This is a genomic window from uncultured Spongiibacter sp., from assembly GCF_964011655.1.
Taxonomy (GTDB): domain Bacteria; phylum Pseudomonadota; class Gammaproteobacteria; order Pseudomonadales; family Spongiibacteraceae; genus Spongiibacter; species Spongiibacter marinus.
This window is the reverse complement of the sequence record NZ_CAXGPO010000018.1, coordinates 1-51,416: the sequence shown is the minus strand read 5'-3', so window position 1 is coordinate 51,416 and position 51,416 is coordinate 1. Positions and strand designations below refer to the sequence as shown.

Genomic DNA, 51,416 nt, shown 5'->3' with positions numbered 1-51,416 from the left:
GGCGGGGGGTGCGACAAGCTGACCTTGTCGACGGCGGCGCCAGACGCCGATCAGGTCGCTGCCGGGGGCTTTATGCCGCGCGCTGCAGATGACGAGGCGGGCGATTCAGGGCAGTGGGGTATTGCGGGTCGGTATTTCTTTGACTGGTTGGGCGGCACGGAAATTGGCGCGTACTACGTGAACTATCACAGCCGCACGCCGATATTGAGCGGTATTAATGCGACCAGCTTCAGTCCGCTGACCGGCCAGCCTGAAAATCCGCAGTACTTTTTCGAGTTTCCTGAAGATATCGAAGTCTACGCGCTGACCTTCGCAACGAACCTCGGCCTGTGGGCGGTGTCGGGTGAGGTCAGTTACCGGCCTGAGCTTCCCTTGCAGATTAATACCGTAGAAATCAGCCAGACACTGGCGCTGGGTTCGCTTAACGAGTGGTCGCGGATTGCTGATCGTGGCGCTGCCGCTGGTCCCGGCGGCGTGGTGCATGGTTTCGATAATGTTGAATACACCCAGGCGCAGATGACCTTTATCCGCTTCTTTGAGCAGGTAATGGGCGCAGACCGCTTGGCGATCGCCGCCGAAGTAGGTGGGGTGTGGATAGGGGGGATGAACGAGGCGATTAACTATGGTCGTTCGGCAACCTTTGGCATCGGTGACTTTGAGCCAATAAACAGCGGGCTGCCGCTACCGCCTGCCATCCTCAACTTATTACCGCCGCTACCGGGGATTATTCCGGTGAGTTGTGACTCGCACCCTGTGTTGAGCCTGTTAGCGGGTGTCCAGCCGAATTCACAGCCGCAAAACTGCACCGACGACGGATTTGTCGAGGACTTCTCCTGGGGCTACCGAGTGCGAGCGCGTCTGACCTATTCCGATGTTTTCAAGGGGGTGAACCTAACACCAAATATGGCGTGGTCTCACGATGTGAGCGGTTATTCACCACCACCGAATTTTATTGAAGGCCGTCAGGCATTGAGTATTGGCCTGAGTGCCGACTACTTGAGCACCTATCAGGCTGATATTTCATACACCAATTACTTTGGTGCCGATTATAACGATCAGCAGGATAGGGATTTTATCTCGCTGAGTTTTTCCGTTGCATTTTAAGAGGGGGCTACTATGCAGAGCTTCAAGCACAGCATTCGCTCGATCACGACCGGCTTGTTCTACACCACCGTCGTTGCGGCCTTGGGGGCGAGCGTCGCCTCTGCCAAGGTTTCTCCTGAGAAAGCCGCGCAGTTAGGCGGTGCCCAGCTGACGCCGATGGGCGCAGAGCGAGCGGCAAATGCCGATGGCAGTATTCCGGCTTGGACGGGCGGCCTAAAAAAATTGCCGGCCGCGTACAAGCCCGGTGAACGGTTGGTTGACCCCTATGCCGGGGAAGCGCCACTGTTTGCGATCACCGCAGCAAATGCCAATCAACACAAGGACAAGCTGTCGCCGGGGCAACTGGCATTGCTCAATCGATACCCCGATAGCTTTAAGATGAATGTCTATCCCAGCCACCGTAGCGCTCGCCTGCCAGATACCGAGTACCAGCGGATTAAAACCGGGGCTACCCAAACCGATATGGTCGAGGGCGGGAATGGCTTGGTGAATTTCTCGGCCAGTGTACCGTTCCCTATTCCGCAAAGTGGCCAGGAGGTTATCTGGAATCATATCACTCGCTATCGCACCCCACTGGGTGTGTCGCGACGCTATACCCAGATTCCGGTGCAGGCCAGTGGCGGCTTTACGCCAGTGTTATTTGAGGAGTCGGTATTGTTTGCCAACCGCTTCGCGGATAACCCTAATCCCAACCGCCTGTTTGTGTTCTTGCAGCGTATTTTGGCGCCAGCGCGCTTAGAGGGCGATGTATTGCTGGTGCATGAAAATATTGACCAAATTAAGGAGCCGCGTTCCGCGTGGCTCTACAATGCCGGGCAGCGTCGCGTGCGCTTGGCTCCGACCATTGCCTATGACGGCCCGGGCACAGCCTCGGACGGTTTGCGCACCTCCGACGACCTCGATATGTTCAATGGCGCCCTGGATCGCTACAACTGGGAATTAAAAGGCAAGCGCGAGTTATATATCCCCTATAACAGCTATCGCCTGAGAGACGGCAAGCTGGCATACAAAGATATTCTCAATAAAGGGCATATGAATCCCGAGCATTTGCGCTATGAGTTGCACCGAGTGTGGGTGGTTGAGGCCACATTGAAAGAGGGCTCCCGACATATTTATGCTCGTCGTACCTTCTTTGTTGACGAGGACACCTGGCAGATCGCCATCGCAGATCATTACGACGGTCGCGGCGAGTTGTGGAAGGTAAAAGAAGGCCATGAAGTGATGCATTATCAAGTGGCCGTGCCCTGGTTGGCGTGCGAGTCGCTGTATGACCTGAACTCCGGTCGCTATTTGGTTACTGGCCTCGATAATGAGGAAGAGGGCTACCAGTACGACTTTAATTACCAGGGTAAATTTAGAGACTTCACACCGGCGGCTTTGCGCCGGGCTGGGCGACGTTAAGTCCGGCTTATGACAAACAATAATAAACAAGTTACTGCGCGGCATTGGCCGCGCATCGTCCGCCAGGTTTGCGCTGCCATAGCCTTGATTTCGTCTTGTGTAGTCACTGGCAGCAGCGCTTACGCCAACGACTTTGAGGCACTTCCCGCGTTGACCGTGGCCGAGGCGGGGAAGCGTGTTCTGCTTGATATCACCCGTGCGGGTGGCCGACTGGTCGCGGTGGGTGAGCGCGGCGTTGTTCTGTACTCAGACACCGGCGGCAATACGTGGCAGCAGGCCGTTGTGCCGCACAGCAATACGCTGACTTCGGTCACGTTTATCGATGCCCAAAACGGTTGGGCGGCGGGCCATGGTGGCATCATCCTGCACAGCGGTGACGGCGGCCAAACGTGGCACAAGCAGTTCGACGGTAACCAGGCCAACCGGCAGTGGTTGAACTTTATTCAGCAACGTCGCGATTCGCTGGCCGAGACAATCGAGGAGCTGGACGACTCGCAACAGGCTGAGCGCGACGACCTTGAATATCGTCTGGACGACGCTGAGTACGCGCTGGAGGATGCCGCCCTCGCGTTGCAGACCGGCCCGGTGGATCCCTTTCTTGATATTTGGTTTGGTGATGCCAAAAACGGCGTCGCCGTTGGCGCATACGGCATGATTTATCGCACCGAAGACGGCGGCGAAAACTGGGTGATCGCTGCGGCGGGAATTGAGAACCCTGACCGCTATCACTATTACGATGTCGATGCCGATCGCAGTGGCCGCCTTTACCTTAGTGGCGAGGCGGGACTGATGTATCGCTCGCTGGATGGTGGTCGCCAATGGCAGCGCCTGGGGCCGTTTTATGATGGCAGTCTATTCGGCGTTGTTACGCGGGGCGAGGAGGTAATGGCCTACGGCTTGCGCGGCCATATTTTTAAAAGTGTGGATGGCGGCACGCGTTGGCAGTCTCTGCCTGCCGCGCCTTTCAGCCTGTATGGCGGCACGCTCTTGGCCGATGGAACGGTGATTTTGGTCGGCGCTGGAGGCGGCTATCTGCTTGGCCCAGAGGGCGCCCCCTTCGCGTCAAAGCTACACCCCAGTCGCAGCAGCTTCTCGTCGGTAAGCGGCGACGGCAGTGGCCGAGTCGTTGCAGTGGGTATGAATGGCGCCGCGGCGCTTCCCCAAGGAGAGGCCAGTGAGTAGCGAAGAAAGCTTGACCTTAACGGAAGAGGATGGCCGTTTACGCCCGTTTTTGGGGGCGCTGTTACTGCGTGCCAGAGCGCCGCTAATACTGCTATTTGTGATCCTGACGGCATTTTTTGGCTGGCAGCTGCGGGGGTTGCGACCGGATGCCAGCTTCGAAAAAATGATCCCGGTATCTCATCCCTATATTGTTAATTTTCTGGAAAACCGCGAAGACCTGTCCGGGCTGGGTAATGCGGTGCGCATCATCGTTGAAAATAAAAACGGCGATATATTTAGCCAGGAATTTCAACAAACCCTTCAAGAGATCACCGACGAGGTTTTTTATATAAACGGCGTCGATCGCGCCGGCCTTCAGTCTTTGTGGACGCCTAACGTCCGCTGGCTGGAGGTGACCGAAGAGGGCTTTGTCGGCGGCGCAGTTATTCCAGACGATTACGACGGTTCGCCTCAGGCTTTGGAAAAGCTTCGCGCTAACACACTTAAGTCGGGCCAGATCGGTCGCTTGGTGGCCAACAATTTCCGCTCCACCATTATTGTGGCGCCGCTGGTTGAGCGCGACCCGAAGACGGGCGAGCGCCTTGACTACCAGCAACTATCGGCTGACCTTGAAGCGCTGGTGCGCGACAAATATCAGACAGAAGACCTGCGTATCCACATTACCGGTTTTGCCAAACTGGTAGGGGACCTGATCGACGGGGCGTCACTGGTAGGGACCTTCTTCGCGGTTGCCTTTGTGATCACTGCGGTGATGCTGTTTTTGTATAGTCGCTGCCATTGGAGCACGTTTGCCGCGTTGCTGTGTTCAACGGTTGCGGTGGTCTGGCAGCTGGGGTTGTTGCCCATTATGGGCCTCGGCTTAGACCCCTATTCGATGCTGGTGCCGTTTTTGGTCTTTGCGGTGGGCATCAGCCACTCGGTGCAGATCATCAACCGCTTTGCACACCTAAGCCACAGCGCCGTCGACACGCGGGAAGCCGCCAAGCTAACCTTCGTTCGGTTGAGCAAACCGGGCTTTATTGCCCTGCTTAGCGATGGTGTGGGCTTTCTTACTCTTCGCGTGATTGATATTCCGGTTATTCAAGAGCTGGCTCTGATCGCCAGTACCGGCATCGCGGTGCTGGTGTTAACCAACCTGATCTTACTCCCGTTGGTGTTGTCCTACACCGGAATCAGTCAGCGCTGTCACCGCTACCGCGATGACAAACTCAACAGCGAATATCGTCATTGGCACCAGCTGTCGGCGGCGAGTCTACCGCGCAATGCCAAATTGATTGTTGCGGCCTGCACGGTGCTTTTCGCAGGCGGCTGGTGGTTGGCCCAGCAGCAAAAGATTGGCGATCTCGACCCCGGCGCGCCCGAGCTGCGTCCGCACTCTCGTTACAATCTCGATACGGCTTTTCTTACCGATAATTACTCGACCAGTACCGATGTCTTTGTTGTGATGGCGCATACCCTGCCTCAGCAATGTGGCAATTACCAGTCGCTGGCGGCAATAGATCATTTTCAAGCGGTGATGGAAAATGTGCCGGGGGTGCAATCGGCGTTGTCGCTGGTTGATATTTCCAAGCTGGTGATCATGGGCATGAACGAGGGTAACCCTCAGTGGCATGCGTTGAGTCGCAATCAATATATTTTGAATAACTCCCTGAGCCGCGTGCCAAGCAATTTGTTAAACACCGATTGTTCGATGGTGCCGGTGATTCTATTCCTCGAGGATCACAAGGCGGACACCCTTGATCAAGTGATTGCTGCCGCAGAGGGCTTTACCGCGCAGTACAATAGCGAACACATAAGCTTCCGCTTGGCGGCTGGCAATGCCGGTGTTGAGGCGGCAACGAATATTGTGATTCGCACCGCGCAGAACCGTATGCTGATCTGGGTATATGGCGTGGTGATTGTACTGTGCCTGCTCAATTTCCGCTCGCTAAAAATCACTGCCTGCATCATCCTGCCGCTGATGCTGACCTCTTTACTCGGTCAGGCATTGATGGCGATGCTGGGCATTGGCGTCAAGGTGGCAACACTGCCTGTGATCGCGCTTGGGGTGGGAATTGGGGTCGACTACGGCATCTATATTTATACCGCTTTAGCGCATTTCTTGCGCGAGGGTCAGGACCTTCGCAGCGCGTATTTTTCAGCACTGAAAACCAGTGGTACCGCGGTGGCCTTTACGGGCTTAACCCTGGCTGTCGGGGTAGGGACGTGGATCTACTCGCCCATTAAATTCCAGGCCGATATGGGGCTAATGCTAACCTTTATGTTCTTCTGGAATATGGTGGGTGCCTTGCTGGTTCTTCCCGCATTAGCGTGGCTGTTTGGCGCTAAGCCCCATCAGCGAGTCACCAGCGCGACAGATGGCAACGCATAGCCGAGAGGGCTGGTCTGCACTGGCAGCGCAGCCCTGTGTGACGGTTACGAGGTCAGCAGGCTGATCACAATTTGCGAGCTGATAAAGCAGAACAAGAAGAAAATCGCCATCGCCGTCACGCCGGCGAAGATCAGCGGCATGGGATTGGTTTCTGCCAAGTCCATTAAGCGTTTTTGCCCGGAGCGATTTTGCAGGGCAAACATTAGTGAAATGGCCTGCTTGAAAACCTCGAAGAAGCTCAAAGGTTTTTGGTTGTTCTCTGCGGGTTCCGTTTTCTCTTGTGCATTGTCCATGTTGCGACCTCGGGAGTTCTCTGTTGGTGTCGGTCTTCCTTTGAGTTTGCGGCAAACTCATCTTGTCAGAGAGTTTACCTGATTGCCGCGCAAGACTATAGCCGCGGTCAGCTGCGATCTTTGCGGTATTGGCTGGGGGAGCAGCCCTGCCAGTTTTGAAAGGCGCTGGTAAAGGAGCTCTGTTCACTGAAACCCAGCAGCAACGCGATCTCCAGCAGGCTTAGTGGGGTTTCGGTCAAGTAGTGCTTAGCGCGGGCAGACCGCGCGGTATTCAGCAGCTGTGTGAAACTAACGCCCTCATGCTGAAGGCGCCTTCTCAGCGTGCGCTCGCTGATATGTAGCGCACTGGCAACGTGCGACGGTTGCGGCTTGCCCTTGGGGAGCATGTCGTCAAGAAGATGGCTAATACGGTCGGCAAGTGTTTGTTTAGCCTGTATTTTTGTGAGCAGCGAGTCGGCTTGTCTGGCCATCAGCGTATTCAGCTCACCATCCTGCTGCAGTAAGGGGAGGTCCGTGAAATAGTCGGGGCCACACAGGGCGTTGTCGTCCGCGTCGAAATGCACCGGGCAGCCGAAGAAGCGATCGTAGTCACTGCAATCCAGAGGCGCGCTGTGTCGAAAGCGCACTTCGTTCAGCCAGCCCTGCTCTCCGGTTATCCAGCGGCCAAAACTCAACCAGCCAGCGACAATGACCTCGTTGAGCGCTTGGTATTCCAGCGAGGCTGGCAAGCCAGCGTCCCAACTGACGGTGAGTTGCCGATGATTGGCGCTGACGGTTGTTTTGCCGCCATCGTAAACCAGGCTCTCGTAGCGCGGGATCAGCGCGATGGCTTCCCCGAGTGTTGCGCAGCTCATCGCGGCATAGCCCAGTGCGCTGAAAGTTCGCGCTTGCACCTGCTGGCCCATATGCAGCCCTATCAGTGGATCGGCGCACTGCTCAATCGCGCGCTCGAATAGCGCGATCATTTTGCCCAGTGGCAATCGTTGACTGGGCGTGGCGAGTGCTTCACTAGTCAGTGCGGCAGCCTCTAGCAGGGAGGAGCGGTCGGCGCCCTGGCGGGTGGCCACGTCGATAAGACACTGGGCATACGATGCCGATACGGTGTGATGGCAGGCCTCATAGGCGGCAAGTAATTTATTATTGTTCACGGTTATTGTTCGGGCCTGGCATGTTTTAGTGGGTAGCGAGTGCGCCACCTAACACCACAATGTAGGGCAAGAGTATACCGGCATCCCTCAGCTAGCTCATCTTGCCGCCCGCTATGGGGTTGGCCGAATTGCAAAAATAAATGGCCGCGGTCGGCAAGCAGCGGCTGCTAAACAACCGTAATCTTGCTGCTATTTAGATAGGCAGATAACAATTATGGTTGACGCGACTCTGGCTCCTTCGGCGGCTGCGGCGCAACAAATTCTGCGCGATAGCAGTCAGTTTCAGTGGTATGTCATTCCGTTGATGGTGGTGGTCATCTACCTGTATTCCGAGCAGTGGCACGCTCGCCGCTGGTCGGTGATCCTGGGTGGTTTAGCATTCTGGTTAATGGATTGGGTAAATGAGATATGGAACGGCCTGGTGCTGCATTTCAGCGGTTACGCGCCGGTTTGGGGGGCGCCCAGTGACACGGCATTTCTGATACTCGCGGGGCTGAATATTGAAATCAGCCTGATGTTTGCGGTGTTGGGCTTGGCCGCAATGCTGACTTTGCCTCGCGACCCAAAGGCCAAAATTTTGGGCGTTAATAACCGTGTGGTGTGGGCCGCGACCAACGCGGCACTGTCGGTACTGGTGGAAATTTACTTGAACCATATCGGCGCGCTGGTGTGGGAGTGGCCGTTCTGGAATGCCTCGTCGCCCTGGCTTATTTTTCTGCTGGGCTACCTGCCTTTTTATCTTGTTGGCGCTTGGGTGCACGATATGCCGAGCCGCCGACGGCAGGTGGTGGCTGTCTCCGGTCTGGGGACGTTTGTCGCCGCGTCGTTAATTTTATTTGTGCCCGTGCTGGGCTGGTTATAGGGGGCAGGGATGCGAAAAGCCGGGATAGGGTTGTGTGTATTGTTGCTGTTGGCGTCCTGCGGAGGTGGCAATACCTCAAATGCTACGCGAACTGCTGCGCCCTTTGAGTTGGGGCCGGAAGCGCCGTTCACCGAGCGGGTGGATCACCACGCCGATTTGCCGAGCTGTGTATTGCTGGCGGGGACAATGGGCATACCTGACCCCGTCTCGCTGGATGTGCTGCCCGATATTGGCAGCGGGCTACTGGGTGTGGTGTCGCCGGAAGTGCCAGAGGGTTTCCCCGAGCGAGTTCATCTGCGCAGCGATACGGCAACATTTAACCGCAAGTACCAGTTTTACCTTCACGAGGGGCGTGTTTGGTATAAGAAAAATGCGGCGGTCGAAGAGGCTGGACCTTGGTTGGCGGTGCCGATGCCCGCGTGTTTGGCCGGTACCCTGATAGGTATTTCGGCCGACGATGATGAGTTGGTTGCTATTCGTGAAAATGGCGATATCTACGGGCTGGATAACATCCTGAAAGATCCGTTGTTATTCAACTGGACATCGCGCTGGGGCGCGCCTGTTTGGCTGGGTACCGGCTATTACATTCAGGAGGATTATCTGAGCTGGAGTTGGACGGTGATCTCCAACAGTGAAGATAAGAACTGGCGTGATCCCGCCGGCAATTTGCACCGCGTGGGTGACGGCAAGGTTTCCCATATTTGGATGCTTCGAGATAACGGGCAGCGCTATACGTTCATCGACCCCTGGCTGCCCAAGGACGAGAGTTACGAGGCATGCGGCCCCTTACGCGGCCGGTTTAAAGGCGTCAATTTGAATAGCAGCGGCTCCACATTGGTCACGGTGAATCGCTATGGTGATATCTACACCCGTCACTACGACTTTGACCTGGCTGGTGACAACGAGGTGTTTTTTCAATACGCCTTCGAGGATCAGCGCGGCGTAGCCAACCCGAAGATACAGTTGCCATCGTTTCCCTGGGTGCAGCAGCCCAAGGTGCCGGGTGAAATTACCCACCTTATTAGTATTCATAAGCTCGGCATTAATATAGCGCAGCGGCTAATTCGCGTAGAGGGGCGCGATGCGAAGGGTAACGTCGGATACTGGGAGAAAGCGGTAGCCGCAGAGTCGGTGGCTGACTGGCAGTTTTACCCAACGGGCGGGCACTTGCGCGGCACCCTGTTAGACAATAGCCCCAAGGATACCAGTCAGCGGGACCTGGGCGAGTCTGAGGATCGCTACTATCAACGGAATATGGCCGCGGTAGCGACTCTGGCGCCTGAGCGTGATCTGCGCGACGACATGGACTGGGCGGCGGAGCTGAGCGACTTCAATTTGTATTGCTCGCCAACCGCCTTGCGTGTTTACACGGGCCCCGAAGAGAGCATGGATCTGATTCTTCATGTGGTGGATGTGATTCGGCAGACGCCTCGCGCGAGGGGCTTGGACGACGAGCCGAGGAGCTTTCGCGGGAATATCGAGGTACCGGAAGCGCTGAGAAATCAAAAGGCAGCGCTGAGCGCTCGCCAGCGGCAATTCCTGACCCTCTATCTTGAGGATAAGGCGTTTACCGATGTGCGAATGAGCGGCGTGCCATCGCGCATCACCATCACAAAGTCCGCGTTAAGCGGCGGTTTTGAGTGGCAGTTTGAACAGCCCTGAATAGGTATCTAGCGGCTTACGGTAAGAAGTAGCTGCGAAACAACTGGTCGACGCCGTCGCCTTCTCCCCAAATAGCATCGGCGCTGCTAGCCAGCGCCACGCGGGTCAACTCGCCCATCACCAGGTGGGCGATAGCGGCGCGCAGTTCGACCTTGGGCTTGCCCGAGGGGTTTCCCGCCATTAATACGGTGGCAAAAATAATATCGATAAACTCGGTCATTTTGCCCGACACCGGGTTGTCGGTGTCACTGCTCATCAGTGCGTGCAGCAGCACACCGGCTACCCCCTGTTCTTCGGCCTCCAGGTCTCTCAGCACACGGATAATGGCCTGCATGGTCTGTGCATAGTCGCCGCCTTTGGCGCCAACTGCCTGAATGAGTCGCTCTCGCGCCTTTCCCAAAATATCGTCGGTAACCGCGGCAATCAGTGCTTGCTTGGAGGGGAAGTGGTGTAGCAGGGAGGGGCGCCGAATGCCGCAGCGCTTGGCGATAGCGTCCAGTGGCGCGGCGATACCCTGGGTGGAGAATTCAATGCGCGCGGCATTGAGAATTTTACTGCGGGTACTGGGAGCGTTGGGTTGTGTGCGAGGCCGCGCCATGGTGAGTCCATAATCTTCAAAATAGTAGGATTAAGTCTACCAGATGTTGACACGGCATTGTTTCGCCAATAATCTACAAATCAGTAGGTAAATAAATCCAATAAGTAGATTAGGTGGTGAAATGGCTAGTGAGCTTGAGATCAACACGCCGTCGTCCGCAGCAAAGTGGGTCGATGGCAAACGGTATTTGTGGCTATTTGGCATGATCGTGCCGTTATTTCCGCTGATGAGTGGGGGCATGGCAGCACTGACGGGATCGGAATGGGGGTGGTGGTTTGCGCCCCTGTTTCTGTATACCGTGATTCCCGCGTTGGACTACCTAATTGGTAACGATCCGCACAATCCCCCCGAGGAGGTGGTTGCGGCGTTGTCACAAGACCGCTACTACCGCTACTGTGTGTACGCGTTCCTCCCCCTGCAATTTGCCACCTTATTCTGGGCAATGTCGGTGTTGGCCGGCGGCGAGCTGGGCTGGGTGGGAATCAGCGGGCTGTTGGTATCGGTCGGCATTGTCAGCGGGGTAGCGTTCAATACTGCCCACGAGCTCGGTCACCAAAATAGCAAGCTTGAAAAGTACCTGGGCATGTTGTCGTTGGCGCCGACCTTTTATGGCCACTTTTGCGTTGAGCACAACCGTGGTCACCACGTGCGGGTGGCAACGCCAGAAGATCCAGCCAGTGCCCGGTATGGGGAAAGCTTTTGGCAGTTTTTGCCGCGCACCATGACAGGCAGTCTCCGCAGTGCCTGGGCGTTGGAGAAGAAGCGACTTGAGCGTCAGGGCAAGCCAGTATGGCATTGGCAGAACCACAACCTTCAGGCCTGGTCGATGAGTCTGGTGCTGTACGCCATTATTGCTGCGGTCTTTGGCTGGGCGGTACTGCCATTTATGGCGGCCCAATCCCTCTATTCCATGACCCTGTTCGAAGTGATCAATTATCTGGAGCACTACGGCTTGTGCCGCAAAAAGCTGTCCTCTGGGCGCTACGAGCGCTGTCAGCCCGAGCATTCGTGGAATAGCAATCACTTGGTGACGAACATTCTGCTGTATCAATTGCAGCGTCATTCTGATCACCACGCCAACCCCACGCGCAGTTATCAGGCCCTGCGTCACTACGAGGACGTTCCCCAGTTACCCAGTGGTTATGCGGGAATGGTGCCGCTGGCGTACTTCCCGCCGCTGTGGCGCTGGGTGATGGACCGCCGTGTGAAGGCGCACTACAACGGCGACTTGTCTCAGGCAAACGTTGCGCCGAAGGTTCGGGCAAAACTCGGCCTTTGATTGCCGTTCCGTACAGGCCCGCCTTCGCGGGCCCAATTACTCGGGCAGCACTAGGTTCCGCAAAAGGTTGCCGTTACCCGGTTGCCGTCGGTAGCGGGTGCGGCGAACTCGGCCGCATCGCACTGGTATTCAAAAGGGTCTTGTAATCGCGTCTGCAGGGCAAAGAACACGCTCATATCACCCTCATAGGCCTTCTCTATGGCGTTTTCCACCAAGTGGTTGCGCGGAATAAATACCGGGTTGGCCTTTTGCATGGTGAAGTAGCGCTGCTCGGCTGGTGTGGCGTCGGCATTGAAGCGCTGTTGCCAGCGTTCTAACCAAGGCGCGAAGGCATTCGGCAATTGGAAAAGCCCAGCGATGCTGTCACCACCCCTTTCGCAGTTGGCCATTACCGCTGCGCGGTCGTTCAGGCTGCGGAAACTCAGGGTGAAGTCGCTGTCGTGTTCTTCCAGTAGTGCCAGGAATTCGCGATACAGGGCTTCGTCGTCATCGTTGATATGGGAGAAGCCGAGTTTTTCGGCCATGCGCTGCCGATACGACTGGAGGAAGGTGTCCGGGAAAGTGTTTAGGGTGTCCTGCGCGCGCTGCACGGCCGGTTTTAGGTCCGACTCGCCCGGCCGCTGCATCAACGTCAGCATGGCTTGGGCAAGTTGCACGAGGTTCCATTGGGCGATGGCTGGCTGATTGCCGTAGGCGTATCGCCCTTGCTGGTCGATAGAGCTGAACACCGTGCCGGGGTGATACGTCTCCATGAATGCGCAGGGGCCGTAGTCAATGGTTTCCGCGCACAGCAACATATTGTCGGTGTTCATCACGCCGTGGATAAACCCCAGGGCCTGCCAGCGCGAGATAAGCGTTGCCTGGGCATTGAGGATCGCGTTAAACAGCGCTTCATAGGGCGATTCGCTCTGCTTGCACTCAGGGTAGTGGCGGTCAATAACGTAATCCATTAGTTGCTGCAGTAGTTCGGGGTCCCGCTGCGCTGCGACAAACTGAACCGTACCCACGCGCAAGTGGCTGCTGGCAACGCGGCATAGAATACCGCCGGGCAGAGGGCCGTGCTCGCGAAAAACCGGGTCGCCGGTAGCCAACGCGGCCAGGGCCCGCGTGCTCGGTACGCCCAGGCAGTGCATGGCCTCACTGAGCAGGTATTCGCGAATAACCGGCCCCAGTGGTGAGCGGCCGTCGCCACCGCGAGAGTAGGGCGTGCGCCCGGATCCCTTCAATTGAATATCTTTGCGTTGGCCCTGGCGGTCAATGACTTCACCGAGCAGCAATGCGCGGCCGTCGCCAAGTTGCGGATTGTAGTTGCCAAACTGATGACCGGCGTACACGCAGGCAATGGGCTGGCTACCCGCGGCCAGCGCATTGCCGGACAGAACATCAATACCTGCCGGCGAGGCCAGCCACTTACTGTCGATATTCAGCGCTTCGGCCAACCCGGTGTTAATCAGCAGGGCTTGCGGCGCGGACACCGGCTCTGCCTGCTGGCGATGAAAGAGGCTGTCCGCCAGAGCTTGGTAGCTGTTGTCGAAGGGAATCGGGCGCATGGTGTTCTGGCTCTCGTCTGAGGTTTGGCGGGCAACCATTGTACGTGGCCGCGACGTTCACTGCCCGCTCGGGTCGCCAATGCGTGGATTTCTTTTAGCGAGGCGCGACCTCGGCGCATTAACGCGGTAAAATTACCATTTTTCAAACTCGATTTGATAACCATAGTGACCGAGCACAGTTCTCGCTGATGCTTGGCGATGCTTTCAGGAAGCCATAGACCCATGCCCTGGTTTACCAAACTGTTTTTTTTGCTGTGTCGATTCGTCTCGGCCCCCGTGTTCGCACTTGTTCGACCGAATATTGTGCAGGTAGACGAGGGGCTGCGCGAGGCCATTGACGGTCGACCGGTGTGCTATGTACTGCGCCAGCACAGCTGGACTGACCGGTTTTTGCTCGAGCGGATTCTTAAAGCTGAGGGGCTGCCACTGCTGCGCGCTACACCGGGTAAGCTGCCCGATAGCAGCCGCGCCGCGTGTCTGTATTTGCCGGTGTTACGCGGCGAGCGCGGCAATGACCGCGGTAAGGCGACCATGTCGGCGCTTATCGCGCGCCTCGGTGATGACACGGCCAGTGCCCTGGCCAAGGAAATGCAGATTGTACCGGTGTCGATGTTTTGGGGGCGCGACCCCGGCAGTGAAACATCATTTCTGAAACTGCTGCTCGGCGATGGTGAACGCGGCGGGGCCTTTCGCAAGCTAATGGTGATCATTGCGCAGCGCAAGAATGTGATTTTGCATTTCGCCATGCCCATTAACTTTCAGACACTGGTTGCCCGCACCGAAGAGCCGGCGTCGGCGGCGGAGCTGCTGGCTCGCACCCTGAGTTTCTACTATAGCCGCCGAAAAACGGCTGCACTTGGCCCAAGCCTGCTATCGCGCCCGGCGATTATTCGCCTGGTATTGCGCCGCCCTGAAGTTAAAGCGGCGATGGCCCAGCACCAGCAGGAAAAGCAGCTAACTGATGCGCAGGTGATAAAACAAGCGCGAAAAATGGCAGACGAGGTCGCCGCGAATTTCGACTCTCGAATGCTGCGGGTGTTGGACCTGATTCTGAGCTGGGTATTTCGCAAGATCTTCAGTGGCATCCGCCTGCACCATATTGACCGCCTTAATCGCGCCGCCAACGACCGCCAGCTAATTTACATGCCCAGTCACCGCAGCCATTTGGATTACCTGCTCATTTCTTACGGCCTGTATACCCAGGGTCTGGTGCCGCCCCATATTGCGGCGGGGGTAAACCTTAATTTTTGGCCAGTGGGTGGTTTGCTGCGTCGCGGTGGTGCCTTTTATATCCGCCGTAGTTTTGCGGGCCAGCAGCTATATACAGCCGTTTTTCGCAACTACCTCGATGTTATTCTCGGGCGCGGCTACCCGGTGGAATTCTTCCCCGAAGGCGGCCGCTCGCGAACCGGGCGATTATTGCCGCCGAAGAAAGGCATGTTGCGCATGACGGTGGAGAGCTTTTTGGCGCAACCTGCGCGCAAGGCTGCCCTGGTTCCGGTGTATGTAGGCTATGACAAACTGGTGGAGGGCGCGTCCTATGTGAAGGAATTGCGCGGCGCAGCCAAGCAGAGTGAATCTGCAGGTGGCTTGTTGAAGGCCACGCGAATTTTCAAGTCATCGTATGGCAGCCCTCACGTCTCCTTCGGTGAACCGATTAGCCTGGATGAATGTTTGAGCCGGGTTGAGCCGGAGTGGCGCAGTAAGCTGCAGGCCGGTGATAAGAGCTTTATACCCGGTGTTGTCGATCACATCGCCCAGGAGAATATGGAGCGTATCAATGCCGCGGCAGTGATTAATCCGATAGGCTTGGTGGCCATGATCCTGCTGTCCAGTCCGCAGCGTGCGATGGCTGAGGATGAACTGTTGGCGCAGATCGACCATTTTATCGCGCTGTTGCAGCGCCTGCCCTACAGCGATGATGTGATCCTGCCGGAGGGGAGCGCCCGAGAAATCCTCGATGCGGCGGCGCGCACGGCGGGACTGTCGCGCATAGATCACAGTTGGGGGCCAATTATCACCGCTACCGGCAAAGAGGCGGTGATGCTGACCTACTACCGCAACTCGGTCATGCACGTTTTGGCCACACCGAGTTTGATCGCGCGCTTTTTCCGCCACAGTGAGCGCGTGAATGAGGCCGAATTGAAAGAGTCTTGCGCGCAACTCCTGCCCTTCCTCAAGCGCGAGTTATTTTTGCGCGTTGACGAGCAGGAGGGCGAGGCGCTCGTTGAGTCTCATATCGATAATCTCGTTGCGCTTGGCTTGTTAGAGCGCTGTGATGAAGGCGTGTTATCGCGGCCTGAAGTGGGCACAGAAGCCTATGCCGTGCTGACCGGACTGGGGCGGATTCTGCGGGAAACCTTTGAGCGCTATACCATGACCAGCTTGCTCTTGGTGCACGCCCCAGGTGAGACGCCGTCGCCGCGCAGCGATATCGAGAAGACTATTATCGACATGGCGCAGCGCCTGGCAATTGTCAGTGGCCGGGAGGCGCCGGAGTACTTCGATAAAAACCTGTTCAGGGTTTACCTGGATACCCTGATTTCGCAAGAGTTACTGGCGCAGGACGAAGAGGGTGGAGAGCCGCGTATTTGGTGCAATCCGCGGCTGGCGGTATTTAGTCAGCGTTGGGTGAGTCTCCTTGGGCCGGATGTACAGCAGAGTATGCTGCAGCTTATTCGGCGCCCCACTATGCCCAGTGCTGCCGAGGGTGAGTAGGGGTTAATACGCAAGTCGCGGCCACGGTGACTAGACTAGTATGTATCGACGGCTTCCAGGGAGAGGGGGCGATTCTGCATGCCGGCTTTTAGAGGCTCGATGAAAAAGCAGCGATTCCTAAATCTCGTCAAAGGTAGCTCTATTGCTCGGCGCGTCCTGCTGGTATTGCTCGCTGCGGTCGTGCTCAGCAATGCGGTGGTGATTTTTAGTACCATTTCTACGTTAGAGCAGCAGTTGTTAGAACAGCGGCAGCAGCAGTTGCGTGCAGAGGCGGAGCGGTTGAGCTTGCAATTTGATGCCTATATCGGCGAATTGCTTCGCGATGTCGCTTTTCTGCGCCACGCGCCCGCTGTTATCGGTTTGATGGAAAGCCGGGCTGTCGACGCAAAATCGGCGGCCTCGGCGCACTGGCGCGATCATCTTCAACAAGCATTTTTGCAAATGTTGGCCGCCAAACCCATGAGCGTGCAGATTCGGCTTATCGACGCCAATGGCCAAGAAGTGGTGCGCGTGGATCGCTATGGCAGCGGTGGGCAGGTCAGAGTTGTTGAAGACGCCGATTTGCAGAATAAGGCTCACCGGGATTATGTCCAGGCAGGCCTGGCCTTGCCAGAGGATGTCGTTTGGTTGTCTGACATCGGCTTAAATCGTGAAAACCGCCAAATAATGCAGCCGCCCCACGCGGTTATTCGTGCGGTGACGCCGGTCTACGATAGCCAGGGTCAGCGCCGTGGCGTGATTGTTGTGAATCACCGCCTGGAAGAAATGTTCTCGCGTATCGGCGAGGCGGCCCAGGACGAGTTAGCCCACTCTATTGTTCGCAGCGGCGGCGACTATATACTTCACCCAGATCGCAGCAAAACCTTTCGCTTTGAATACGGCGAGCGCAGCACCCTTGTTGATGATTTACCTGAGGCGGACCAGTTTCTCGCCGACCCAAATCGTCAAGTTTGGCAAACGCAAACAACTGTAGGCGACCAGCGCCGCCTTTTTGCACTCAAAAAACTGGGCTATCAACTGGGTAGCAAGCGGCAGCAGCTAGCCGTTGTTGTGAGCTTGCCCTACCGGGACGCCATGGTCGTTAGTCGCGAGCTGCTAAAGAAACAAAGTGTGTTCGTGGTTACCACCTTGCTGGTGTTTCTTGTATTGGCCACGATCCTCGCGCAGAAAATTGTTGCGCCACTTCAGCATATGCGCGCGGTTATTCAGCAAAAAGGCAGAGCGACGCGCGCTGAAGATTTGCCGGTGGATGCCTATGCAGAGGTCGGGGCCTTGGCCCGCGAGTTCAGCGCGCTTCTCGACGAACTCACCGCCCAGCAGCGCGCTCTGGAAAACGAAATTGTCCAGCGTAGAACGGTGCAAACGGAGCTTGAACAGAACCTGGGAAGAGTGGCCAGAGCAAATAAGGAGCTGGAACAGTTTGCCTACATTGCGTCTCATGATTTGCAGGAACCACTGCGTACGATTAAGAGTTTTGTCGGCTTGTTTGAGCAAAAAAATGCTGAAAATTTTGATGAGCAATCGCAGCAATTTTTAGCTTTTATTAACCAGTCAGCCTCGCGGATGGAGTTGCTGATTAACGGCCTGCTTGAATACAGCCGACTGGGCCAAGACGCTCCCTGGGAGCCAGTGAATTGCCATTCGCTGGTTGCTGACGTCTGTGACGATTTAGCCGTACAGATTCGCGAGCGCGGTGCTAGCGTCCGCTTCCGGGGATTGCCGACGATTGTTGGCCATGCCGCCAGCTTGCGTATGCTGTTTCAGAACCTGATTGGCAACGGCTTGAAGTACGTTAAGGACGATGTGGTTCCCTGTGTTGAGATAAGCGCCCAGGCCTGCGAAAACGGCTGGCAATTTTGTGTGAAAGATAACGGCATTGGTATTGACGAGGCCCATCGAGAGCGTGTGTTTCTGATTTTCCAGCGTTTGCACGGGCGGGAAGACTACCCTGGAACGGGAATCGGCTTGGCGCAGTGCAAGAAAATTGTAGAACAGCATGGCGGCAATATCTGGATAGACAGCGCAAGGGATGGTGGTAGTTGCTTCTGTTTTACCCTCTTAGGAGAGCAGCATGGCAAAACTTAAGACGATCTTATTGGTGGATGACTGCCAGGCAACCAATTTCATCCACCGCCTTGTGATCGACAATTACGGCTGCGCTGAGACTGTTGTGGAGTGCCGCGACGGTGCGCAGGCGCTGGATTATCTGCGCAGTGGCGTGGATAAACATCCTCAGCCAGAGCTTATTTTGCTCGATATTAATATGCCGGTGATGAACGGTTGGGAATTCCTGGAGGCTTATGAAAACCTCCCTTCTAAGCAGAAGGCCGGCGTGGTCGTTGTGATGCTGACGACGTCGCAGAACCCTGACGATCGCTCGAAAGCTGAGGAGAGAGGCCTAGTATCCGAGTTTACTCTGAAGCCGCTCGATGAAGAAAAGCTTGAAGCTGTGCTAAAAAAATACTACCCATCTGCGATTCGTTCCAACTAGATTGCGCTCTCACTTGTCACAATTTTGTCGTTAAATTGTCCGAACGCTGTCATTTACGCGCCGTAGCATTGCCACAAATGCATAGCGGGAGCGCGACGCGTGACAGCGCAGACACATTACAAAACCATATGGCTATCTGATATTCACCTGGGCTTCAAAGATTGTCGCGCAGATTACCTGCTCGATTTCTTAAACCGAGTGGACTGTGAAACGATTTACTTGGTTGGTGATGTTGTCGATTTATGGGCCATGAAGCGTAGCCTGTACTGGCCTCCCAGCCACTACGAAGTGCTCCGCACGCTGTTCCACAAAGCGAATGCTGGCACACGTGTTGTCTATATACCGGGCAACCACGACGAACCGTTCCGGGACTACGTCGGGAATATTTTCGGCCCGATCGAAATTCGCAAAGAGGCCGTGTACACCACCGTGAAGGGGAAGCGTCTGTTGATGTTTCACGGTGATGTTCTCGATGAGCATATGCAACTGCGAAAGTGGGAGAGCCTTATCGGCGACGCCGCTTACGATTTGCTGTTGTTCCTCAATCGCTGGGCCAATTTTTTCCGCCGCCGCTTTGGGCGCCACTATTGGTCGCTTGCCACGTATATCAAACAACGAATCCCCAATGCTCGCCAAGTGATCGATGTCTTCGAGCGTGCCGCTGTTAAGGAAGCGGAAAGGCGCGGTCTGGACGGCGTTATCTGCGGCCACATTCATCAGCCCGCGCTGAAGGAAATTGATGGCCTGCTGTACTGCAATGACGGCGACTGGATTGAGAATTGCACTTTGCTGTCGGAAAGCCATGACGGCGAGCTTGAGCTGCTTCAGTGGACCGAAACGCAGCAATCACTCGACAAGATCGGCGAACCGAAAAGCGCAGATGTGCTGCCAATGCGACGCGCCAGTTAAGCCAGAGGTAATGAAAAATGATCTCCGTTGATGCTGTTATCAATGAGCGATTTCCGCGTATTGCCAGTGGCAACCCCCATATAAAACGCACGCTCACCACCTTGTTGCGCTACCTGTTTCACGAGGCGGAGTTTAAGCAGTTTGAAAAGGACTACCCGCACCTACAGGGCATGGACTTTGTTGAGCAGGTGCTGCATTACTTCGACTTTGGCTATGCCGTTAGTGCGCTGGATAAGGAGCGTATCCCTGTGTCAGGCAGGGTGGTCATCATATCCAATCACCCCATTGGCAGCCTTGACGGTCTCGCGCTGTTGAAACTGGTATCGGAAGTGCGCGGCGACGTTAAAGTTGTTGCCAATGAATTGCTGTATGCCCTGAAACCGCTGCGCTCAATGTTGCTGCCCGTGGATAATATGAGCGGCAAACGCAATCGCAAGGAAAATCTCAAGGCGATTCATGAGCATATTGAAGGCGAGGGAGCCGTGATCATTTTCCCCGCTGGAGAGGTCTCGCGTTTTAGCCCCACCGGCATTCGCGATGGCCGCTGGCGCAACGGTTTTTTAAAGTTTGCCGAGCGTGCCGAAGCGCCGATTCTGCCGGTGCATATTAGCGCTCGCAACTCGGTATTTTTCTACGCCCTGTCTCTGCTTGCCAAGCCGCTTTCTACACTGTGGTTGATTCGCGAAATGTTCAAGCAGAATAACCGCACAGTGAGAGTAAGCATTGGGGCGGCAGTCGAGCCCTCGGTATACCAGCAACTGCCGCTTACTACCCCGGCAAAAGTCCATTTATTTAAAAAGCATTTATACAAACTGGGAAAGCGCAAACGCCGGGGCGAGCCGTGTTTTATGCCTCACGCGCAACCGGTGGCACACCCCGAGGACCGTCAGGAACTGCGCAAGGCGATACGAAGCTGTGAGCGCCTGGGGAGCAGCCGAGACGGCATGGAGATATACCGCTATCAGTACAGTGGTGATTGCACCATCATGCGCGAGATCGGCCGCCTGCGTGAAGTGAGTTTTCGTGCCGTTGGCGAAGGTACTGGGCACCGACGCGATGTCGATAGTTACGATGCTTACTACGATCACATTGTATTGTGGGATGAAGAGCAGCTGGAATTGGTCGGCGCGTATCGGCTGAAACAGGTTGCCACTTTAACCGACGAGCAAACCCTCTACAGCCAAACCCTGTTTGACTACAACGCGGACGCCGCCAGTGAGATTTTTGCCCGGGGTGTCGAGCTAGGACGCTCCTTCGTTCAGCCGAAGTATTGGGGCCGCAATGCGCTGGATTATCTCTGGCAGGGCGTGGGGCAGTATTTGGCAAAGTACCCCGAGCTGCGTTATCTGTTTGGCCCGGTCAGTTTGAGTGACGAGTTGCCGAAGGCCGCAAAAGATGAACTATTGCATTTTTATCGCAGCCACTTTGCCGATGAGCGGCGGTGGGCGAGCGCCAAGATGCCGTATCGCAGTGAGCTAAACACATCGGTGAGTTACGGCAAGGACTACAAGGAAGAATTTGTGCAGCTCAAGGCATCACTGGCCCAGCAGGGGTGTTCGGTGCCCACCCTCTACAAGCAATATACAGAGCTATGTGAGCCGGGTGGCGTGAGCTTTGCCGATTTTAATGTGGACCCGGATTTTGCCGACTGCATTGATGGCCTGGTACTCGTCGACATAGAGAAAATGAAACCCGCACGCCGCAAGCGCTACTTGGGCTACTGAGCGCGTTAAAAACAGCAAGGTAATGGCGAAGACCGCGCAGGCCAAACAGGCTTGCGCGGTTTTTTTAACTCTGTGGATTATCGCTGCGCGGCAAACTGCTGAATTACCCAGTCCGGGGCATCTAGGGGAAGGTCGTGTCCGGCGTTGGGGTGAACATCCAGCGAACAGTTAAAACGCTCAGCCAGTGCGTTGCTGCAGCGCCACGACACCATGCGATCGCCGTGGCTGGCAAGCAGGTGCAGGCGTTGATGCGGGGCCAGTTTTGCGGGTGCGCGAAAGCGCGAGGCGGCCCAGAGCTGTCGCAGTACATTACTTTTTTGGGCGGGGTGCTGCGCGCGCAATTGTTTGTGCCGATTCAATACCGACGCATCCTCGCTGTGTTGGTTGCTCACCATGCGCAGCGCCCAGCGCTCCTGACTGTCGATCGACGGCGCAAAAACACCGCGTACAAGCAGTGGCAGGGCGCGTGGCTGAATGCGCCACCAGAGCGGGCAATTTGCGCTACTGGAATTGATGATTATGGCACGGTGCACACGCTGTGGGTCGTGGGCTAACCAGTCCAGGGCAACCATGCCGCCAAGTGACAGCGCAACAATGCCGATGGCTTCGCCTTCGGGCAGAGTGAGCCGGGATTGCAGGTTCTGGCGGATTTGTCGGATCGACAGCGGCGATACGCCGCTGTGCTCCGTGCCAAAGCCGGGCAGATCCAGACTATGGCACTGCCAGGCCAGGGTGTTCTGACACTGTTCGATAAACGGTTGCCAGTGGCCGGTCTCTCTGGCCAGGCCTCGCAAAAAGAGCCAGTGTTTTGGCGATGATTCAGTCATTGAGGTGCTGATACCAAAGGGTTTGCGCGATTTGCTGCATCTGCCGGTCTTGTTCGCCGTGGGTCAGCCACTCTGCGCTATTTCGGCAGGCGGCCAGCAGGAAGTCGATCAACAATAAGTGCCCCCGTAAAACGCGTGCATGGCGGTGTGGCACGGTCGGGTTAAATAAACCGGCGAAGCTAAACAGCTGGCGGGGATGTTTTTTCACCCACAGCCAACTGCCCATTTCCAGGGTGAGTGGCAGCAGGCGGCAGCCGCGATCGCGGCAACGCAGATAAAAGTAGTCCCACATGTCGCCATGGCTGAGGTAGTGCATCGCCTGCGGGCCGAATACATAGTTGTGGTGGGGAAAGTTGCGCTCCCACAGCAGCTTCAGCGACATATAGCTGCCGATATCATCGATGGGCTGTTTGCGGTAGGCGTGAGGAATCCAAATGTGGTCGCGAAAGCCGAAGCCTGAGTGAAAGTCTATCGCCATCATCATCCGGTCGCTGCCCCGGCTGTGCCGGTCGATGATATCGCTCAGTACCTGAAACTCCGGCTCTACCTGTTTCTCCCAGCGCCCGCGGTACCACGGCAAATGGCGCGACAGCCTTTGCCCGCCAACAAGAAAAGGAACCCGGTCTTCGGCATCTATCGGCGCATGGCGGTTGAGATCAACGGCGTTAGCGTTGCAGCGTGCGTCGCGCAGCATACCCGCGGGGTTGACGATAGGTACGGCGATGATGGCGATGTCTTCATCAAATTGCTGCCGCCAGTGAGTGTCCCAGCGGCAGCGTTCCAGTGCTGACTCCAACCAGGCAATCAATACCTGGCTGCCGATACGCTCTACGCCGTGCACACCTCCGGTCAGCAGCAAGCAACTCCTGGCGCGTTGTGGATCCCCCAGGGTTAGCGAGACGATGGGCAGCCGAAAATTATCAACATCAATTACTGCTTCGCAGCGGCTTTTTAGCAGTGGTCCGGCTTGGCGGCAGAGCTGCTCAACCGCCAGCAGCTCAGACAGGCGCCGGTGCAGGGGGCCGCGGCAGTCGTCCATTAATTCATGGAAATTGAGCGGCGGCGGCCCGACAAAATGTCTGTCGGATGGCTGGCTGTCGTTACTCAAAGGGACGGGTCGGCGGTCAGGGCGTGGTTTTGCTCGTCCTGCCAAAGGGCATCCACGAGAGCCTGGCGATTGTGCCATTGCCCGGAAAGCAACCACTCGCAAATTGCGCCGGCGACGTCGGGGTAGTTTTGCGCGGCACTGGACTGAGGCTGTCGCAGCCAGCTCGCGATGTGCTCGCGATCAATGTCGGCCATGGTGTCGGCAAGTTTGAGTTGACGCAGTGACGCCGCGTTACCCAGTTGCTCTGACTGGCCGGCAACGGGCTTGGCCAATACCGGAATGCCCATGTGCAAGCATTCGCTAACCAGCTCAAAGCCGGCGTTGCAGATCACGCCTCGGGCACTACACAGATCGTGCTTAAACCCGTGCAGGTTGGTTTTTCGGTGTGAAACGTTGCCGTGGTCGGCGTCAGAGAGCGTCGGTGCATATTGGATGAAATGGTGGTCGTCGAAACTTTGTAGCAACGCGGTGACGCGCTGCTGATCCTCGAAGGGAAGATAAACGAGGGTGTGCGACGCCGGTGCTAAACGTTTCTCGTCGGGGTTAATAATTGGCGGCACAATTGGGCCGCCAAAGTGATGCCAGTGCAGGCCGAGCCCCACTTTAACGGGAGCGAACAGTTTCATGATCAAGCGATTGCGCAAATCTACGCCGTCCTCGGGTACACCGGGGTGGCCAAATGCATACTGGTGGCCGACGCCGATGACGGTTTTCCCTTGTAGTCGGCCGGCCCAGGCGGTAACGGGTTCGAAGTCGGTAATCACAAGATCGTAGTCACTGAGATCGAGCGAGCGCACATCTTTTATAAATTGCAGCGGCCGCGATTCTCGCAGGGTTTGCAGGGTGCTTATCCGGCCATCCCGCGTTGCAAAAGTGAGGCCGTGGCGCAGCTGAAAGTCACCGAATACGTCCATGTCGAAGTACTGTTCTGGTGAGCGACCGCTAAACAGATATTGCACATCGATGTTGCGAGCGGCGAAGTGCTTCGCCATCATGCGAGCGCGGGAGATGTGTCCGTTGCCAGTGCCCTGGACCCCATAGAGTAGTTTCATGGTAAAGCGCGTGTCTCTTTGGTTGCTAAGATCAACCGATCACCAGACTATGGGCAACGTGCGCGAGGGCAATGCCAAGGCCAGCGCCGGCAAAGGTGTCAGTTGGGAAGTGCACGCCCAGTACCACTCGCGAGGCGCCCACGGCTACCGCCCAAAGGAAGAGTACTGATGCGGCGGCGCCAAAGCACAGTACGGCTAAGGTCGCGAGTAGAAAGGCGGCGGCGGTATGCCCTGATGGAAAACTAAACTCGTCCGAGGCAATGATGGCGGCATTGAATTGCGGGATTGCCGCGGGAGGCCGTTTGCGGCGACAGGTATTTTTCAACACCCAGTAGAGCGGGAGCCACACCGCGAATCCGGTTGCTACGCTAGCAACAAATATCTCGCTGCTGTGCACGCCCAGTGCATAGAGGGCGAGTGGCAGGAAGAACTGCGTATAGCCATCGCCACTCTTTGATATGGCAAAGGCGAGCCGGCAGAGTTGCTGTTGGTGGCGAGTGTTAACGCAAGCGAGAAACATCCGCACATCGAACTGATTTATTGTCTGTATCAAGCGCATAGTTTAATCCTCTCGAATCAAACACTACCCCTGACAGCTTTCAGTTACGTGACAGCAATATTGCAGTATTGAGACAGTTCAGGCGTTCTCGATACGCAGCACATAGCCGCGGTGTGGCCGTGACGTATGGGCTTTGACGGGCACAAGCTCGGCATAGAAGTCCTCAATGCAGGCCTCTGCTACCGCTAAAAAGGGTGGCCGACCGGGGTCGGCAATGAGAATTCTGCCGCAACCGGCTTCAACAGCGCGGGCGATAAGCTGGTAAACCTCTTCAGCCATATCGTCCCAAAAGCAAATATCGCTGGCGATCAGGGTATCGGCCGCCGCAAGCGCGTCGCCTGGAACGTCGGCAAAGCGCCAGACCTCGGTGTCGATAGTGAGGTCGTTAATGTCGGCCTGCGCCTGAAGATAGGGGAATACCGCTGGGTCAGCGTCGCTGGCAGTCACCGCTGAATGAAAGCGTTTGCGGCAATACAGTCCCGCCAGCCCCCAGCCACAGCCGACATCGAGTACGGAGCGATTGGGCGGGAGAGGGTGCTGGCTCAGGTATTCCATCAATAAGAATGCCGCGCCCCAATTTTTGCTGCCGTGCAAGCGGCTGTTGTTGCCGCGCTTGAGGCGGCGCATTGCTGGCGCGCTCGCCATCATATAGCGCAGGCCATAGTGTTCTCGTTGGTGGGAGCTTGTGGGCACGGCTTGGTCTCTTGGGCTTGGGGACAGACCAAGGTCGAATCCCCTTTCTCTTGCGATGGCGGTAGTATACTGCCTGAATAGCTCTAAGTGGTTAACGCCCCGCGCAGCGGCGATAAGGAAGGGTAAATTGGCCAACTATGATTTTGATGTACTGGTAATTGGCAGCGGGCCTGCCGGCGAAAGCGCGGCATTGAACGCGGTCAAACATGGTCAAAGTGCTGCTGTTATCGAGGAGCAGTCACAGGTTGGGGGGGCTTGCACCCACCAGGGAACCATTCCTTCCAAGGCCCTGCGTCATATGGTGCGACAGGCGATCCGCTTTAATCGCATGCCCATTTTCCGGGAAATTGGCGACCCGCGAACGCTCACGTATCCGCGTTTACTCAGCCACGCTAACGAGGTGATCGCCCGCCAAGTGGCCATGCGCAGCCGCTTTTACTATCGCAATAATATTCGTGTGATTCCCGGCAGGGCGAGTTTCGTCGACGCGCATACATTGGCTGTGGAAGGTGAAGACGGCAAACAAGAGCACTACAGCGCCGAGAACATTGTGATTGCAACCGGCTCGCGCCCCTACCGGCCCGCGAATATCGACTTCAGTCACCCGCGTGTATACGACAGTGACAGTATCCTGGCGATGACCAATACGCCCCGTAAAATTATTGTTTACGGCGCTGGTGTGATTGGTTGCGAGTACGCCTCAATCTTCTCTGGTATCGGGATCAAGGTGGAACTGGTCAATACCCGTGACCGCTTGTTGGAATTCCTCGACGACGAAATCTCCGATGCACTGAGTTATCACTTGCGCCACCTCGGCGTGATGATTCGCCACCGCGAGGTCTATAGCGAGGTAGAGGCCAGTGATAAGGAAGTCGTTCTAAAAATGGAAAGTGGCAAGCGCCTTCACGCCGATGCCCTGCTGTGGTGTAACGGGCGCAGCGGTAATACCGACCGCCTGGGGCTAGAGACCGTGGGCATCACGCCGGATCATCGCGGCCAGTTAAACGTGGACGAGCACTACCAGACGAATGTCGAGAATATCTACGCCGCCGGCGATGTGATCGGCTGGCCGAGCTTGGCCAGCGCTGCCTACGACCAGGGGCGGGCGGCATCGGCGTCGGCGCGCGGTAAGGAGCAGTGCCGGTTTGTCGACGACGTACCCACAGGGATATACACCCTGCCGGAAATTAGTTCAGTGGGCCTGAATGAGCGCGAGCTCACCGAGCAACGCGTACCCTACGAAGTGGGCCGGGCATTTTTTAAAGACACCGCCCGGGGGCAGATCAGCGGGGAAACCGTTGGCATGCTGAAGCTGCTGTTTAATGTAGAAACCCTGGAGATTCTCGGGATTCACTGTTTCGGTGCCGAAGCCGCGGAAATTATTCATATCGGCCAGGCAATAATGAAACAGAAGAATGGTGGAAACAGTCTGCGTTACTTCCTGGGAACCACCTTTAACTACCCCACTATGGCCGAGGCTTATCGCACCGCGGCGCTGAATGGCCTTAATCGCCTGTAGGCTATGCCTGCTCTGCGCTTGGCTGATATAAACCGAGACCAAAGTAGGGGTAAATTTTCATTGACAGACTGCCGATCTCAGCATAAATAGTCAGCTGAACAACCGTGCTAATTGCCGATGGTTGCTTCCGTATTTAATCGTGCTGGAGTGAGCTTGATATGGCTAGAGAAATGGCAGTGTCAGAGAGTGTTGACGACTTCGATGACAACTTCTTTGACGATGGTGGTGCAAACTACGACGACGGCCCTGATATGGGGGGGCGAGACAACAGTATTCGCCGACGTATTGAAGAGCGGCTCGAACGTAAAAGGCTAATGGAGGAGCTGGAACTGCTAGACGACCTCGACCTGTAGGCCTTCCATTCTTAACTGGCACCCGTCGGCGGTTACGATGGGTGCTGGCGCATTATTTTCCCTCGAATATTCTTCCCCACAGTTGCCGCGCATAGTCCGCGGGGATACCATGGGCAAATGTCACGTTGCAGCGTCATTGGGCTGTCGCTGCGACAACGTTATTTCTTGCACAATCAAAAAACATAACAGGAAGCGTAAATGAACTGGAAATCCCTGTCTGCGATCGTGATCATTGCTGCTGTTGGCGCCTTCGTCTGGTTTGTGGTCGAGCGCTCGGCAAACAGTGAATTCAACGAGCCTGAGACCAGCTCGGAGGATTTGCAGGCCTCTATGCCGCCGAAAACATCTGCGATAAAAGAAACGCTGGCGGTCGAGCAGGAGCAAGACTATCAAGAGCAGGCTGCCAAGGCGCCGGCGCCTCCGCGAGAAATAGATGGCAGTGATGACCAGGTGCGAGACGCGGCAACGGAACTGTCTCCGTCATTGGGGCAGTGGCTGCAACCACAGCATCAAATTCGTAAGTGGGTCGCTTTGGTTGATCAAATGGCGCGTTTTCGCCTGCCAAACAAACACCTGCCGATCAGTTACGACAAAGAGGCCTTTTTGGTCATTAAGACTGAAAAGGGCATGGCAAACGACCCCGGTAACTTCCGCCGCTGGGAACCGCTGGTAAATGCGGTTACCGCCTTAGATCCGAAAAAAGTCGCGATTTACTATAAAAAATGGTCGCCCTTCCTGGAGTCGAGCTACAATGAATTAGGTAATCCGCAGTCCTTTGATAATCAGCTGCGCACCACGATTGAGCACTTGCTGATCGTTGAGCCGATTCCCGCCGATGCGGAATTGCGCCGTCCAAAAGTGTTCTATGAATACGCTGACCCGGTTCTGGAAAATGCCGACCCGCTCAGTAAGTGGCTGTGGCGTTTGGGCCCGGATAACATGAAGTCATTGCAAGACTGGTTGCGTCAGCTACAAAGCTACTTGTAAGGCCTGCTTTCAGCCACCCGTTTGGAGGGTGGCTGAAGATCCCTCCCACGCTACACTCGCCTCAAAGATGAATAATGAGGCAGCTATGACCCTTTCTCCTGTTGATATTTCCGGTAGTCGAATCCTTCTTGCTGGCCCCGGTGGCCAAGTGGCCGCGCCCATTGTCGAAGCGCTTGCTGCGCAGTGTGAGCTGACCGCGGTGGCGCGTTTTTCTGACGAGAAGCAGCGTCAGCAGCTCGAGGCAATGGGCGTCAACACTGTCAAAGGAGACCTTGCTGATCACCGCAGTTTGCAGGCCTGCCCCAGTGATGTGGACTACGTGATCAACCTGGCGGTGGTCAAAAGCGGTGACTTTGACTACGACCTGAGAGCAAACGCCGAAGGCATCGGGAATTTGATGGCGCATTGCCGCAGTGCCAAAGCCGTGCTGCATTTCTCATCGACGGCCGTCTATGAATACGCCGGTCAGGAGCCGCGCGAAGAGAGTGCGCCGCTGGGCGATAATCACCGGGCAATGTTCCCGACCTACAGTTTGTCGAAGATTGCTGCTGAGTCGGTCTGTCGCTTCGCCGCTCGCCAATACGGTATTCCAACGACGATTGCCCGCTTGAGTGTCCCCTATGGCAACAATGGTGGTTGGCCGTTTTTCCACCTGCTGATGATGAAAGAGGGCATGGAGATTGACGTCCACCCGGAGGCGCCGAACTTCTATAACTTGTTGCACAGCAGTGACTATATCGAGAAGTTGCCCTACCTGCTGGCGGCGGCCAGCACAGAGGTGTGCACGGTAAATTTCGGCGGCTCTGAAGCGGTGAGTATTGAGCAGTGGTGTGAATACTTGGGCGAGCTCTGTGGCTTGCAGCCGCGCTTTCGAGACAACCCACAAGCCTTTGGTAGCTTGCAAATCGACACCGAAAAAATGCACGCATTAATCGGGCCGACTAAAAAAGACTGGCGCCAGGGGCTGCGAGAAATGGTAGAGCAGCTGGCGCCAGAGTTACTGCTTGCCTAAGCGCTGATCGGTGACAATTCCCCGATCAGGTGTGGCTTGCCGCTAGCGGCGTCACGCAGTTCAAATACTGTGTTGTCGGGGCCTTTTTCGTAGTGAAGTTCGGCCTTCGATGGTAGAAACACGGGGGTCTTAAATTCCACGCGACAGCGCAGGGCGTCGCCGCCATCGATGAGCTTCGCCATGCACGCGGCCTTACTCCACATGCCGTGTACCACCATTTTCTTAAAGCCCAGCACCTTGGCACTGAGATCGTGTAAGTGAATGGGGTTGAAGTCGCCCGAGGCAAGGGCGTAATGACGAGCCGTGCTGTTAGGGATGTGCATGGCCTCTTGGTTCGCATAGCGCCGGGCTTCGCGCGGCTTGCTCTTGGCGGGTTTGGCGATCCCGGTCTTGCGTAGCCACAGGTACTGGCTGCGGGCTTCCCCGACACACTCATCGCCAGCGTACACGAGACATTCAAATGTAAACTCAACCCCTCTGGCGGTGAGTTCATGGTCACTCAGGCGGCACACCATACGCAGTGTTTCGCTGCTGTTAATAGCGCGGTGCTGAATGATTTCATTGTTCAGGTGCACACAGCCCATTGCCGCAACGGGAAAGTCGCGCTGTATCATTAGCTGCATTTGCAGCCGGAAGGCCATAATATGCAAGAAACTCGCGGGCAGGGTGTTGCCGTTCAGGCTAAAGCCGCAGGATTTGGCATAGCGTTTGAGCTGTCGTTGGCTGTAACGCACTGGCGCCAGCTCAATGCTGCGCTCAGGGAAGTTAAGCGCTTTGCTTTGGCGCTTGGGTAATGCCGCTCTGGCGAGGAGGGGGGCGAGGGCCGGTAGACGTTTGATTTTTAGTTCCTGAGCGACGCTCATGCTACTCTTACTCCTTATTCGGTGCAGCTTCACAGTATAATCAATGCTGAGCAGTAAATTATTTGCTGATGAGGCAGAATTGATTCTGCGCTCCGGCCAATCCCAGCCATGAAGTCAGCGTCTAGAACAGCCATAGATAGCGAGTGTAATGAGCGATTCCACGGAAAAAGGTTTTTCAGAACTGAGTGATTCCAGCTTCCTGATCCAGCTGGCTTACCCGGCCATTCAAGAGCTGGGGTTGGATGTTGAGCGGATCGTCAGCGAGTGCAAAATTTCTCCCAAGTTGTTGAAAGATCGCAGCGCGCGTTTCCCCCACGCCGCGCAGGTGCAATTTTGGCGCGTGTTAGAAGAAGTCAGCGGCGACAAAAGCATTGGCTTGCATCTGGCCAACCATGTACCGGTATACCGTGGTCAGGTACTGGAATACCTATTTCTGAGTAGCCCCAGCTTTGGCGATGGTTTGCGCCGGGCGGAAAATTATCAGCGCTTAGTGACCGATGCCATGCAGTTTAAGCTGCACGTGGAAGGCGATGAAGCGCGCGTGGTACTGGATTTTATTGGCGACAGTGAGGCAGAGCTGCGCCACCGCGATGAGTGCTTTGTGCGTTTTATGCAGCGCTACTTTGAAGCGCTGACCGACGGCGCGTTTCAAACCCGAGAGATAAACCTTGGCCACCCGCTGCAGGGGGATGTTGCCGAGTATGAAAAGCACTTCAATTGCCCGGTACATTTCGATGCCAAAGAGCAGAGCTTGGTATTTGCCGCTGATATTCTGGCAACACCATCTAGCCATGCCGAGCCGGATTTGCTGAAACTCCATGAAAAAGTCGCCAGCAAACAGCTTGAACGGCTCTCACGTCAGGACGTTGTGGGCGATGTTAAGCAAGTGATTGCGGAAATGCTTGAGCTGGGTCAGCCCAGCTTGGAAAGTGTGGCAGAACGCCTGGGGATGAATGAGCGAGTGCTGCGCTCGCGTTTGACGGAGGCGGGCACCAGTTTTAACCAGGTGTTGGCAGATTATCGCTGCATACTCGCTAAGCGCTTGTTGTCGCGCACCGATGAAAGCATTGCTGACGTGGTGTATCTGACGGGGTTTTCCGAGCCCAGTACCTTTTATCGGGCATTTAAACGTTGGACCGGCCTAACGCCAATAGAGTATCGCCAACAGAAACAACAGTAGGCGGCGCGTAATGCCCCGCCCACTGAAGCCGTCTTAGGCGCCGAACCAGGACTGGCCGCATACACGCAGTGTATTGCCACTCACTCCGCGAGAGAGAGGGTTGGCGAAGAAGGCGATCGCCTCGGCAACGTCTACTGGCAGCCCGCCCTGGGACAGCGAGTTCAGGCGTCGGCCGAACATCCGGGTGAATAGCGGAATCGCCGCGGTCATTGCGGTTTCAATAAAGCCGGGGGCAACGGCGTTGACCGTAATATTGTGAGCGCGTAGCTGCTCGTCATTCTTCATAAAGTCAACGTAACCAATGACACCCGCTTTGGATGCGGCGTAGTTGGTTTGCCCGCGCTGACCGCCAATACCGTTCATTGACGACACGCCAACGATGCTGCCGCCATTGCGGATAAGGCCCTGGTCCAGTAGTTCACGCGTAATGCGCTGTGCTGCGGCCAAGTTGATATCCAGCGTCATTTGCCATTGCTGCTCGGTCATATTGGCAATGGTTTTGTCGCGAGTAACACCGGCGTTGTGGACGATAAGATCGATACCACCTGCCTGTTTAGCGGCGCTGGCAATCTTGGCGGGAGCGTCTTCAGCGGTGATGTCTGCGATCAGGGGCTGACCACCCAGGCGGGTCATCACTTTCACAAGGTCGTCTTCCATTGGCGCAACATCGACACCGATAACGGTGGCGCCATCGCGCGCCAGCGTGTCGGCAATCGCTTCACCAATGCCGCGAGAAGCGCCGGTCACCAGAGCGGTTTTGCCCGCCAGAGGTTTGTGCCAATCGACATTACCCGATTGCTCGACGGCGTTAACGGCAATGACCTGGCCAGTGACATAGGCCGATTTCGGCGACAAGACAAAGCGCAGGCTGCTGCCGAAGTCTCCCTCGGCGCCGTTGGCAACGGTAATCAGTTGTGCAGTGCTGCCGCGCGCACCCACTTCTTTTGCCAGTGAGCGGCTCAAGCCTTCCAGTGCACGCTGGGTGGCTGCCTGTTCGGCGTTATCGGCGCCCATGTGCGGACGGCCCAGAATAACGATGCGGCCGCCGGGAGCAAGCTTGCGAATGTTGGCGTTGAAGAAGCGGTAGGCTGCAACCAGCTCCAGTGAGTCGCGCATGCCGGTCGCATCGAATACCAGTGCGGCGAAGGGGGCATCGCTACCATTGTCTTGTGTCAGGGCAGTACATTGCAGACGGGCATTGTCGTCGCCGAATACCTCTGCGTCGCTCTCGGCGAGAATTTTTGATACCTGTGCCAGTAAGGCAGCGTTATCGCCAGCGCCGAGCAGTAGGCGCCCTTTAAAAAAGCTGCGCTGGGAGGGGGTGTAGCGGGCGAGTTCACGAGGAGCGTTGACGCCCAGTGCGCCAAGTACCTTTTTACCTGCGTTGGAATTAATAAAGTTCTCGATACGATCAGACATAAAATGACTCCTGAATGAGGGTGTGCCCTGTGTTATGGGCGGCAATTCTACGCGCAGACCGCCGGTGGTGAATTGACATCGCCGCCGCTGCTGCCGTGTCGCCTCAGCCAATGTGGCCTTGCTGCGGCTTGTTACACTGCGCCACCTGACAAAACACCTGAGGACCTGTCATGGCTCAAACCATCAAGCGCGTCGCTATTATCGGCGGCAACCGCATCCCTTTTTGCCGCTCTAATACCGCTTATTTCGGTGCTAGCAACCAAGACATGCTAACCGCAGCGATTGAGGGCTTGGTTCAGCGCTACCAGCTCCAAGGTCAGCGCCTTGGCGAAGTTGCCGCTGGTGCGGTAATGAAGCACAGCCGTGACTTCAACCTTACTCGCGAATCGGTACTGAGTACTTCCCTCGACCCCGCAACGCCTTGCTTCGATGTACAGCAGGCCTGTGGTACTGGCTTACAAGCGCTGAACTTGGTGGCCAATAAGATTGCTCTCGGGCAGATCGATGCAGCGATCGCCGGTGGTGTGGATACCACCTCTGATGCTCCTATTGGCGTGAGCGAGGGTCTGCGCAAAATTCTGTTGCAAGTGAACAAGGCGCGCAGCCTGGGTGAGCGCGTTAAGCCCTTCCTGCAGCTGCGAGGCAAAGATCTGGGTGTACAGATCCCTGTCAACTCAGAGCCGCGTACTGGCATGTCGATGGGTGAGCACACCGAAGTGACTGCGAAAGAGTGGGGCATCCCTCGCCAGGAGCAGGACGAATTGGCATACAACAGCCATAAAAATCTTGCTGCTGCCTATGAGCGCGGCTTGTTTGAGGACTTAATCACACCTTTCAATGGGGTGGGTCGCGACAATATTTTGCGCGCAGATACTACCATCGAGAAACTGTCGACCCTGAAGCCTGCCTTTGACAAAGAGAGCGGCCAGGGTACGTTGACCGCGGGCAACTCTTCAACACTCACCGACGGCGCATCGGCGGTATTGTTGGCAAGTGAAGAGTGGGCAAAAGAGCAGGGGCTGCCGATCAAGGCCTACCTGAGCTTTGTGGAAACGGCAGCGGTCGACTTCTTTGGCAAAGATGTGGGTAGCGAAAAAGAAGGCCTGTTGCTGGCACCAGCTTATGCTGTTCCGCGCATGCTCGCTCGCGCTGGTTTAACGCTGCAAGACTTCGATTTTTATGAAATTCACGAGGCTTTTGCCGCCCAGGTACTGGCTACACTGAAGGCCTGGGAAGACGAAGAATTCTGCAAACAGCGCTTGGGTCTGGATCGGGCGTTGGGCAGCATTGATCGCAGCAAGCTCAATGTGAATGGTAGCTCTTTGGCTGCTGGCCACCCCTTCGCGGCGACGGGTGGTCGTATTGTCGCGACGCTGGCGAAAATGCTGGAAGAGAAAGGCAGCGGTCGAGGCCTTATTTCGATCTGTGCCGCCGGTGGCCAGGGTGTAACGGCGATTGTCGAACGCTAAGGCATAGCCATTGCGTTACACCAAACGGGGCTTCGGCCCCGTTTTTTTTGCTCCTGCGGTGCTGCCTTGCTTATGGCCTGGTCCTTGCCCTTGTTTAGGGGGGGCGGGGATGCTCTTGGCCGCGGGCCAACAGTGCTTTGATATGTCTTCGCTGGCGTCCTTACTGGCGTCCTTATAGGCGTCCCTTTCCAAACGACTCACAACTGCCAAACTCATAGCCCACGACAGACTCGTCGGCGCAGGCGCTGCAGGCATTGCCATAGGTTTTGTGGGTGGGCGCCGCACAGGGCTGAGTAACGCACTGAATTTGGCTGTCGAGGTGGCCGCACACCGGTCGATACTCGCGAGTACATATTTCCGATCGCGGTGACTCGCAGTGGATGAAACCTTCGCGTGATGCGTCGCTTTGTACGGGTGGGGTGGAACACGCGCCCAGCAGTGTGAGCGATAAAAAAAGTCCGGAGAGTCCAAGGTTCGGGCGCAGCATAAATAAGCTCAGTAAAAAGATAGTGTTGTCATCATAAAGCGGCGGGTGCGTTTTCGGTAGTCGCGATTGTTTTTGGCAATGACTTCCATTGATATAAACGAATATTCCTATCAGGTGTGAATGCGTAAGCTGAGAACTGTCGATACTGACAGCGAAACAATCGGCTGAGGTCGATCTCGCGTAGGAAAAAAACGTCGCCTTGCAGGCGGCGTGATACGGAGTCAAAAACGACAATAGGAGTCATTATGCAAAAGATAGATATCGGTATTAACGAAGCAAATCGACAGCAGATCGCCGACGGCCTGAGCCGCCTGTTGGCAGATTCCTACACCCTCTACCTGCAAACGCACAATTTCCATTGGAACGTTACCGGGCCGCGTTTTCGCGACCTGCATTTGATGTTTGAAGAGCATTACACCGAGCTCGCTACCGCCGTGGACGATATTGCAGAGCGCATTCGCACCCTGGATGTTGCCGCGCCAGGCACCTACAAAGCCTTTGCGTCATTGAGCAAAGTGCAAGAAGTGGATGGCGTGCCCAGCGCCGAGGACATGGTCGACATTCTGACTCGCGGCCATGAGCAAGTGGTAAAAACCTGCCGAGAGGTGCTCAACACGGCCGCTGAGGCCGACGACGAATCTACCGTTGCCTTAGTTGGAGACCGCATGCGCATTCACGAGAAAACCGCGTGGATGTTGCGGGCCTTAAACCGCTAACAGTCCTTGCGCCAGCGACGCGATGCGCTACACCGATTGGGGCGCGGCAACATTGTCGCGCTCGCCGCGCTTCACCCGGTACATGTTTTGGTCTGCGACCTTCAGTAGTTCCTCGTCATTGCTGCCGTGTTGAGGGTAAATGGCGTAGCCGACACTGGCACTTACCTGATAGTCGACGCCGCCGAGTTGCAGCGGCGTGGACAGGTTGTGGATCAGGGCATCTAAACGCTGCTCCACAACTTCTGCCCGCCCTAGCGAGCGCAGCAGCAAGGCAAACTCATCACCACCCAGTCGAGCAACAAAGTCGTCTTCGCGGATTTCCTGACGAAGCCGGTTAGCAAAGGCGATCAAAATCTCATCGCCGAAGTGGTGGCCGTGTTTGTCGTTGGCCTCTTTGAATTTATTCAAGTCGAAGTAAAGAACGCTGAATTGATCGCCCTTGCGCTTGGCCCGGGAAATTTCCCGATTGATGGCATCAATAAAGTGGCGGCGGTTGGCGATTCCGGTCAGGCTGTCATGGTGGGCAAGGTGGAAGTACTTGCTTTGCTCGAAACGGAGTTGCTTGCTCAGTTTTCTGCTGTTCAGCTCGTAGTAAACGGCGATGAAAATGATAAAAGCATGGGTGGTCACCAGGCAGGAAAATTCGGCCAGGCTTTGGTTGGCGTCGATGATGATGTTGCGATAGTTGTGCCCCTGTTGTTCAGCAATGAACATTCCCGAGCCAATTAAACCAACACAAAGGCTCCAGCCAATGCCCGCCTTCGCACCGATGCTAAGGGTCGCGAGGGCGGGAATAATCACCGAGCAGATCACCGCGGGTGAGCCCAAGCCACCGGTGATGCTCGCAACATAGACCAGGCCGCCAGTGAGGGTGGTGATAAATATATGCAGTGCCAGGTGGCGTTTTGCGGCAATACGTAGCGTCAGCAGTGCTATGGTGATACCAAACGTAAGACCCAGAGAAAAATAATTGATGAGGCGTTTACCGTCTTGCGTTAGCGGCAGCAGTGTCTGATTTACCGTTAACAAGACAATGAGATAGGCGAAAGTGCCAACCAGAATACTGGCCAGGAAACGGTACAGCGATCGCTCGGTGCTGCCGACTGGCACTCTGGGGGGTATCCAGGGGTCGATCACCCTGAACAAGAGGTTTTGAATATGTGGAATCATGGCTAGCGTCTATTCAACATTATTATTAATTGAGGGTTCCATCTCTCGTTTGCCGCCAGCTGGTACCACATACTCCGTTGAAGGCAGCGGGGGATAATACGCACTTTTTCGATTGTGTGCCATGCGTGCATAGCTCGTTCGATGAGTGTAACGGTAGCGCATTCGGTGCGTCATAACGGTGAGCGCCGAGCGAATGCTTGACGAACGCCAATGAGTGTAAACAGGCCCTAGGTGAGTCATGAAAAAGAAAATACTGCTAATACTGTTGTTGCTTGGAGCCGGTGTGCTGTTGCTAAGCAGCGGGCTCGGGGATTATTTGAGCCTGGATGGCCTCAAGCAGGCAAGGTCTCAGGTAGCGGCATTTCAAACGGCTCATCCGGCAGGTTTCTTTGCACTTTTTTTCATCTGTTATGTACTGGTGACGGCATTATCTCTGCCTGGCGCGGCGGTGATGACGCTGGCAGGCGGGGCGTTTTTCGGCCTTTTCCAGGGGCTGCTGTTAGTGTCTTTCGCCTCGACGATTGGCGCGACGCTGGCGTTTCTCGTCGCGCGCTACCTGCTTCGCGACAGCCTGAAGCGGCGATTTCCTCAGCGCCTTCAGCGTATTGATGAAGGGGTGAGTAAAGAGGGCGGTTTCTACCTGTTTACCTTGCGTCTGGTGCCGATTTTTCCGTTTTTCCTAATTAACCTGTTGATGGGCTTAACGGCTATGTCGGCGCGACGCTTTTACTGGGTGAGCCAGTTGGGGATGCTGCCCGGCACCGCGGTCTATGTGAATGCGGGTGTTCAGTTGGGCAGCCTGGAAAGCCTTTCCGGTATTTTATCTCCCGCGCTGTTGCTGTCCTTCACCTTGCTGGGAGTTTTTCCGCTTATTGCCAAGCGTATTATCGCTTTCGTCAAGGCGCGGCGTGTGTACCGGGGGTGGTCGCGACCAACATCCTTTGACCGAAATCTGGTGGTGATTGGTGCCGGTGCAGCCGGGCTGGTGACTTCCTATATCGCGTCGGCGGTCAAGGCGAAGGTCAGCCTGATAGAAGCAAACGAGATGGGCGGGGACTGTCTGAACACCGGCTGTGTGCCGAGTAAGGCGCTTATAAAGTCGGCCAAGGTGGCGGCTACTGCCCGCCGCGCTGAGGAATATGGTTTTGAGGAACACAAACCAGCGTTAAATCTCCCGCGTTTGATCGCCCGCGTACGAGACGTGATTGCAGCCATTGCCCCCCACGACAGTGTGGAGCGCTACACCGAGCTGGGCGTTGATGTGATTCAGGGCTACGCCACGATTGTCGATCCCTGGACGGTGGAAATTCGTGATCGTGACGGAGGCAGCCGGCGGTTAACAACGCGGTCAATTGTCATCGCGGCCGGAGCGTCGCCAACTGTGCCGCCGCTGCCGGGCATGGCCGAGCTCGGTTTTGTTACCAGCGATACGCTGTGGGATCACTTGGAGCGCTGTGAGCGGCTACCCCAGCGAGTGGTCGTGCTTGGCGGCGGGCCTATTGGCTGCGAGCTAAGCCAGTGTTTTGCTCGATTGGGCAGCGCCGTAAGCCAGGTCGAGATGCTGCCGCGGCTGCTGCTGAAAGAGGACGAGGATGTTGCCGATTTTGTTACCGAGCAACTGCGCCGCGACGGGGTTGATGTGCGGTGTCATACCCGCGCCGTGCGTTGTGAAATGCGCGATGGCGAAAAGTGTTTGATTGTCCAGCACGGCGATGCGGAGGGCGAGTCGGCAGTCGCCTACGACCTGTTGATCTGTGCGGTTGGCCGCAGTGCCAGATTGACCGGGTTTGGTTTGGAAGAATTGGGAATCACCACTGACAGGACGGTGGATACCAATGAGTACTTGCAGACCTTGATGCCCAATATCTATGCCGCGGGTGATGTTGCCGGGCCGTATCAGTTTACCCATGTCGCAGCGCATCAAGCGTGGTATGCCAGTGTTAATGCCCTGTTTGGGCAATTTAAAAAATTCGCCGTAGATTATTCAGTGATACCTTGGGTGACCTATGTCGACCCGGAGGTGGCGCGCGTGGGTTTGAATGAGCAGGAAGCCAAAGCGCAGGGTATCGACTACGAGGTCACGCGCTACGGGCTGGACGATTTAGATCGGGCGATTTGCGACGGCAACGCGCAGGGCTTTATCAAAGTCCTTACCCCAGTGAACAGTGACCGTATTCTGGGCGTGTGCATTGTCGGGAGTCAGGGCGGTGATTTGCTGGCAGAATTTGTGCTGGCGATGAAACACAAGCTCGGCTTGGGGAAAATACTGGCGACGATTCACCCTTACCCCACCTGGGCAGAGGGTAACAAATACCTTGCCGGAGAGTGGCGCAAGGCCCATCAGCCGGAGCGAATACTGCGGCTCTTGGCGCGTTTCTTCCGCTGGCAGAGAGGGGGGTGATCGCGTGGCGAAGTCAGTTTGGTGGCGGACGCTTGGTTTTGTGGTATTGACGATTGTTGCGCAGTTTTCTCGGGCTGACGATCAGCACGCGCTCTGGCAAAGCCTATTATCCAAGCATGTCTATGTGGCTGAGGGTGGCTACGCGACAACGGTCGATTACAGCAGCTTTGCCAAAGACCGTGCCGTGCTTGCGCGTTACCTCGAAACGTTATCTGCGGTGTCGCCGGCGGAATTTGATCGCTGGTCAGAAGCGCGGCAGTTGGCTTTTTTGATCAATGCCTATAACGCCTGGACAGTGGAGCTGATTTTGCGCCATTACCCTGGCATCGATTCCATTCGAGAGATTGGTGGTTGGTTTCGCTCGCCCTGGAAGCTGCCGTTCTTTGACTTACTTGGCGAGCGTCGCAGTCTCGATGAGCTGGAGCATGAAATGATTCGAGAAAATTACGCTGAGCCTCGTATTCATTTCGCGGTAAATTGCGCCAGCATCGGCTGTCCCGCGCTGTCCAGGGAGCCTTATCGAGGCGATGAACTGGAGCGCCAGCTGGAAGCCGCGACCCAGCGATTTTTATCAGATCGTCAGCGCAATGGCCTAAGCAAGGGGGCGTTGCGGGTGTCGCCAATATTTGATTGGTACGAAGAGGATTTCGCCAAAGGCTGGCGCGACCTACACTCGTTGCCGGATTTTCTTGCCCATTATGGTAACGCGCTCGGTTTAAGCAGCGCGCAGCAACGTCAGTTGCGCAGCGGCGCCTTGCGCATTCGCCATACCGATTATAACTGGGCGCTGAATAAGCGTGACTGAGTCCAGCTGCCAAGGTCCGCCGTTGCTGTCGATCATCGTTCCTCTGCTCAATGAGCGGGCGCTATTGCCTGCTGTGCTGCCCACCATTTTGCGTTTGAAGCAAAGCCACGGCGCCGTAGAGTGGCTGTTTGTCGATGGCGGCAGTGGCGATGGCTCTGTCGAGTATTTGCAAGCGCAGGGCTTGCGCGTCATTGCCAGTGATGCGGGCCGGGCTAGGCAGATGAATGCCGGGGCCGCGCAGGCGAGTGGAGCATGGTTGTTATTTTTGCATATCGATACGCTACTCAGCACAGAGGCGCTAACGGCGTTGCGCCGTCACTGCGAGGAGCGGCCGCCCGGCTGGGGACGATTTGATGTGCGAATACACGGGCGCTCGTCAATGCTAAAGGTGGTTGCAAGCATGATGAACTGGCGGTCACGCATTACCGGTATCGCCACCGGTGATATGGGCATTTTTGTCCACCGAGAGGTATTTACGGCGGTGTCGGGTTTTCCGGAACAGCCGCTGATGGAGGATATCGAAATCAGTCGACGACTGAAGCGAACGGGCCGACCACACTGTCTATCCCAGCCGGTAATTACCTCTGGGCGGCGCTGGGATGAAAAGGGCGTGTGGGCGACAATTCTGCTGATGTGGCGACTGCGAATTGCCTATTTTATGGGTCGTTCGGCCGACGATATTGCGCGCCGCTATTACGGTTAAGGCTAAGGAGGGAGAGGTGACAGTCACAGCAGTCAAAGTTTTCGCCAAAGCGCCCTTACCCGGTCGTGCCAAAACGCGCCTGGCCCCCGCCCTGGGGGAGAAGGCAGCGGCGGAAGTGGCGGAGTCGCTGTTGGCCTGGAATGCGCAGCTATGCTCACAGCTGCCACCGACAATGGCGGTGGAGTACCAGTTGAGCCCAGGGCCTGACGCGGCGTGCTGGCAAGCGTTTCGCGGTTTGTCGGCTTTTTCCAGTGTCGAGCAAGGGGAAGGGGATCTGGGGCAGCGGATGGCGCGGGCGGCGTCGCGTGGCGTTCGCGAGGCAAGCGGGGTGATTTTGATTGGAACAGATTGCCCGTCGCTGACCGCCGCACATTTGCGCTGGGCCGAGTGTGCGCTGCAAAACGTTGACGCTGCGGTGATTCCCGCTACCGATGGCGGCTATGTACTATTGGCCTTGGCCAGAGAATGTGCAGCCGTCTTTGACGGCGTGGCGTGGAGTACGGACAAGGTTCTTGCGCAAACACGTCGTCGTTTGGCTGATGCCGGCTTGCGCTGGCAGGAGCACACGCCGCTGCCCGACCTGGACGTCGCGTCGGACATTTCAGCACAGCCCGCGGCGTTTATTGAATGCTGCCCGCCGCTGCGCAGCTATAGGGAGCGTGTCAGTGGCTGAATGGGAGAGCGCGCTGCGCTTAGGGGTGTTTTCTAGCCTGTTTATCGTGCTGGCGCTGCTGGAAGTGTGGCAGCCCTTTCGCAAGGCCTCTCGCCGCCGCTGGTTGGCGAACCTGGGCTTGTTGGCCATAGGCAGTGTCGCCCTGCGCGTTGTCTTTCCCTTGGCGGCCACCGGGGTTGCCCTCTGGGCGCAACAGCAATCCTGGGGGCTGTTGAATCAGATTGAGTGGCCAGCGCTGCTTGAAATTGTCATTGCCGTTGCGGTGTTGGACTGCGCAATATACTGGCAGCATCGCGTGTTTCACCGTCTACCCTGGCTGTGGCGGCTGCACAGCGTTCACCACGCCGATACGGCCTTGGATGTAACAACCGGGCTGCGGTTTCACCCCATCGAGTTGCTGCTTTCCATGGTGATAAAAAGCGTTTTCATTGTGGCGCTTGGCGCACCGGCCTTGGCTGTGCTGATCTTTGAGGTGGTGCTAAATGCCTGCTCTATGTTCAACCACAGTAATATCGCCCTACCCAACACGTTGGAACACGGCCTGCGCCGGGTATTGATAACGCCCACTCTGCACCGCATTCACCATTCTCAGCGCGTTGAGGAAACCAACAGTAATTTCGGTTTTAGCGTGCCCTGGTGGGACTGGTTGTTTGGGAGTTTTCGGGCGCACGCCCGAGAGGGGGATGCGGCGGTGCGCTTGGGCCTGCCCGGCGCGCAGCAGCGGGCGGGGCAGTTGCTCGCGCTGCTTATTCTGCCGTTTCGTCGGGAAGGTAATGGGCCGAGGAATAACACATGAACGCGCAGGGACGGTTGTTATCTCGATACTTGGCCGACCTTCCGCAGGGACGCTTGGAGTGGATCGGCGTGCGCCCGGAGCGCAAGGCACCGATGGTCGTGGTGGAACAGTGCCAGGCGCTTGAGGGCATGGGCTTACAGGGCGACCGCCGTTTGCGCGGCCGCGCCGGTTCCGGTCGCCAGGTGTCACTAATCAGCCGAGAATTTATGCGTAGTATCGCAGCGCATTTGGGGAGAGACAGTGTCGACCCGGCCCTGCTGCGCCGCAATCTGGTTGTCTCAGGTATCAATCTCAATGCTCTGCGGTATCAGTATTTTCAAATTGGCGAGGCAATTTTCCAAGCCAATGCCCTTTGCCAGCCCTGCTCGCGCATGGAACAGGCCTTGGGAGACGGCGCCGTAGTGGCCATGCTCGGCTACGGAGGTCTTTGCCTGCGGGTGGTGCGTGGCGGTCGCGTTGCTGTGGGCGATGCATTAGTGCCGCTGCCTGAGTCCGCCTTGCCGAGCTCACTCTCGTGACTGACCGTGGCGACCCGCGCCCTGACTAAAAGCCTTTGCGCCGCTTAGTGCTTCACCGGCCGCTAAGCTGGCTTTCCCCAGTGCAAATTCATTTTTCAGCGCGTCAGTTTCGGCCATGCTCCACTGCTCTAAAACGCTGCGACGGTCGTTACGCATGCATTGCTGGGGAGTTTGAGCGATTTGTTGCGCCAGTGCCTCGGCACTGTCTAACAGCTGATTTTTTGGGACAACCCGATTGGCCAAGCCGAAGGCCAGTGCCTCATTAGCATCGACAGGCCTTCCGGTTAAAATCATGTCCATTGCGCGGCTGTGGCCAATCAGTCGTGGCAGTCTAACGGTGCCTCCGTCAATAAGCGGCACGCCGAACCGTCGGCAGAACACCCCGAATATCGCGTCCTCGGTGGCGACTCTCAGGTCACACCACAGGGCCAGCTCCAGGCCACCCGCCACGCAATAGCCATCAATGGCGGCGATTACGGGTTTTTGTAGCTGCATGCGACTGGGGCCCATAGGGCCGTCGCCGTCGTCGTCTAATGGGTTGTACCGCTCAGGGTCCTCACTGGAGAAGGCTTTCAGGTCCGCTCCGGCACAAAAGTGGCTGCCTTCGCCGCTGAGAATTGCCACTTTGCTCTCGGGGTCATTGTCGAAATTGCGCATTGCCAGGGCCAGGGCTCTGGCAGTAGGGCCATCTACCGCATTGCGGTGGGCGGGTCGCCGTATACGGATGTGGCAAATATCTCCATCAGTGTGAGATGAAACGGGCGCGGTAATACTCATATTGGCGGTTTCCTGCATTTTTATTGAAATTTCAGCCAGATATTAGCGCAGCGACTTGTACATTGCGCGATGGCTCGGGTGTAATAACGCCAGCCTATATCAATGGAGTGATTAAAGGTGGCTAGACCTAGAGTAAGAGAAAGGCTGCTGGACGCGGCCTATATGCTGCTGCGCGATGAGGGGGCGGGAGCGCTGACCACGCGCGGCGTTGCTGCAAAAGCGGGTACCACAGAAGCCAGCGTATTCAATAATTTTGGTGATAAAGCCGGGATGTTGCGGGCGCTGATCAACGAACGTCTACCGGAGCTGGTGGAAGCAAAAGACTGTGTTGAGCATGGATCCACCGAAGACCTGCGCCAGTGGCTGGAGCTGGTTTATCACCATGCTGAGCGATTTTATATTACCGGCGCGCCGCTGACGGCCTCGTTTTGGACGGGTAGTCATCGCGATAACAACGGCGGTGCACCCACCGACAATCTTTTCCTTGTCCACTATGCGCTGTGTCGGCGCCTGCAGCGTCTGCAGGAGGATGGACGTATTGCCCGACAGGTGAATGCCCGCGCCATTGCCTACTTGTTGCTTGGCGCGGCGCTGCACAATGCGTTAGACACCATTTCTCAGCGTTTTGGCTGTTCGTCCTCTCCCGAGAGAGACGGTGGCGAGGCGGCTACGGCTAAGGCAACTATCGACAGTGTGCACCGTATGCTCGTCGCATGATGTGTTGGCAGGGCAGTGGAAATGGGGCAATAATGGGCGGCTTTAGCCGCCTTTTTATTGGCGGCTCGTCACGTGTTTCACATACTAAGAGGGATAACAATGGGACCGCTTCACGGACTGCGTATTATCGAGATAGAAGGTTTAGGGCCTGCCCCCTTCGCGGGGATGATGTTTGCCGATATGGGGGCTGAAGTTATCTCGGTTACGCGACGGTCATTGGCTGACGGCGCCCAGCCTCAAAACAGCATTAGCGAGCGTGGCAAAAAATCGATCGCCTTGAATCTGAAAGATCCGCGGGCGGTTGAGGCCCTGCTGAATTTATGTGAAACGGCCGATGCCTTAATTGAAGGCTTCCGCCCCGGTGTCGCCGAGCGCTTGGGTATCGGCCCCGAGGAGTGTATGGCTCGCAACCCCAAGCTGGTCTACGGCCGCATGACGGGCTGGGGGCAGACCGGGCCTCTCTCTCAGGCAGCTGGCCACGATATCAATTACATTTCGTTATCCGGCGCCCTGCACGGGATTGGTCGTGCGGGTGACAAACCGGTCCCCCCCTTAAACCTTGTAGGCGACTTTGGTGGCGGCGGCATGTTTTTGGCGTTTGGCGTGGTGTCGGCCATGCTCGAAGCACAGCGCAGCGGTGCTGGCCAAGTGGTGGATGTGTCGATGGTTGAGGGCTCCGCGGCGCTGATGCATATGATGTACAGCTATTTGAATACCGAGGCCTTCAACTGGCAGGACGAGCGCGGCGTGAATGTGCTGGATACCGGGGCGCATTTCTATGAGGTGTATGAAACCCAAGATGGTAAATATCTGTCGGTGGGGCCCATCGAGCCACAGTTCTATCAACTGTTCAAAGAAAAGATCGGCCTGGACGAGGATACCTTTGGCGGTCAGTTTGATGTGGCCCGCTGGCCGGAACTGAAGGAAAAACTGGCGGCGGTGTTCAAGACGCGTACGCGCGATGCCTGGTGTGAACTATTGGAGGGCACAGATGCCTGTGTCGCGCCGGTATTATCGATGCGCGAGGCCCCGCTGCACCCTCACAATAAAGCCAGGGAAAGTTTTGTCGAGGTCGGCGGCCATGTTCAGCCCGGTCCTGCACCGAAGTTTAGCCGCTCCCGCCCTGAGGTCCCCCAGCCAGCGCCGCGCCAAGGGCAGCACACCGACGAAGTACTGGCCGAGGCCGGTTATGATCAGGCGCAATTGGCAGCGTTGCGAGCGGAAGGCGTATTGACCTAAGCACGCCGGAGTCATAGGTATTGCTGCTCTCCTGCAGGCCCGAATATTGGGGCTGGTATGCTTCTCGCATGGCATCTATAGTGAATAGACAGCTGGCTGTTCGGCCCGTATCAACGGGCTTTTGATACGCTGTGCCGGGCGCTTGCCAGCGCCACAGGAGAGGCCGCAATGGTTTCCATACACCCGGAATTGCTGCGCATTACGAATGTGATTGCACACCGCAGTCGCGACTGCCGTGCAGCGTACCTGAGTCGTCAGCGTCGGGCAGGGGGGCAACAGCCCGATCGCCAGCAGCTCAGTTGTGGCAACCTTGCCCACGGTTTTGCCGCCTGCGACAGTACTGACAAAGCGCGCATTCGGCTGATGGAGTCGGCCAATGTCGGTATTGTCACGGCCTACAACGATATGTTGTCGGCTCACCAACCCTTTCGCGATTACCCAGAGCGCATAAAAAACTACGTCCGAGAGCTCGGTTGCACCGCCCAGGTGGCCGGCGGTGTGCCGGCGATGTGTGACGGTGTGACCCAGGGGCAGGCGGGCATGGAACTGAGCTTGTTCAGTCGTGATGTGATTGCCCAGGCAACGGCGGTGGCGCTTTCCCATCAGATGTTTGACGCCGTATTGTGCCTGGGCATTTGCGACAAAATTGTCCCCGGTATGCTTATCGGTGCCTTGCATTTTGGCCATTTGCCGACCCTGTTTATTCCGGCTGGCCCGATGCCCAGCGGTATTCCAAATAGCGAGAAGCAGCGCGTTCGCCAGTTATTTGCCGAGGGCAAAATAGATCGCGAGGCCCTGCTCGACGCCGAGGCTGCGTCTTATCACAGCGCCGGCACCTGCACCTTTTACGGTACTGCCAATAGTAACCAGCTAATACTTGAGGCCCTTGGCTTGCAATTGCCGGGCGGGTCTTTCGTCAACCCGGGGTCGGCGCTGCGCGAAGCGCTTACCGGCGAGGCCGCTCAGCATATCTGCAAAATAAGCCGCGCTGGCCCGCGATGCCGCCCGCTGGCCGAGGTGATTGATGAGCGCTCGATCGTTAATGCCATGGTGGTTTTACTCGCCTCTGGTGGATCGACCAATCACGGCATACATATACCGGCGATAGCGCGAGCTGCCGGCGTGTTAGTGAATTGGGATGACTTGGATGCGCTGTCGCGGCTTGTCCCGCTGTTGGTGCGCGCCTACCCAAACGGTGAGGCGGATATCAATCATTTTCACGCCGCGGGGGGCAGCGGGCTGCTGTTCTCTGAGCTGTTAAGCGCCGGCTTATTGCATGGCGATGCCAGAACGATGTGGGCGGAGACGCTGAGCGATTATGTATGTGAGCCCTACCTGGAACAGGGCGAGCTGCGCTGGCGGCAGGCTGCCGAGAAAAGCTTGGACACCGACGTTATTGCGTCGATGAGTTCGCCATTCGATGCCGAGGGCGGGCTCAGGCTGGTAACAGGGAATCTCGGGCGCGCGTTAATCAAAGTGTCAGCGGTACCCTCTTCACGGCGCAAGATTCGCGCGCCCGCGCTGGTTATTCAAAGCCAGGATGACTTGCAAAGCCGCTTTCGTGCCGGGGAATTAGACAAAGACTGTGTGGTCGTGCTGCCTTATCAAGGGCCACGTTCCAATGGTATGCCTGAATTGCACAAACTCACGCCGCTGCTTGGCGTTTTGCAGGACCGCGGTCATCGCGTGGCGTTGCTTACCGACGGCAGGATGTCTGGCGCCTCGGGCAAGGTGCCAGCTGCGATTCACCTTTCGCCCGAAGCGGCAGCCGGTGGAGCGATTGCGCGGCTGCGCGATGGCGATGAGGTCGTCATCGATGCCGACGCAGGCGAATTGAATTGCCTGGTCGACGAGCACGAGTGGGCCTCGCGTACGCCGCTGGCATCTACGGTGGCGACGGACGGGGTTGGCCGGGAAATGTTTGCCGGGGTACGCCAGCAGGTGACCAGCGCGGAAATGGGAGCCTCGGTGCTATTTACAAGCGAAGAGGGGCGTAGCCATGAGTAACACTATGATGCAGATTGTCAGCCGCGCGCCGATTATTCCGGTATTGAGCGTGGCCCGCCCGGAATACGCAGAGCCGTTGGCTATCGCCTTGCGTGATGGTGGCCTGCCGGTGCTAGAAGTGACGCTGCGAACATCGGCGGCGCTGGAAGCGATAGATGTGATTCGACAGCGGGTCGACGGCGTGTGCGTTGGTGCCGGAACGCTGTTGAACGCGCACGATGTAAAGCGGGCGCGCGCGGCGGGGAGTGAGTTTCTTGTTACGCCCGGCGCGACCGAGGCGTTGATGGCTTGCTGTGCCGACAGCGACTTGCCCTATATGCCTGGGGTCGCCACCGCGACTGAGGCGATACGCTGTCTGGAGCAGGGCATAGATCTTGTGAAGTTTTTCCCCGCCGAGGCGATGGGCGGAGCGAAGGTTTTGCAGGCGCTTGCCGGGCCGCTGCCAATGATGCGTTTTTGTCCGACGGGCGGTGTCAGTCTGGACAATATGGCGGACTACCTGGCCCTGCCATCAGTGGCCTGTATGGGAGGGTCGTGGATCGCGCCGCCAGCGCTTCAGGCAGAGGAAAACTGGCCGGCCATTCGCGAGCGAGCGACTGTGGCAGCCAAGCGTGCACAGACCTTGCGGGCGTCGATGGGGGTGAATGGTGAGTAATGATTGCGACTTGCTGATATTCGGTGCCGCTGGCGACCTCTCGGGGCGTAAGCTCTATCCAGCACTTTTTCAGCTGCACTGCGCCGATCTGTTGCCTGCTGATATGCGCATTATCGGTTTAGCGAGGCGCCACCAGGATCGGCAGCAATTTCTGGAGGCGATCAAACATCGTGTGGCCCAGGCCATTGAGGGCGATCCTGCCGCCGAACAGTGGGCGCGCTTTTGTCAGCGCTTGGACTACTGTTGTATTGACTTCGGCAAGTGCGAGGAATACCAGCAGTTGGCGGCGCTCCTGTCGCCGGGGCGGCGCGCCATATTTTATCTGGCAACGCCACCCAGTTTGTTTGGCCCGATATGCGAGAAGCTCGGCGCCAATGCGCTTATCGACCCGCAAAGCCGTCTGGTACTTGAAAAGCCCGTTGGCCAGGATCTTGCCAGTTGCCAGGCCGTAAACGAGACGGTTGCGCAGTTTTTCAGTGAAGAGAATATCTATCGCATTGATCATTACCTCGGCAAAGAAACGGTGCAGAACCTGCTGGTGCTGCGCTTTGCGAACCGTTTTATCAATGCCCAGTGGGACCAAAGCTGTATCGATCATATCCAGATTACGGTGGCGGAAACCGTCGGCATAGAGGGGCGTTGGTCCTACTACGACGGTGTCGGGCAGCTGCGCGATATGGTGCAAAACCATTTGATGCAATTGCTCTGTTTAGTGGCGATGGAGCCGCCAAATGCCATGACGGCGGAGAGCATCCGCGACGAAAAGGTCAAAATTATGCGTGCATTGCGCCGCATCGATGCTGCCAGCGTCGGCGCGCATGCGGTGCGTGGCCAGTATGCTCAGGGCTGGTGCCGTGGAGAGGCGGTGCCCGCCTACATGGAGGAAGCCGATAGTGACGGGGCGGAAAGCGATACCGAAACCTTCGTAGCAATTAAAGCGCATATCGATAATTGGCGATGGGCCGGGGTGCCATTTTATCTGCGCACGGGTAAACGGATGCCGGAAAAATTGACGGAGATCGTGATTACCTACAAAAGCCTGCCGCACAATATCTTTTCCACTGGCGAAAATATCCCCAATCGACTGGTGATCCGCCTTCAGCCGAATGAAGGGATTGAGATGCAGATGGTATCCAAGATGCATAGCCTCAAAAATAAAATGGCCCTGGCTCGCCAAAATTTGAACTTGGATTTCCTCGGATCGTCGGGCATGAACCGCATCCCCGATGCCTACGAGCGGCTGTTTTTGGATGTCATTAATGGCGACCCTTCGCTTTTTGTCGGCCGCGAAGAGGTTGAGGAGGCCTGGCAGTGGTGTGATGCACTGATCCAGGCGTGGCAGAGCCAGGCCATGCCGGTATCGCACTACCATGCTGGGTCGTGGGGGCCGGCTAAGGCCGAGCTGCTGATCGAGAGAGATGGACGGAGCTGGCATGAATGAGCACCTGTTAGAGCGGCGCCTCAATCAAGTAGGGGCAAGGCTGTTGAGCTTCAGCTGCCGTGAGTCGCAGGCCGCGGCTTTGTGTGACGACCTCAGTCTGGCGCTGGCGGCGGGTATTCGCGTGAGCGGGGCGGCAAGCCTCGTCCTGCCCGGCGGCACCACGCCCGAGCGCCTGCTGGAACTGCTGGCCGATGAGGCTGTGGATTGGTCGAAAGTGACCGTGACGCTCTCCGATGAGCGCTGGGTTGATAGTGATAGCCGCGATAGTAATGAACGGCTGTTGAGAGAGCGACTGTTTCGCGGGCCAGCGGCTGCGGCGCACTTCGTACCACTTAAGTCGCCGCACACTGAGTCAGCCGAACAAGACGCTGCCCTTGCGAGCCTAACCTTAGGCGCCATGCCCAGCTTTGATCGCGTCGTATTGGGCATGGGCAGTGACGGACACTGCGCCTCATTGTTTCCCGACAGCCCGCAGCTCGACGCGGCTTTGGATATGGCTTCTGCACTGCCGTGTATGGCGCTGGAAACCGCCGCGAGCCCCTACCCGCGCTTGAGTTTGACACTGCCGCGTTTACTCAATTGCAGCGAGTTGGTGCTGCAAATCTGCGGTGAGGAGAAGCGGCACGTACTGGAGCGGGCACTGTATGCTGATCACGCTGCCCCGGTTACCGCCCTGTTCGGGCAGAATGTACCGATCAGCGTGTACTGGGCACCTTGATGGTCGGTTAGGCTAAATAGCTTGATCTCTGGCTTAGCCGTTTGTTTTCTTGTTAAAATCTGGCGCTTTTCGTCCTCAGCATGGGGAAATGACATTGGCGGAACAGGCAATAGCACAAGAGTTGGTGCGCGAACATCTGGCCCGGCTCAACGAGCCCTCGACGCGTCCCGCAGCGGAGCGCGATGCTCTGCGGGCGCGTATTAAAGCGCTGCTCAAGGCGAGAGACGCGGTGTTGGTCGCTCACTATTACACCGACCCCGAACTGCAGTCGCTGGCAGAAGAAACCGGTGGCTGCGTGTCGGACTCGCTGGAGATGGCGCGTTTCGGTCGCGACCATCCGGCGTCGATGTTGATCGTCGCTGGCGTGAAGTTCATGGGGGAAACGGCGAAAATTCTGTCACCCGAGAAAACGGTATTGATGCCGACTCTGGAGGCGACCTGCTCGCTGGATATTGGCTGCCCGGCAGATGAGTTTTCCGCTTTTTGCGACGCCCACCCCGATCGCACTGTCGTGGTCTACGCCAATACCTCTGCGGCGGTGAAAGCCCGAGCAGACTGGGTCGTCACCTCCAGTATTGCGCTGGACGTTGTGGACCACCTGGACAGCCAGGGAGAGAAAATTCTCTGGGCGCCGGATAAACACCTCGGTGACTATGTGCAGCGTGAGACCGGCGCAGATGTGCTGCTCTGGGATGGCGCATGTATTGTCCATGAAGAGTTTAAAGCGCAGGGTATTCTCGACCTGAAACAGGTGTATCCCGATGCGGCGGTATTGGTGCATCCGGAGTCTCCGGCGAGCGTTGTTGCGCTGGCTGACGTGGTCGGTTCAACGACGCAGATCATCAATGCGGCGCGTGACTTGCCCAACCCGCAAATGATCGTGGCGACGGATCAAGGTATTTTCTACAAGCTGCAACAGTTGGTGCCGGACAAGGAGTTTGTGATTGCACCAACGGCCGGCAGCGGCGCTACCTGTCGCAGTTGTGCAAATTGCCCTTGGATGGCGATGAACGCACTGGAAAATCTGGCTGAGGTGCTGGAGAACGGCGGCAATGAAGTATTTGTCGAGCCGTCGCTCGGTGAGAAAGCCATGAAACCGCTGACCCGTATGTTGGACTTTGCCGCTGCAAACAAGCCCTAAGCTCAGTGGCCGAGGCTAAGGTTACCCCGTCAAGGGATAAGGCCATCCACACTGTTGCTAGCAGGCCGCAACCCATAGGGCTGGGGCCATTTTTGCCCCCAGCGTTGTTGCCAGCCACT

The 51,416-nt window shown here is 56.7% G+C and carries 45 protein-coding genes; 32 read left to right on the top strand and 13 right to left on the bottom strand.

What is annotated here, in order from left to right:
* The 4 genes from ABNS66_RS09965 to ABNS66_RS09950 form a co-directional block, all read left to right on the top strand.
* Nucleotides 1-1,104, top strand: a 1,104-nt coding sequence (locus tag ABNS66_RS09965; protein ID WP_348655309.1) for a DUF1302 family protein, incomplete at its 5' end; no start/stop codon positions are given.
* 12 nt (nucleotides 1,105-1,116) lie between these two features.
* A complete protein-coding gene (locus ABNS66_RS09960; protein ID WP_286840314.1) occupies nucleotides 1,117-2,505 on the top strand; it encodes a DUF1329 domain-containing protein in 1,389 nt (462 codons plus the stop codon).
* A 9-nt stretch (nucleotides 2,506-2,514) separates the two neighbouring features.
* Entirely contained in the window at nucleotides 2,515-3,687 is a 1,173-nt protein-coding gene (locus tag ABNS66_RS09955; RefSeq protein WP_286840311.1) for a YCF48-related protein, read from the top strand.
* Complete coding sequence (locus ABNS66_RS09950) at nucleotides 3,680-6,058, top strand: MMPL family transporter (protein WP_286840309.1); 2,379 nt, start codon at nucleotides 3,680-3,682, stop codon at nucleotides 6,056-6,058. Before ABNS66_RS09955 ends, ABNS66_RS09950 begins: the two co-directional genes overlap by 8 nt.
* A 44-nt stretch (nucleotides 6,059-6,102) precedes the next feature.
* Here the strand turns inward: ABNS66_RS09950 and ABNS66_RS09945 are convergent, their stop codons facing one another.
* Complete coding sequence (locus ABNS66_RS09945) at nucleotides 6,103-6,351, bottom strand: DUF2970 domain-containing protein (protein ID WP_204996035.1); 249 nt, start codon at nucleotides 6,349-6,351, stop codon at nucleotides 6,103-6,105.
* Between the two features lie 107 nt (nucleotides 6,352-6,458).
* Nucleotides 6,459-7,499: an AraC family transcriptional regulator gene (locus ABNS66_RS09940; RefSeq protein WP_286840307.1), complete on the bottom strand. Its 1,041-nt coding sequence runs from the start codon at nucleotides 7,497-7,499 to the stop codon at nucleotides 6,459-6,461.
* A 214-nt stretch (nucleotides 7,500-7,713) separates the two neighbouring features.
* Here ABNS66_RS09940 and ABNS66_RS09935 point away from each other — a divergent pair, with 214 nt between their 5' ends.
* Entirely contained in the window at nucleotides 7,714-8,361 is a 648-nt protein-coding gene (locus ABNS66_RS09935; protein ID WP_286840304.1) for a hypothetical protein, read from the top strand.
* Between the two features lie 9 nt (nucleotides 8,362-8,370).
* Complete coding sequence (locus ABNS66_RS09930; protein WP_286840301.1) at nucleotides 8,371-10,023, top strand: hypothetical protein; 1,653 nt, start codon at nucleotides 8,371-8,373, stop codon at nucleotides 10,021-10,023.
* A 16-nt stretch (nucleotides 10,024-10,039) separates the two neighbouring features.
* Here the strand turns inward: ABNS66_RS09930 and ABNS66_RS09925 are convergent, their stop codons facing one another.
* Nucleotides 10,040-10,621 (bottom strand): TetR/AcrR family transcriptional regulator, encoded by a 582-nt coding sequence (locus ABNS66_RS09925; RefSeq protein ID WP_204996034.1) that lies wholly within the window; start codon nucleotides 10,619-10,621, stop codon nucleotides 10,040-10,042.
* A gap of 121 nt (nucleotides 10,622-10,742) precedes the next feature.
* Between ABNS66_RS09925 and ABNS66_RS09920 the strand changes: the two genes are divergently transcribed.
* Nucleotides 10,743-11,900: an alkane 1-monooxygenase gene (locus ABNS66_RS09920; protein ID WP_286840299.1), complete on the top strand. Its 1,158-nt coding sequence runs from the start codon at nucleotides 10,743-10,745 to the stop codon at nucleotides 11,898-11,900.
* A gap of 50 nt (nucleotides 11,901-11,950) precedes the next feature.
* On the opposite strand, the gene ABNS66_RS09915 is transcribed toward ABNS66_RS09920, so the two are convergent.
* The gene (locus ABNS66_RS09915) at nucleotides 11,951-13,489 is read right to left on the bottom strand and encodes a protein adenylyltransferase SelO (protein WP_286840298.1); all 1,539 of its coding nucleotides are present in this window, start codon (nucleotides 13,487-13,489) and stop codon (nucleotides 11,951-11,953) included.
* Nucleotides 13,490-13,672: 183 nt separating this feature from the next.
* Between ABNS66_RS09915 and plsB the strand changes: the two genes are divergently transcribed.
* From plsB to ABNS66_RS09890, 5 genes are all read left to right on the top strand, one after another.
* Nucleotides 13,673-16,168 carry a glycerol-3-phosphate 1-O-acyltransferase PlsB gene (gene plsB, locus ABNS66_RS09910; protein ID WP_286840296.1) on the top strand — a complete coding sequence of 832 codons (2,496 nt, stop codon included), beginning with the start codon at nucleotides 13,673-13,675 and terminating at the stop codon, nucleotides 16,166-16,168.
* A gap of 99 nt (nucleotides 16,169-16,267) precedes the next feature.
* Nucleotides 16,268-18,253, top strand: coding sequence for an ATP-binding protein (locus ABNS66_RS09905; RefSeq protein ID WP_286840294.1), 1,986 nt, complete (start codon nucleotides 16,268-16,270; stop codon nucleotides 18,251-18,253).
* The gene (locus tag ABNS66_RS09900; protein WP_286840292.1) at nucleotides 18,240-18,659 is read left to right on the top strand and encodes a response regulator; all 420 of its coding nucleotides are present in this window, start codon (nucleotides 18,240-18,242) and stop codon (nucleotides 18,657-18,659) included. Before ABNS66_RS09905 ends, ABNS66_RS09900 begins: the two co-directional genes overlap by 14 nt.
* 99 nt (nucleotides 18,660-18,758) lie before the next feature.
* Nucleotides 18,759-19,568 carry a UDP-2,3-diacylglucosamine diphosphatase gene (locus ABNS66_RS09895; RefSeq protein ID WP_286840290.1) on the top strand — a complete coding sequence of 270 codons (810 nt, stop codon included), beginning with the start codon at nucleotides 18,759-18,761 and terminating at the stop codon, nucleotides 19,566-19,568.
* A gap of 17 nt (nucleotides 19,569-19,585) precedes the next feature.
* Nucleotides 19,586-21,292, top strand: coding sequence for a lysophospholipid acyltransferase family protein (locus tag ABNS66_RS09890; RefSeq protein WP_286840287.1), 1,707 nt, complete (start codon nucleotides 19,586-19,588; stop codon nucleotides 21,290-21,292).
* Between the two features lie 77 nt (nucleotides 21,293-21,369).
* On the opposite strand, the gene ABNS66_RS09885 is transcribed toward ABNS66_RS09890, so the two are convergent.
* The 5 genes from ABNS66_RS09885 to ABNS66_RS09865 form a co-directional block, all read right to left on the bottom strand.
* Complete coding sequence (locus tag ABNS66_RS09885) at nucleotides 21,370-22,119, bottom strand: alpha/beta hydrolase (RefSeq protein ID WP_286840286.1); 750 nt, start codon at nucleotides 22,117-22,119, stop codon at nucleotides 21,370-21,372.
* Entirely contained in the window at nucleotides 22,112-23,227 is a 1,116-nt protein-coding gene (locus tag ABNS66_RS09880) for a DUF2817 domain-containing protein (protein ID WP_286840284.1), read from the bottom strand. Before ABNS66_RS09880 ends, ABNS66_RS09885 begins: the two co-directional genes overlap by 8 nt.
* Entirely contained in the window at nucleotides 23,224-24,279 is a 1,056-nt protein-coding gene (locus ABNS66_RS09875; protein ID WP_286840281.1) for an MJ1255/VC2487 family glycosyltransferase, read from the bottom strand. Before ABNS66_RS09875 ends, ABNS66_RS09880 begins: the two co-directional genes overlap by 4 nt.
* Before the next feature lie 31 nt (nucleotides 24,280-24,310).
* Nucleotides 24,311-24,838, bottom strand: a complete 528-nt coding sequence (locus tag ABNS66_RS09870; protein ID WP_286840278.1) for a phosphatase PAP2 family protein — start codon at nucleotides 24,836-24,838, stop codon at nucleotides 24,311-24,313.
* A 78-nt stretch (nucleotides 24,839-24,916) separates the two neighbouring features.
* The gene (locus tag ABNS66_RS09865) at nucleotides 24,917-25,531 is read right to left on the bottom strand and encodes a methyltransferase domain-containing protein (RefSeq protein WP_286840275.1); all 615 of its coding nucleotides are present in this window, start codon (nucleotides 25,529-25,531) and stop codon (nucleotides 24,917-24,919) included.
* Nucleotides 25,532-25,658: 127 nt separating this feature from the next.
* On the opposite strand from ABNS66_RS09865, the gene sthA reads away from it, so the two are divergent.
* The 4 genes from sthA to ABNS66_RS09845 all read left to right on the top strand — a co-directional run bounded on the left by sthA (nucleotide 25,659) and on the right by ABNS66_RS09845 (nucleotide 29,402).
* A complete protein-coding gene (sthA, locus tag ABNS66_RS09860; RefSeq protein ID WP_204996023.1) occupies nucleotides 25,659-27,050 on the top strand; it encodes a Si-specific NAD(P)(+) transhydrogenase in 1,392 nt (463 codons plus the stop codon).
* A 158-nt stretch (nucleotides 27,051-27,208) separates the two neighbouring features.
* Nucleotides 27,209-27,403 carry a hypothetical protein gene (locus ABNS66_RS09855; protein WP_027873520.1) on the top strand — a complete coding sequence of 65 codons (195 nt, stop codon included), beginning with the start codon at nucleotides 27,209-27,211 and terminating at the stop codon, nucleotides 27,401-27,403.
* 198 nt (nucleotides 27,404-27,601) lie between these two features.
* Entirely contained in the window at nucleotides 27,602-28,390 is a 789-nt protein-coding gene (locus tag ABNS66_RS09850; RefSeq protein WP_286840272.1) for a DUF3014 domain-containing protein, read from the top strand.
* Nucleotides 28,391-28,475: 85 nt separating this feature from the next.
* Nucleotides 28,476-29,402: an NAD(P)-dependent oxidoreductase gene (locus ABNS66_RS09845; protein WP_286840269.1), complete on the top strand. Its 927-nt coding sequence runs from the start codon at nucleotides 28,476-28,478 to the stop codon at nucleotides 29,400-29,402.
* Here the strand turns inward: ABNS66_RS09845 and ABNS66_RS09840 are convergent.
* Nucleotides 29,399-30,265 carry a MaoC/PaaZ C-terminal domain-containing protein gene (locus tag ABNS66_RS09840; protein WP_348655308.1) on the bottom strand — a complete coding sequence of 289 codons (867 nt, stop codon included), beginning with the start codon at nucleotides 30,263-30,265 and terminating at the stop codon, nucleotides 29,399-29,401. The genes ABNS66_RS09845 and ABNS66_RS09840 overlap by 4 nt on opposite strands.
* Before the next feature lie 148 nt (nucleotides 30,266-30,413).
* Here ABNS66_RS09840 and ABNS66_RS09835 point away from each other — a divergent pair, with 148 nt between their 5' ends.
* A complete protein-coding gene (locus tag ABNS66_RS09835) occupies nucleotides 30,414-31,445 on the top strand; it encodes an AraC family transcriptional regulator (protein WP_204996019.1) in 1,032 nt (343 codons plus the stop codon).
* Between the two features lie 33 nt (nucleotides 31,446-31,478).
* Here the strand turns inward: ABNS66_RS09835 and ABNS66_RS09830 are convergent, their stop codons facing one another.
* Entirely contained in the window at nucleotides 31,479-32,864 is a 1,386-nt protein-coding gene (locus ABNS66_RS09830; RefSeq protein ID WP_286695946.1) for a 3-oxoacyl-ACP reductase, read from the bottom strand.
* A 170-nt stretch (nucleotides 32,865-33,034) separates the two neighbouring features.
* Between ABNS66_RS09830 and ABNS66_RS09825 the strand changes: the two genes are divergently transcribed.
* Together ABNS66_RS09825 and ABNS66_RS09820 are read left to right on the top strand one after the other, a co-directional pair.
* Entirely contained in the window at nucleotides 33,035-34,333 is a 1,299-nt protein-coding gene (locus ABNS66_RS09825; RefSeq protein WP_027873525.1) for an acetyl-CoA C-acetyltransferase, read from the top strand.
* A 732-nt stretch (nucleotides 34,334-35,065) separates the two neighbouring features.
* A complete protein-coding gene (locus ABNS66_RS09820) occupies nucleotides 35,066-35,536 on the top strand; it encodes a Dps family protein (protein ID WP_286840262.1) in 471 nt (156 codons plus the stop codon).
* A 27-nt stretch (nucleotides 35,537-35,563) separates the two neighbouring features.
* Here the strand turns inward: ABNS66_RS09820 and ABNS66_RS09815 are convergent, their stop codons facing one another.
* Nucleotides 35,564-36,706: a GGDEF domain-containing protein gene (locus tag ABNS66_RS09815; RefSeq protein WP_286840259.1), complete on the bottom strand. Its 1,143-nt coding sequence runs from the start codon at nucleotides 36,704-36,706 to the stop codon at nucleotides 35,564-35,566.
* Between the two features lie 238 nt (nucleotides 36,707-36,944).
* On the opposite strand from ABNS66_RS09815, the gene ABNS66_RS09810 reads away from it, so the two are divergent.
* From ABNS66_RS09810 to ABNS66_RS09785, 6 genes are read left to right on the top strand one after another with little or no spacing between them, the layout of a single operon-like run.
* Nucleotides 36,945-39,107, top strand: a complete 2,163-nt coding sequence (locus ABNS66_RS09810; protein ID WP_286840258.1) for a bifunctional TVP38/TMEM64 family protein/FAD-dependent oxidoreductase — start codon at nucleotides 36,945-36,947, stop codon at nucleotides 39,105-39,107.
* 4 nt (nucleotides 39,108-39,111) lie between these two features.
* The gene (locus ABNS66_RS09805; protein WP_286840255.1) at nucleotides 39,112-39,912 is read left to right on the top strand and encodes a DUF547 domain-containing protein; all 801 of its coding nucleotides are present in this window, start codon (nucleotides 39,112-39,114) and stop codon (nucleotides 39,910-39,912) included.
* A complete protein-coding gene (locus ABNS66_RS09800) occupies nucleotides 39,905-40,615 on the top strand; it encodes a TIGR04283 family arsenosugar biosynthesis glycosyltransferase (RefSeq protein ID WP_286840253.1) in 711 nt (236 codons plus the stop codon). The genes ABNS66_RS09805 and ABNS66_RS09800 overlap by 8 nt, the downstream gene beginning before the upstream one ends.
* 16 nt (nucleotides 40,616-40,631) lie before the next feature.
* Nucleotides 40,632-41,288 carry a TIGR04282 family arsenosugar biosynthesis glycosyltransferase gene (locus ABNS66_RS09795; RefSeq protein WP_286840251.1) on the top strand — a complete coding sequence of 219 codons (657 nt, stop codon included), beginning with the start codon at nucleotides 40,632-40,634 and terminating at the stop codon, nucleotides 41,286-41,288.
* Complete coding sequence (locus ABNS66_RS09790; protein WP_286840249.1) at nucleotides 41,281-42,084, top strand: sterol desaturase family protein; 804 nt, start codon at nucleotides 41,281-41,283, stop codon at nucleotides 42,082-42,084. Before ABNS66_RS09795 ends, ABNS66_RS09790 begins: the two co-directional genes overlap by 8 nt.
* Nucleotides 42,081-42,602, top strand: coding sequence for an MOSC domain-containing protein (locus ABNS66_RS09785; protein ID WP_204996013.1), 522 nt, complete (start codon nucleotides 42,081-42,083; stop codon nucleotides 42,600-42,602). Before ABNS66_RS09790 ends, ABNS66_RS09785 begins: the two co-directional genes overlap by 4 nt.
* Here the strand turns inward: ABNS66_RS09785 and ABNS66_RS09780 are convergent.
* Entirely contained in the window at nucleotides 42,591-43,379 is a 789-nt protein-coding gene (locus tag ABNS66_RS09780; protein ID WP_286695939.1) for a crotonase/enoyl-CoA hydratase family protein, read from the bottom strand. The genes ABNS66_RS09785 and ABNS66_RS09780 overlap by 12 nt on opposite strands.
* Nucleotides 43,380-43,496: 117 nt before the next feature.
* On the opposite strand from ABNS66_RS09780, the gene ABNS66_RS09775 reads away from it, so the two are divergent.
* From ABNS66_RS09775 to nadA, 7 genes are all read left to right on the top strand, one after another.
* On the top strand, nucleotides 43,497-44,096 hold the full coding sequence (locus ABNS66_RS09775; RefSeq protein WP_154653851.1) for a TetR/AcrR family transcriptional regulator: 600 nt from the start codon (nucleotides 43,497-43,499) through the stop codon (nucleotides 44,094-44,096).
* 99 nt (nucleotides 44,097-44,195) lie between these two features.
* A complete protein-coding gene (locus tag ABNS66_RS09770) occupies nucleotides 44,196-45,335 on the top strand; it encodes a CaiB/BaiF CoA-transferase family protein (protein WP_286840245.1) in 1,140 nt (379 codons plus the stop codon).
* 168 nt (nucleotides 45,336-45,503) lie between these two features.
* Entirely contained in the window at nucleotides 45,504-47,342 is a 1,839-nt protein-coding gene (gene edd, locus ABNS66_RS09765) for a phosphogluconate dehydratase (protein WP_286840243.1), read from the top strand.
* Nucleotides 47,335-47,997, top strand: a complete 663-nt coding sequence (gene eda / locus ABNS66_RS09760) for a bifunctional 4-hydroxy-2-oxoglutarate aldolase/2-dehydro-3-deoxy-phosphogluconate aldolase (protein WP_286695936.1) — start codon at nucleotides 47,335-47,337, stop codon at nucleotides 47,995-47,997. Before edd ends, eda begins: the two co-directional genes overlap by 8 nt.
* Nucleotides 47,987-49,438 carry a glucose-6-phosphate dehydrogenase gene (gene zwf, locus ABNS66_RS09755; RefSeq protein WP_286840241.1) on the top strand — a complete coding sequence of 484 codons (1,452 nt, stop codon included), beginning with the start codon at nucleotides 47,987-47,989 and terminating at the stop codon, nucleotides 49,436-49,438. Before eda ends, zwf begins: the two co-directional genes overlap by 11 nt.
* A complete protein-coding gene (gene pgl / locus ABNS66_RS09750; RefSeq protein ID WP_286840239.1) occupies nucleotides 49,431-50,156 on the top strand; it encodes a 6-phosphogluconolactonase in 726 nt (241 codons plus the stop codon). Before zwf ends, pgl begins: the two co-directional genes overlap by 8 nt.
* Nucleotides 50,157-50,244: 88 nt before the next feature.
* A complete protein-coding gene (nadA, locus tag ABNS66_RS09745) occupies nucleotides 50,245-51,297 on the top strand; it encodes a quinolinate synthase NadA (protein ID WP_286695933.1) in 1,053 nt (350 codons plus the stop codon).
* The last annotated feature ends 119 nt before the right edge of the window (nucleotides 51,298-51,416 follow it).

Excerpts from the sequence above, each read along its gene's own strand:
- ABNS66_RS09960 (WP_286840314.1), top strand. The coding sequence starts at position 1,117 with ATGCAGAGCTTCAAGCACAGCATTCGCTCGATCACGACCGGCTTGTTC.
- ABNS66_RS09955 (WP_286840311.1), top strand. The coding sequence starts at position 2,515 with ATGACAAACAATAATAAACAAGTTACTGCGCGGCATTGGCCGCGCATC.
- ABNS66_RS09945 (WP_204996035.1), bottom strand. The coding sequence starts at position 6,351 with ATGGACAATGCACAAGAGAAAACGGAACCCGCAGAGAACAACCAAAAA.
- ABNS66_RS09935 (WP_286840304.1), top strand. The coding sequence starts at position 7,714 with ATGGTTGACGCGACTCTGGCTCCTTCGGCGGCTGCGGCGCAACAAATT.
- ABNS66_RS09930 (WP_286840301.1), top strand. The coding sequence starts at position 8,371 with ATGCGAAAAGCCGGGATAGGGTTGTGTGTATTGTTGCTGTTGGCGTCC.
- ABNS66_RS09925 (WP_204996034.1), bottom strand. The coding sequence starts at position 10,621 with ATGGCGCGGCCTCGCACACAACCCAACGCTCCCAGTACCCGCAGTAAA.
- ABNS66_RS09920 (WP_286840299.1), top strand. The coding sequence starts at position 10,743 with ATGGCTAGTGAGCTTGAGATCAACACGCCGTCGTCCGCAGCAAAGTGG.
- ABNS66_RS09915 (WP_286840298.1), bottom strand. The coding sequence starts at position 13,489 with ATGGTTGCCCGCCAAACCTCAGACGAGAGCCAGAACACCATGCGCCCG.
- plsB (WP_286840296.1), top strand. The coding sequence starts at position 13,673 with ATGCCCTGGTTTACCAAACTGTTTTTTTTGCTGTGTCGATTCGTCTCG.
- ABNS66_RS09905 (WP_286840294.1), top strand. The coding sequence starts at position 16,268 with ATGAAAAAGCAGCGATTCCTAAATCTCGTCAAAGGTAGCTCTATTGCT.
- ABNS66_RS09900 (WP_286840292.1), top strand. The coding sequence starts at position 18,240 with ATGGCAAAACTTAAGACGATCTTATTGGTGGATGACTGCCAGGCAACC.
- ABNS66_RS09890 (WP_286840287.1), top strand. The coding sequence starts at position 19,586 with ATGATCTCCGTTGATGCTGTTATCAATGAGCGATTTCCGCGTATTGCC.
- ABNS66_RS09885 (WP_286840286.1), bottom strand. The coding sequence starts at position 22,119 with ATGACTGAATCATCGCCAAAACACTGGCTCTTTTTGCGAGGCCTGGCC.
- ABNS66_RS09875 (WP_286840281.1), bottom strand. The coding sequence starts at position 24,279 with ATGAAACTACTCTATGGGGTCCAGGGCACTGGCAACGGACACATCTCC.
- ABNS66_RS09870 (WP_286840278.1), bottom strand. The coding sequence starts at position 24,838 with ATGCGCTTGATACAGACAATAAATCAGTTCGATGTGCGGATGTTTCTC.
- ABNS66_RS09855 (WP_027873520.1), top strand. The coding sequence starts at position 27,209 with ATGGCTAGAGAAATGGCAGTGTCAGAGAGTGTTGACGACTTCGATGAC.
- ABNS66_RS09850 (WP_286840272.1), top strand. The coding sequence starts at position 27,602 with ATGAACTGGAAATCCCTGTCTGCGATCGTGATCATTGCTGCTGTTGGC.
- ABNS66_RS09845 (WP_286840269.1), top strand. The coding sequence starts at position 28,476 with ATGACCCTTTCTCCTGTTGATATTTCCGGTAGTCGAATCCTTCTTGCT.
- ABNS66_RS09840 (WP_348655308.1), bottom strand. The coding sequence starts at position 30,265 with ATGAGCGTCGCTCAGGAACTAAAAATCAAACGTCTACCGGCCCTCGCC.
- ABNS66_RS09835 (WP_204996019.1), top strand. The coding sequence starts at position 30,414 with ATGAGCGATTCCACGGAAAAAGGTTTTTCAGAACTGAGTGATTCCAGC.
- ABNS66_RS09830 (WP_286695946.1), bottom strand. The coding sequence starts at position 32,864 with ATGTCTGATCGTATCGAGAACTTTATTAATTCCAACGCAGGTAAAAAG.
- ABNS66_RS09825 (WP_027873525.1), top strand. The coding sequence starts at position 33,035 with ATGGCTCAAACCATCAAGCGCGTCGCTATTATCGGCGGCAACCGCATC.
- ABNS66_RS09820 (WP_286840262.1), top strand. The coding sequence starts at position 35,066 with ATGCAAAAGATAGATATCGGTATTAACGAAGCAAATCGACAGCAGATC.
- ABNS66_RS09815 (WP_286840259.1), bottom strand. The coding sequence starts at position 36,706 with ATGATTCCACATATTCAAAACCTCTTGTTCAGGGTGATCGACCCCTGG.
- ABNS66_RS09810 (WP_286840258.1), top strand. The coding sequence starts at position 36,945 with ATGAAAAAGAAAATACTGCTAATACTGTTGTTGCTTGGAGCCGGTGTG.
- ABNS66_RS09785 (WP_204996013.1), top strand. The coding sequence starts at position 42,081 with ATGAACGCGCAGGGACGGTTGTTATCTCGATACTTGGCCGACCTTCCG.
- ABNS66_RS09780 (WP_286695939.1), bottom strand. The coding sequence starts at position 43,379 with ATGAGTATTACCGCGCCCGTTTCATCTCACACTGATGGAGATATTTGC.
- ABNS66_RS09770 (WP_286840245.1), top strand. The coding sequence starts at position 44,196 with ATGGGACCGCTTCACGGACTGCGTATTATCGAGATAGAAGGTTTAGGG.
- edd (WP_286840243.1), top strand. The coding sequence starts at position 45,504 with ATGGTTTCCATACACCCGGAATTGCTGCGCATTACGAATGTGATTGCA.
- eda (WP_286695936.1), top strand. The coding sequence starts at position 47,335 with ATGAGTAACACTATGATGCAGATTGTCAGCCGCGCGCCGATTATTCCG.
- zwf (WP_286840241.1), top strand. The coding sequence starts at position 47,987 with ATGGTGAGTAATGATTGCGACTTGCTGATATTCGGTGCCGCTGGCGAC.
- pgl (WP_286840239.1), top strand. The coding sequence starts at position 49,431 with ATGAATGAGCACCTGTTAGAGCGGCGCCTCAATCAAGTAGGGGCAAGG.
- nadA (WP_286695933.1), top strand. The coding sequence starts at position 50,245 with ATGACATTGGCGGAACAGGCAATAGCACAAGAGTTGGTGCGCGAACAT.